This window comes from Pseudoalteromonas sp. HM-SA03 (assembly GCF_002289345.1).
In the GTDB taxonomy this organism is placed as follows: domain Bacteria; phylum Pseudomonadota; class Gammaproteobacteria; order Enterobacterales; family Alteromonadaceae; genus Pseudoalteromonas.
The window spans coordinates 971-58,641 of the sequence record NZ_NSDG01000081.1; the positions used below are offsets into that span (position 1 = coordinate 971).

At 43.4% G+C, this 57,671-nt stretch carries 46 protein-coding genes (1 of these 46 cut by a window edge); 18 read left to right on the forward strand and 28 right to left on the reverse strand.

The annotated features are described in order from the left end of the window. Positions 1 to 345 precede the first annotated feature (345 nt). From infA to trxB, 4 genes are all read right to left on the reverse strand, one after another. Positions 346 to 564: a translation initiation factor IF-1 gene (infA, locus tag CKO50_RS15870; protein WP_002962494.1), complete on the reverse strand. Its 219-nt coding sequence runs from the start codon at positions 562 to 564 to the stop codon at positions 346 to 348. Between the two features lie 315 nt (positions 565 to 879). Then, positions 880 to 1,599: an arginyltransferase gene (locus tag CKO50_RS15875; protein WP_095728943.1), complete on the reverse strand. Its 720-nt coding sequence runs from the start codon at positions 1,597 to 1,599 to the stop codon at positions 880 to 882. Continuing rightward, complete coding sequence (aat, locus tag CKO50_RS15880; protein ID WP_095728944.1) at positions 1,592 to 2,308, reverse strand: leucyl/phenylalanyl-tRNA--protein transferase; 717 nt, start codon at positions 2,306 to 2,308, stop codon at positions 1,592 to 1,594. Before aat ends, CKO50_RS15875 begins: the two co-directional genes overlap by 8 nt. A gap of 89 nt (positions 2,309 to 2,397) precedes the next feature. Beyond that, positions 2,398 to 3,351, reverse strand: a complete 954-nt coding sequence (gene trxB / locus CKO50_RS15885; RefSeq protein WP_017217521.1) for a thioredoxin-disulfide reductase — start codon at positions 3,349 to 3,351, stop codon at positions 2,398 to 2,400. Between the two features lie 286 nt (positions 3,352 to 3,637). On the opposite strand from trxB, the gene pssA reads away from it, so the two are divergent. After that, on the forward strand, positions 3,638 to 4,963 hold the full coding sequence (pssA, locus tag CKO50_RS15890) for a CDP-diacylglycerol--serine O-phosphatidyltransferase (protein WP_095728945.1): 1,326 nt from the start codon (positions 3,638 to 3,640) through the stop codon (positions 4,961 to 4,963). Between the two features lie 52 nt (positions 4,964 to 5,015). Here the strand turns inward: pssA and asnB are convergent, their stop codons facing one another. The 9 genes from asnB to CKO50_RS15930 all read right to left on the reverse strand — a co-directional run bounded on the left by asnB (position 5,016) and on the right by CKO50_RS15930 (position 13,934). After that, a complete protein-coding gene (asnB, locus tag CKO50_RS15895; protein WP_095728946.1) occupies positions 5,016 to 6,686 on the reverse strand; it encodes an asparagine synthase B in 1,671 nt (556 codons plus the stop codon). A gap of 188 nt (positions 6,687 to 6,874) precedes the next feature. Continuing rightward, positions 6,875 to 7,537, reverse strand: coding sequence for a pyroglutamyl-peptidase I (gene pcp / locus CKO50_RS15900; RefSeq protein ID WP_095728947.1), 663 nt, complete (start codon positions 7,535 to 7,537; stop codon positions 6,875 to 6,877). Then, entirely contained in the window at positions 7,537 to 8,547 is a 1,011-nt protein-coding gene (locus CKO50_RS15905) for a DUF979 domain-containing protein (protein ID WP_095728948.1), read from the reverse strand. The genes pcp and CKO50_RS15905 overlap by 1 nt, the downstream gene beginning before the upstream one ends. Further along, entirely contained in the window at positions 8,544 to 9,302 is a 759-nt protein-coding gene (locus CKO50_RS15910) for a DUF969 domain-containing protein (protein WP_095728949.1), read from the reverse strand. The genes CKO50_RS15905 and CKO50_RS15910 overlap by 4 nt, the downstream gene beginning before the upstream one ends. Then, positions 9,295 to 9,504, reverse strand: coding sequence for a hypothetical protein (locus CKO50_RS24765; RefSeq protein WP_255230049.1), 210 nt, complete (start codon positions 9,502 to 9,504; stop codon positions 9,295 to 9,297). Before CKO50_RS24765 ends, CKO50_RS15910 begins: the two co-directional genes overlap by 8 nt. Next, entirely contained in the window at positions 9,501 to 10,229 is a 729-nt protein-coding gene (locus CKO50_RS15915) for a biotin-dependent carboxyltransferase family protein (protein ID WP_255230050.1), read from the reverse strand. Before CKO50_RS15915 ends, CKO50_RS24765 begins: the two co-directional genes overlap by 4 nt. Continuing rightward, positions 10,223 to 10,873, reverse strand: a complete 651-nt coding sequence (gene pxpB / locus CKO50_RS15920) for a 5-oxoprolinase subunit PxpB (protein ID WP_095728950.1) — start codon at positions 10,871 to 10,873, stop codon at positions 10,223 to 10,225. The genes CKO50_RS15915 and pxpB overlap by 7 nt, the downstream gene beginning before the upstream one ends. A gap of 143 nt (positions 10,874 to 11,016) precedes the next feature. Next, positions 11,017 to 12,531 carry a leucyl aminopeptidase gene (locus tag CKO50_RS15925; protein WP_095728951.1) on the reverse strand — a complete coding sequence of 505 codons (1,515 nt, stop codon included), beginning with the start codon at positions 12,529 to 12,531 and terminating at the stop codon, positions 11,017 to 11,019. An 86-nt stretch (positions 12,532 to 12,617) separates the two neighbouring features. Next, positions 12,618 to 13,934 (reverse strand): MFS transporter, encoded by a 1,317-nt coding sequence (locus tag CKO50_RS15930; protein WP_255230051.1) that lies wholly within the window; start codon positions 13,932 to 13,934, stop codon positions 12,618 to 12,620. Between the two features lie 215 nt (positions 13,935 to 14,149). Between CKO50_RS15930 and msrA the strand changes: the two genes are divergently transcribed. The 3 genes from msrA to CKO50_RS15945 all read left to right on the forward strand — a co-directional run bounded on the left by msrA (position 14,150) and on the right by CKO50_RS15945 (position 17,814). Further along, the gene (gene msrA, locus CKO50_RS15935) at positions 14,150 to 15,400 is read left to right on the forward strand and encodes a peptide-methionine (S)-S-oxide reductase MsrA (RefSeq protein ID WP_255230078.1); all 1,251 of its coding nucleotides are present in this window, start codon (positions 14,150 to 14,152) and stop codon (positions 15,398 to 15,400) included. Positions 15,401 to 15,739: 339 nt separating this feature from the next. Continuing rightward, complete coding sequence (locus tag CKO50_RS15940) at positions 15,740 to 16,231, forward strand: GNAT family N-acetyltransferase (protein WP_095728952.1); 492 nt, start codon at positions 15,740 to 15,742, stop codon at positions 16,229 to 16,231. A gap of 278 nt (positions 16,232 to 16,509) precedes the next feature. After that, positions 16,510 to 17,814: a hemolysin family protein gene (locus tag CKO50_RS15945; RefSeq protein ID WP_095728953.1), complete on the forward strand. Its 1,305-nt coding sequence runs from the start codon at positions 16,510 to 16,512 to the stop codon at positions 17,812 to 17,814. Here the strand turns inward: CKO50_RS15945 and CKO50_RS24770 are convergent. The 9 genes from CKO50_RS24770 to dapE all read right to left on the reverse strand — a co-directional run bounded on the left by CKO50_RS24770 (position 17,809) and on the right by dapE (position 35,626). Further along, the gene (locus tag CKO50_RS24770; protein WP_255230052.1) at positions 17,809 to 18,123 is read right to left on the reverse strand and encodes a thioesterase II family protein; all 315 of its coding nucleotides are present in this window, start codon (positions 18,121 to 18,123) and stop codon (positions 17,809 to 17,811) included. The genes CKO50_RS15945 and CKO50_RS24770 overlap by 6 nt on opposite strands. Before the next feature lie 5 nt (positions 18,124 to 18,128). Then, a complete protein-coding gene (locus CKO50_RS24775; protein WP_255230053.1) occupies positions 18,129 to 18,584 on the reverse strand; it encodes a thioesterase II family protein in 456 nt (151 codons plus the stop codon). 2 nt (positions 18,585 to 18,586) lie between these two features. After that, entirely contained in the window at positions 18,587 to 19,966 is a 1,380-nt protein-coding gene (locus CKO50_RS15955) for an MATE family efflux transporter (RefSeq protein WP_095728954.1), read from the reverse strand. 4 nt (positions 19,967 to 19,970) lie between these two features. After that, entirely contained in the window at positions 19,971 to 20,936 is a 966-nt protein-coding gene (locus tag CKO50_RS15960; protein ID WP_095728955.1) for a sterol desaturase family protein, read from the reverse strand. Further along, a complete protein-coding gene (locus CKO50_RS15965) occupies positions 20,929 to 22,593 on the reverse strand; it encodes an NAD(P)/FAD-dependent oxidoreductase (RefSeq protein WP_095728956.1) in 1,665 nt (554 codons plus the stop codon). Before CKO50_RS15965 ends, CKO50_RS15960 begins: the two co-directional genes overlap by 8 nt. A gap of 79 nt (positions 22,594 to 22,672) precedes the next feature. Beyond that, positions 22,673 to 23,209 (reverse strand): flavodoxin FldB, encoded by a 537-nt coding sequence (fldB, locus tag CKO50_RS15970; RefSeq protein WP_095728957.1) that lies wholly within the window; start codon positions 23,207 to 23,209, stop codon positions 22,673 to 22,675. 24 nt (positions 23,210 to 23,233) lie between these two features. After that, positions 23,234 to 24,889, reverse strand: coding sequence for an NAD(P)/FAD-dependent oxidoreductase (locus CKO50_RS15975; RefSeq protein WP_095728958.1), 1,656 nt, complete (start codon positions 24,887 to 24,889; stop codon positions 23,234 to 23,236). Between the two features lie 56 nt (positions 24,890 to 24,945). Then, on the reverse strand, positions 24,946 to 34,287 hold the full coding sequence (locus CKO50_RS15980) for a hybrid non-ribosomal peptide synthetase/type I polyketide synthase (protein WP_095728959.1): 9,342 nt from the start codon (positions 34,285 to 34,287) through the stop codon (positions 24,946 to 24,948). A gap of 34 nt (positions 34,288 to 34,321) precedes the next feature. Continuing rightward, positions 34,322 to 35,626 carry a succinyl-diaminopimelate desuccinylase gene (gene dapE / locus CKO50_RS15985; protein ID WP_095728960.1) on the reverse strand — a complete coding sequence of 435 codons (1,305 nt, stop codon included), beginning with the start codon at positions 35,624 to 35,626 and terminating at the stop codon, positions 34,322 to 34,324. A 723-nt stretch (positions 35,627 to 36,349) separates the two neighbouring features. On the opposite strand from dapE, the gene CKO50_RS15990 reads away from it, so the two are divergent. The 6 genes from CKO50_RS15990 (at position 36,350) to CKO50_RS16010 (ending at position 40,590) form a co-directional block, all read left to right on the forward strand. Then, a complete protein-coding gene (locus CKO50_RS15990) occupies positions 36,350 to 36,664 on the forward strand; it encodes a hypothetical protein (RefSeq protein ID WP_095728961.1) in 315 nt (104 codons plus the stop codon). Between the two features lie 223 nt (positions 36,665 to 36,887). Continuing rightward, positions 36,888 to 37,037 carry a winged helix-turn-helix transcriptional regulator gene (locus CKO50_RS24780; protein ID WP_255230057.1) on the forward strand — a complete coding sequence of 50 codons (150 nt, stop codon included), beginning with the start codon at positions 36,888 to 36,890 and terminating at the stop codon, positions 37,035 to 37,037. An 80-nt stretch (positions 37,038 to 37,117) separates the two neighbouring features. Continuing rightward, positions 37,118 to 37,273, forward strand: coding sequence for an Lrp/AsnC ligand binding domain-containing protein (locus tag CKO50_RS24785; protein ID WP_255230080.1), 156 nt, complete (start codon positions 37,118 to 37,120; stop codon positions 37,271 to 37,273). A gap of 213 nt (positions 37,274 to 37,486) precedes the next feature. Then, entirely contained in the window at positions 37,487 to 38,686 is a 1,200-nt protein-coding gene (locus tag CKO50_RS16000) for a lipoprotein-releasing ABC transporter permease subunit (protein ID WP_095728962.1), read from the forward strand. Next, positions 38,679 to 39,368 (forward strand): lipoprotein-releasing ABC transporter ATP-binding protein LolD, encoded by a 690-nt coding sequence (lolD, locus tag CKO50_RS16005; RefSeq protein ID WP_095728963.1) that lies wholly within the window; start codon positions 38,679 to 38,681, stop codon positions 39,366 to 39,368. The genes CKO50_RS16000 and lolD overlap by 8 nt, the downstream gene beginning before the upstream one ends. Beyond that, positions 39,361 to 40,590, forward strand: a complete 1,230-nt coding sequence (locus CKO50_RS16010; protein WP_095728964.1) for a lipoprotein-releasing ABC transporter permease subunit — start codon at positions 39,361 to 39,363, stop codon at positions 40,588 to 40,590. Before lolD ends, CKO50_RS16010 begins: the two co-directional genes overlap by 8 nt. Positions 40,591 to 40,714: 124 nt before the next feature. Here the strand turns inward: CKO50_RS16010 and sbcB are convergent, their stop codons facing one another. Further along, positions 40,715 to 42,184 carry an exodeoxyribonuclease I gene (gene sbcB / locus CKO50_RS16015; RefSeq protein WP_095728965.1) on the reverse strand — a complete coding sequence of 490 codons (1,470 nt, stop codon included), beginning with the start codon at positions 42,182 to 42,184 and terminating at the stop codon, positions 40,715 to 40,717. Positions 42,185 to 42,385: 201 nt separating this feature from the next. Then, positions 42,386 to 43,588, reverse strand: coding sequence for an MFS transporter (locus CKO50_RS16020; RefSeq protein ID WP_095728966.1), 1,203 nt, complete (start codon positions 43,586 to 43,588; stop codon positions 42,386 to 42,388). Positions 43,589 to 43,695: 107 nt separating this feature from the next. On the opposite strand from CKO50_RS16020, the gene CKO50_RS16025 reads away from it, so the two are divergent. Further along, positions 43,696 to 44,586: a LysR family transcriptional regulator gene (locus tag CKO50_RS16025; protein ID WP_095728967.1), complete on the forward strand. Its 891-nt coding sequence runs from the start codon at positions 43,696 to 43,698 to the stop codon at positions 44,584 to 44,586. 4 nt (positions 44,587 to 44,590) lie between these two features. Here CKO50_RS16025 and CKO50_RS16030 read toward each other — a convergent pair whose 3' ends face one another. The 4 genes from CKO50_RS16030 to CKO50_RS16045 all read right to left on the reverse strand — a co-directional run bounded on the left by CKO50_RS16030 (position 44,591) and on the right by CKO50_RS16045 (position 48,987). Then, positions 44,591 to 44,755, reverse strand: coding sequence for a hypothetical protein (locus CKO50_RS16030; RefSeq protein ID WP_255230063.1), 165 nt, complete (start codon positions 44,753 to 44,755; stop codon positions 44,591 to 44,593). Between the two features lie 228 nt (positions 44,756 to 44,983). Further along, positions 44,984 to 45,427, reverse strand: a complete 444-nt coding sequence (locus CKO50_RS16035) for a hypothetical protein (RefSeq protein ID WP_095728968.1) — start codon at positions 45,425 to 45,427, stop codon at positions 44,984 to 44,986. Positions 45,428 to 45,677: 250 nt separating this feature from the next. Beyond that, positions 45,678 to 47,828 (reverse strand): ATP-binding protein, encoded by a 2,151-nt coding sequence (locus CKO50_RS16040; protein ID WP_095728969.1) that lies wholly within the window; start codon positions 47,826 to 47,828, stop codon positions 45,678 to 45,680. Next, positions 47,803 to 48,987: an extracellular solute-binding protein gene (locus tag CKO50_RS16045; RefSeq protein ID WP_095728970.1), complete on the reverse strand. Its 1,185-nt coding sequence runs from the start codon at positions 48,985 to 48,987 to the stop codon at positions 47,803 to 47,805. The genes CKO50_RS16040 and CKO50_RS16045 overlap by 26 nt, the downstream gene beginning before the upstream one ends. Positions 48,988 to 49,224: 237 nt before the next feature. On the opposite strand from CKO50_RS16045, the gene tmk reads away from it, so the two are divergent. From tmk to CKO50_RS16080, 7 genes are all read left to right on the forward strand, one after another. Then, positions 49,225 to 49,878, forward strand: a complete 654-nt coding sequence (gene tmk, locus CKO50_RS16050; protein ID WP_095728971.1) for a dTMP kinase — start codon at positions 49,225 to 49,227, stop codon at positions 49,876 to 49,878. After that, the gene (holB, locus tag CKO50_RS16055; protein WP_095728972.1) at positions 49,871 to 50,779 is read left to right on the forward strand and encodes a DNA polymerase III subunit delta'; all 909 of its coding nucleotides are present in this window, start codon (positions 49,871 to 49,873) and stop codon (positions 50,777 to 50,779) included. Before tmk ends, holB begins: the two co-directional genes overlap by 8 nt. Before the next feature lie 11 nt (positions 50,780 to 50,790). After that, positions 50,791 to 51,114 (forward strand): PilZ domain-containing protein, encoded by a 324-nt coding sequence (locus CKO50_RS16060; RefSeq protein ID WP_095728973.1) that lies wholly within the window; start codon positions 50,791 to 50,793, stop codon positions 51,112 to 51,114. 7 nt (positions 51,115 to 51,121) lie between these two features. Beyond that, positions 51,122 to 51,916 carry a TatD family hydrolase gene (locus CKO50_RS16065; RefSeq protein ID WP_095728974.1) on the forward strand — a complete coding sequence of 265 codons (795 nt, stop codon included), beginning with the start codon at positions 51,122 to 51,124 and terminating at the stop codon, positions 51,914 to 51,916. After that, a complete protein-coding gene (locus tag CKO50_RS16070; protein ID WP_095728975.1) occupies positions 51,900 to 53,738 on the forward strand; it encodes an alkaline phosphatase D family protein in 1,839 nt (612 codons plus the stop codon). The genes CKO50_RS16065 and CKO50_RS16070 overlap by 17 nt, the downstream gene beginning before the upstream one ends. A gap of 148 nt (positions 53,739 to 53,886) precedes the next feature. Continuing rightward, on the forward strand, positions 53,887 to 57,579 hold the full coding sequence (locus tag CKO50_RS16075; RefSeq protein WP_255230070.1) for an ATP-binding protein: 3,693 nt from the start codon (positions 53,887 to 53,889) through the stop codon (positions 57,577 to 57,579). A gap of 58 nt (positions 57,580 to 57,637) precedes the next feature. Next, positions 57,638 to 57,671 carry the 5' end (the start) of a YgjV family protein gene (locus CKO50_RS16080; protein ID WP_095728977.1) on the forward strand. Its footprint extends 476 nt past the window's final position, so the window shows 34 of its 510 coding nt (coding positions 1-34); the start codon lies at positions 57,638 to 57,640; the stop codon falls past the right edge of the window.

The window sequence follows — 57,671 nt, forward strand, 5'->3', positions numbered from 1 at the left end:
TAAGTAACATCAGCATGTTGAAGTCGCTTGGGTATCAACGAGTTTACGGCATCAACTTAGTATAAATCTACNTGCAGAGCAACGAGCACGGAAGACCATGATGCTCCCTTTGAACGGGTGGGGTTAGAATAAAAAGTTTCAAGCGACAAAAAGCCCAGAATAGCTGGGCTTTTTGTTATCACTCAGTTTGATGTGGTATTACCCTCTTTCAAACTCAGTGCTAGTCGTTCGTGTACACTAAGTGCTTGAATGAACTTGGTATACCTAAGTAACATCAGCATGTTGAAGTCGCTTGGGTATCAACGAGTTTACGGCATCAACTTAGTATAAATCTACACACGCAGATTAACGAGCACGGAAGACAATACGTCCCTTTGATAGGTCGTAAGGCGTCATTTCGACAGTAACTTTGTCACCAGTCAAAATACGGATGTAGTTTTTGCGCATTTTTCCAGAAATATGTGCAACAACCACGTGACCATTTTCTAGTTCAACACGGAACATTGTGTTTGGTAGCGTATCAAGGACCGTGCCTTGCATTTCAATTACGTCTTCTTTCGCCATGTGTAGCGTATCACCTCTTGGTTAAATTAAACGATGCAGATTTTGCCCAAAAGCGGGGAATAAGTAAAGTTACAAGCTGATTTTTTGTTAATTTGGTCGTTTATTCAGCCAGTTTTACCAAAGTTTTTTGCTTCTATTCCTAACGCATTTCAAAATCTGGAGCCTTTTTGATAGGCAAGGGCGACATTCTAGCATAGGAAAGCCTGCTAGTAACGCATGTTTTTTGTCCATGCTAAAGGATAGTTGCTGTGTAAAAGGAGATGTATTCCTGCATTTGAGCGAGCGAATGCAGGAAACTAAGTACTAAGCGCAAGGTTATGAAGCATCTAGATCAATATCTTGCCAAATATCTTTAACTAGCTTTTGTGCTGGAATAAATTGGGTTTTGTAACGCATTTTCTTGCATTCGTCGATTTGATAACCTAAGTACAAGTACGGTTTATTCTGTTTCGCTGCCTGTTCTAGCTGAGCCATTATCATGATAGTGCCGATACTTAGTGATTCATACTCAGGATCGAAAAAGGTATAAATAGCAGACAATGAATAAGGCATTGAATCAGTGACGGCTACTGCAATTAACTTATCTTTGTGCCATAGCTCGATAAAGACAATGTTCATCCAACGACAAAATAAGAAGCTTTCGTACTGGAGACGGTTAGGTGGGTACATAGAGCCATCGCTGTGGCGTAGACTGATATATTTTTCGTATAGCGGATAGTATTCAGGACGCTCCTGATGGCTAATAATTAGCTGATAATCTTGCTTTAATTTATTGCGTTTGCGTTTTTGAGATTTACTCGGTTTAAATTCTTGAGTTAATACTCTTACAGATTGACAAGCTGAGCATGCGGGACAGTGTGGACGATAAATCTGGTCTCCACTGCGGCGAAACCCTAATGCTAACAATTGTTCAAATCTATCTGGGCTGTAACAATTTGGGTCTAGAATAACCAGTAACTGTTCCTTCTGCTCAGGTAAATAACTACAACTAAATTGTTGGCTCAGTCCGATTTTAGAAGGAAAGTGTTCATTCATAGATAGCTTTCAACTCCTGAGGCTGCCACATTGATGATGGGATCTCAAATCGATCCGCCAATTTAAGTCTAGTCAAAAACTCGCGCCTTGGTACAACTTTTAACCCCAAACTTGTCAAATAAGGGTTTTCGAGTTGGCAATCAATAAAATGTGCCTGATGGGCTTTGAGCCAACTTACCAGTGCCCACATCGCCATTTTGGATGTATTAGGTAAGGTGTGGAACATAGATTCACCACAAAATACACCAGACTGCATGATGCCATAGAGCCCGCCAACGAGTTTGCCTTGATCCCATATCTCCACACTATGTGCTAACCCCTGAATGTGCGCTTGCTGATACGCAGCCAACATTGCATTTGTGATCCAAGTACCTTCAGCGGCCATTCGTTGATTTCTACAAGCTTCAATTACTTGTGAAAATGCGGTATTGATAGTGACGGTCGGACTGAGTTTACGTTGCGCTTTTCTTAGTGTTTTACCACAATGAAAATCTTGAAGCTCCAAAATGCCGCGCTCGCTTGGACTCCACCACATAATTGGCTCACCTTCATTAAACCAAGGAAAGATCCCATTGGCATAAGCGTTTCTCAGGCGTTCTACTTGTAAACAACCACCAATGGCAAGCAGTCCATCAGGTTCAGACAAGGCATAGTGATTTGGCGGAAAACGAAAGTCATCGTCGGCGAGGTGGAACAGTTGTTGGATCATTGAACAAACTACAAGATTGTTATTTATTTCAATATAGCAAATTAAGGCAAGGAGGGAAGAGGGTCAGCCTAGACCGACCCATTTATCTATTATTTTTGGCTGTCTAAGAAGCGCTCTGCATCTAGTGCTGCCATACAGCCTGTACCTGCAGAGGTAATTGCTTGACGGTAGATGTGGTCAGACACATCACCTGCTGCAAATACACCTTCAACACTAGTCTGTGTTGCATTACCATTTAGGCCCGACTGTACAACCAAATACCCATCTTTCATCTCTAGTTGGCCCTCAAACATATCTGTGTTTGGTTTGTGACCAATTGCGATGAAAACACCGGCAAGATCAAGCTGCTCTGTCGCTTCTGAATCAGTATCTTTGATACGAATACCAGTAACACCCATATCATCACCTAGCACTTCATCAAGTGTGCGGTTTAGGTGTAATACTACGTTACCGTTCGCCGCTTTATCCATTAAGCGATCGGCAAGAATTTTCTCACTACGGAAAGAATCGCGGCGGTGAATAACATGTACTTCTTCAGCGATGTTTGATAGGTAAAGTGCTTCTTCAACCGCGGTATTACCACCACCAACAACCGCAACCTTTTGACCACGATAGAAAAATCCATCACAAGTTGCACAAGCAGATACGCCACGGCCTTGGAACGCTGTTTCAGACTCAAGACCAAGGTATTTAGCAGATGCACCTGTTGCGATGATTAACGCATCACAAGTATATGTGCCTTGATCGCCAGTGAGCGTGAAAGGGCGCTTCGTCACGTCAACTTTGTTGATGTGATCGAAAATGATTTCAGTTTCAAAGCGCTCTGCATGCTCTTTCATACGGTCCATAAGTGCTGGACCTGTTAAACCATGTGCATCACCAGGCCAGTTTTCTACTTCAGTTGTTGTAGTCAGCTGACCACCTTGCTGCATACCTGTGATTAATACCGGGTTTAAATTTGCTCGTGCAGCGTATACTGCGGCTGTGTAACCCGCAGGACCCGAACCTAAAATCAACAGTTTGCAGTGTTTTGCATCGCTCATGTAATTTTCCTAACTTAATTCTAAAAAATGCTATTAAGCAAAAGTTTGTTCGATTCTATGTAATTCAATAGGGAAGTAAATAAAAAACCATAATCCGATTTGGTATAAATTGGCAAGTTGTCAAAAAATTTGTACTGTTTTGTTTTAAATCGACTACAGATTGAGCAATCTTGTTCGGGACTAGCAAAAAACGGCAGTATTTCATGACCTCAGGTTTTTTTTTTGGTATGTTTTAGAGAATTTTGTTTTGCTATCAAGAGTTGGTAGCCTAATTGAAAAGGTACATATGGCATTTTGGCAGAATACCCCGGGCTTTGGGTTAAGTGCACAAGATTGTGAGGTGTTAACTGATGCTAAGCAATATCATCAGACGCTTTTACAACTGATCTCACAGGCAAAAACGCGTATTTATATCACCGCACTTTATCTTCAAGATGATGAGGCGGGTCGCGAGATATTGCATGCATTGCACGAGGCTGCACAGCATAATCCAGACTTAACGGTAAAAGTGTTGGTTGATTTTCACCGTGCGCAACGTGGCCTGATAGGTGCTGAAAAGTCAGAAGGCAACGCCAAGCTATATTGTGATTTAAAAGAGCAGCTGGGCACTCAAGTTGAAGTGTATGGTGTGCCGGTAAAAGCAAAAGAGCTTTTTGGCGTGTTGCATTTAAAAGGCTTTGTTATTGACGACATCCTGCTTTATAGCGGTGCTAGTTTAAATAATGTCTATTTGCATCATGATGAAAAATACCGCCTAGATCGCTATTTTGTGATTAAACAAGCACAGCTCGCGGATAGCTTTTGCCACTTTACCGATCAAGTGCTGATAGCGTCTGACGCAGTACCTAGACTCGACATCCGTCCATTGCCTACTTTACTCGACATTCGTACTGCGCAAAAAAAGCTGATGAAACAGTTGAAAAAGGCCAGTTATGATATTTCAAAGGCGAACAGTCGGGAAGGTCTAACGGTTCGTCCATTTTTAGGTTTTGGTCGTAGAACTAATAAGCTAAACCGTCTTATTAAGGCGCTTTTCGATACCACAGAACAAGAGTTAGTACTTTACACTCCTTACTTCAATTTTCCAGCTCCTCTACTTCGCTCGCTACGTCGTTTACTGAAAACAGGTAAAAAGGTGACAATAGTGGTGGGGGATAAAACGGCAAATGATTTCTATATCAGTCCAGAGCAGCCATTTAGCCGAATTGGAGCGCTTCCTTATTTGTACGAAACCATTTTGTATAAATTTATCAAGTCGCAACGCCGCTTCATCACTGGCGGATTGCTGGATGTATATCTGTGGCAAGATGGCAATAACTCGTTTCACTTGAAGGGAGTGAGCAAAGATGGCGATACGCATTTAATGAGTGGTCATAACCTCAACCCAAGGGCGTGGGGGTTAGATATTGAAAATGGTATTCTAATAGAAGATCCCGACAAAGCATTATTGCCTCAAATCGAGTTAGAAAAACAAGAGATATTGAAACATTGTCGCCGCATCGACAGCCACGATGATCTCGAGATACTAGCGGATTATCCAGCACCTGTGAAAAAACTTCTTGGCCAGGCTAAGCGTGTGAAAGTCGACTTTATTATCAAGCGTTTTATTTAATTCAAACACTGTCAGTTTTTTAAAAAGGGACGAGCGTCCCTTTTTTACTTTCTTATTTTTGATTATACGCTTCGTTGTGTGAGCTTGCTGCGCGACCTGATGGATCGGCATTGCGCTGGAAAGATTCGTCCCAAGCAAGCGCTTCGGGCGTTGAACAGGCAACAGACTTGCCGTGAGGAACACACTTAGCTGCCGCTTCTCCTGGGAAATGCGACTCAAAAATGGTGCGATAATAATAGGCTTCTTTGCTATCCGGAGTATTGATTGGATAGCGGTAGTGGGCGTTTTCAAGATCCGAGTCGCTCACTTGCTGACTGACGTACTCTTTTAGTGAATCGATCCAGCTATAACCTACGCCATCAGAAAATTGCTCTTTTTGGCGCCACAATACGTCATCGGGTAAATAGCCATCAAACGCCTCACGGATAATGTGTTTTTCGATACGGCCATCTTTACACATTTTGTAGTCTGGGTTGGTACGCATGGCAATATCGACAAATTCTTTATCTAAGAAGGGAACACGTGCTTCAACCCCCCAAGCTGCCATCGACTTATTTGCACGTAAGCAATCAAACATATGAAGTTTCGCGACCTTTCGGTTTAGCTCGTTGTGAAACTCCTCAGCATTTGGTGCTTTGTGGAAATACAAATAGCCGCCAAATAGTTCATCGGCCCCTTCACCCGATAGCACCATTTTAATGCCCATAGCTTTAATGTAGCGTGCCATAAGGTACATAGGAGTAGAAGCGCGAATGGTTGTGACATCGTAGGTCTCTAGGTGATAGACCACTTCTTTAAGGGCATCAATCCCTTGTTGTACGGTAAAGTGAATGGGATGGTGAACTGTGCCGATTTTATCCGCTACCTTTTGTGCTGCAGCGAGATCGGGTGAACCTTCCAAGCCAATGGAAAATGAGTGAAGTTTTGGCCACCAAGCATCGGAAGCATCATCATCTTCGATACGCTTTGCTGCAAACTTTTGTGTGATAGCGGAAATCACAGAAGAATCTAAACCACCAGACAACAACACGCCATATGGCACATCGCACATCAATTGGCGTTTTACTGCGGCTTCTAGCCCATTTTTAACCGCTTCGGGGCTGGCCTCATTGTCTTTTACAGCACTAAACGCTTGCCAGTCGCGTTGGTAATACTCTCTTGGACCACCTTCTTTTGAATACCAATAATGGCCGGGAGGAAACTCTTCAATTTGCGTACAAATGGGTGTGAGCGCCTTCATTTCGCTTGCGACATAGAGGTTACCGCTTTGATCACGGCCAGTGTAAAGTGGAATAATACCGATGTGGTCTCGACCAATTAAAAAGGCATCTTCCGTTTCATCGTACAAACAAAATGCGAAAATTCCATTAAGATCATCTAAAAACTCAGGGCCTTTTTGCTTGTATAGTGCCAAGATCACTTCACAGTCTGACTCTGTTTGAAAGTCAAATGGAACGGTCAGTGCTTTTGCAAGCTCTTTATGGTTATAGATTTCACCATTGACCGCCAAAATATGTGTTTTTTCAGGGTTAAATAATGGTTGTGCGCCGCTAGAAACGCCGACAATTGCCAAACGCTCATGAACTAAAATGGCTTTTTCACTTGAATATACCCCTGACCAGTCGGGACCACGGTGTCTTAGTTTTTTTGACATTTCGATGGCTTGCTCTCGAAGTGCAAGGGGATCGGTCTTGATGTCAAGTACGCCGAAAATTGAACACATATTTCCTCATTCCTATTGATGTGTTGATAATATCAACAAATTATTATTGCTCACGGAAGCATAGTTACCATGAGATAGTTTAAGTTCTACCAAAAATAATTTGATAAGTCACACAATGAAATAGAGAAAATGTGAATTTTTTGTGAGATGAAATGGTGCAATTCTGCACCATTGTGGGGCATTGTTTATTAGTGTGTCGTTCCAGCGACAAGCTTAATATCTTGCTTTTGTGTAATGGCACTGGTTAATAGGATTTTTATTCCTTTAACTAGGGTGTCAATGTCCATACTGGGTGCACCAGGGTGGTGCGCTGCTTGGGAGGGTAAGTATGGGATATGCACAAAGCCACCACGGCACGCTAAGTCATGTGTACTAAGATAGTGCAGTAATCCATACATCACATGGTTGCACACGTAAGTGCCAGCAGTATTTGAAATGCTTGCAGGAACTCCCGCTTGAAGTGCACTACTTAGCATACTTTTTATTGGTAAAGAGGCAAAATATGCATCGGGACCGTGTGTAACGACTGGTGTGTCTATCGGCTGGTTTCCTGCGTTGTCGGCTATTCTGGCATCGTTGATGTTAATCGCGATACGTTCGATGGAGATATCACAGCGTCCACCTGCCTGGCCCACACAGATCACGATGCTTGGGTGATACTTATCTATCGCTTGCGTTAAAGACTCAATACTTTTGTCAAATTCACAAGGTAACTCTTTTGTGTGGATCAGGTGACCTTCAATGGTTTCACCCTCTAATAGCTGCGCTAATTGCCATGAAGGGTTGATGGACTCACCACCAAATGGGGTGAACCCAGTCACGAGGACACAAGGTTTACTGTAACTGGACATTAAAAAACGACTCCGTACATAAGAAAAATATTAATCACTAATAACGTTATAGCGGTTGGTATTTGCACTTTAATGACTTGGTACTTATCTTTTAAATCTAACAGTGCCGCTGGCACGATGTTGAAGTTAGCGGCCATTGGTGTCATCAGTGTTCCACAATAACCCGAATACATACCAATTGCGACAAGCGGTGCAGGGTCAGCGCCGTGGCCTTGGATCAAAAATGGCAGCGCAATACCCGCCGTCATTACCGGAAATGCGGCAAAAGCATTGCCCATTATCATGGTAAATAGCGCCATGCCCACACAATACAGTACAACGAGCATAAAACGGTTATCTGGCGAAATAAACAATGTCACTAAGTCTTGGATAGCAGTGCCTGTGTTGGCGACGATAAATACACCGCCAAGCATTGCTAGCATCTGTGGCAATATTGCTGCCCAGCCTATTGAATCGACCAAGCGACGAGACTCAGAAAGTGCTTGTAGTGGACTGCCTTTGGTTATCTTCCAGCTTACCAGCAATGCGATGGTGCAAGCGAGTGTCAGTGCTGAAAGCGTCACATGTTCCTGATCGAATAGATAAAAATCGCCGAGCTGGATCTCACTTAAGATGATAGTGCAGATAACGGTAACTATTGGAATAAGTACAGCAGGAACAAACAATTTATTACCAAACCGATTTGCATCTTCTGTTTTGGCTCGTTCGCACGGCATTTCGTAATTTCCCATGGAAACCATATTCATACCTGCAAGTAGTGCGATGATCACCACGTTGATGCCAATCCATAAATAAGTATTTCGCTCACCAATCAACGCGATAGAAGCATCACCAAAGATAAAGACAGAGCCAAATAAAAACCAAAATAGGGCGGTGGTGAGGCGCTTAGGATGGGCCTTATCTTGTAGCGTTTTCACCACTAAAAACATCACAATAAAGCCAATTAATAAATAGATGTTGTCAATTGAAAGTAAGCTAGATTGCGCGTCAGGAGTGTTCATTAAGCTCATAATGACTCCTCCTTAAGCGCTGAATTTGTATTGCTAGGTGTTTGCTCTTCTTCGCTTTGTTGCTGCTGACAGCGCGCAATTTCTGCCCGGATTTTTGCCTCAAATCGCGCTAACCGGAAAAGATGAACAATGAGCGCGGCAATTGCGGTTGGTATTGCCCAAAGTCCGATATGTAGCGGTTCAATCCCGGCAATGCCGTTTTCTTTTAAAAATGCATCCATTAGCAGTACAGCACCAAAGGCGATAAAAATATCCTCACCAAAGAACACGGCGATGTTATCGCAGGCCGCAGCATGTGCGCCTATCATGTCTTTTACATCTTGTGGCAGGTCGCCGTATTGGTTTGCCGCAGCGCCTATCGCCATCGGAGCGAGCAGTGGTCTAACGGTTTGCGCTTGGCCCGCTAAATTGATTAATCCCAGTGCAGCGGAGCACTCACGGACAACAAAATACATACTTAAAATTCGGGAAGTGGTCGCCCCTTTTATACCCGCAACCCAAGCTTTAGCGCGTTGCTGTAAACCGTAACGCTCTAAAATTGCAATCACGGGTAAGATAAGTAGAAAGCTTGCAAGCTGGCGAGAGTTCATAAACTTTTCGCCAAAGGTGGCAATTAAGTCGACAAAGTCTATTCCAACGGCAAAACCAGTAACTAGACCTGCCGAGGTGACAACCAATAAGGGATTAAACCTCAGAGCAAAGCCAATAACAATCACGGCAATGCCTAAAAGGGGAAGGAGATTTAGCTCAGTCATTTTGTTGTTCTTTATTTTTAAGCGCTAGCCTTAGCTGATTGAGATGCGCCTGTACTCGGTGAGATTCCTTTGCTGCATCTATAAGGGATGTTGATTTTAAATGGATACAATCGCCCGCGCCCAATTGGCTCAAGTGGCGCATATCGGCTTGAATGATGGTACCAATAATTGGATAACCGCCTGTGGTTTGGCAGTCATTCAATAGGATAATGGNCCACTAGGGGGGAGCTGAATAACGCCTGGGTGGACAGCTTGGGTTGCAATATTATGTGCATGCACTAGGCTACTATGGCCACTTAGGCGAATACCCATACGATTACTGCTGGGATTTACTTTCCAAATGGTGTCGTTTAATACACTCAGTGTCTGTTTGGAAATTAACTCGAGATGTGGGCCTGGGATAAAATGAATGAGCTTTTCGTAGCTGGGCTGCAGGCCACCAGCGGCGTCCTTGGCAGTGCTTGGCGTGTAGCTCAGCTTGTCCCCTTGTTTAAGAGCTCGGCCACTTATACCCCCAAAGCCTGCCATGAGATCGGTTGAATAACTCCCAAGCAGCTTGTCTATGTTGGTAAATCCACCTTCGACCACCAAATAAGCGCGTAAACCATCGCGATTTTGTTTAAATGTTAGCTTATCTCCAGCTTTAGCGCTGTAGCGCCAGCAAGGGTATACCGCTTCATCGTTTAAAGCGGCATTGAGATCTGCCCCTGCGATAACAAAGTTAGTGGGGGCGTGGAAGTAAAACTCGCATAAGCCAACGGTCACTTCAATAGCTGCACTATCGTCGTCATTTGACAAGAGTGTATTTGCAAGTTTAAGCGCGATAGGGTCAATGACACCTGCTTGACTTACTCCTAAGTGGCGAAGTCCTTGGCGACCCATGTCTTGAATAGTTGAAAGTGGCCCAGGTTTAATAACTTCTAGCATGATTTCTCCACAAAACGCACGACATCACCCGGTTGCAGCAAGCTTGCTGATGCAGAATTTGGGTCAAATAGCGTCGTATTGGTTTGTCCAATTAAATTCCAACCACCGGGAGATTGGCTCGGGTAAATTGCACTGTAGCTGTCTGCGATGGCAATACTGCCTTTGGGGACCTTGGTAATTGGTATGGATTTTCTGGGTAATTGAAGTGCGGTTGGTAACCCTGACAAGTAAGCAAAACCAGGTAAGAAGCCAATAAATTGCACTTGATAATCAACGCTTGAGTGCAACTCGATAAGCTGTTTTGGTGTCAGTTGTAATTCGTGGGCTATACGTTCAAAATCCTGCCCGAATTCTTTGCCATAAAACACCTCAATATGATGGTGTGTTGGCTTTACCTCTGCCACTTCTAGGTCTTGCCAATGTGCTTGGATTTTATGTTGCCACTGATCGGCTTTACGCGAGTCTTTTAAATAGGCAGTAACGGAAGATTTGGCAGGCACCACATCAATAAAATCACCGCTACTATCAAGCCATTTCTTGAGGGCGAGTAATCGTTGGTTAATTGGATTCTTGCTATCAGGCAAGCATGTTGCATTTACAACAATTGCTTGCTCACCTAATAGATAACAACTCACATCGGACATAGACAATAACAATTGGTTGCTTTGGTAAACGTTATATTTCTTATAACACACCTCGCAATTGAAACGAAGTTATTGCTACTAGTTGCCATTGTGTTGCAGTTACAAAAAAAGCCGTGTTTAAACACGGCTTAAAATCTGAGGATTTATTTAGCAGTTAATAGCCACTCGCTTAAGAGGCGAACGCCATAGCCTGTACCACCAGTTGGTACTTCGTCTTTGGCTGAGCTTGAAAGTGCGTTACCGGCAATATCGATATGAACCCAACGGGTGTCACCTGCAAATTGTTGTAGGAAAGTCGCAGCAGTTGTTGCACCTGGACCACCTGAACCTACGTTTTGGAAATCGGCGATGTCAGATTTTAGTTTGTCCTTATAGCCAAGCGGTAGACGCCATACGTTTTCGTTCACAACCTTACCTGCGTTGGTAAATTCTGTAACTAAGCTATCATCTTCAGAGAAAATTGCTGAATATTCGTTACCAACAGCACGAATTTTAGAGCCCGTTAATGTCGCGACGTCAATCATGATTTCAGGGCTGTAATGTTTACGTGCATACCACATTGCATCAGACAGCACCAAACGGCCTTCAGCATCTGTGTTGACCACTTCTACGCTAATGCCTTCTGCAGTGCGCAGTACATCACCCGGTGCGATTGCATACTGAGACACCATATTTGCCGCCATGCCCATGACTGCTACCACGTTTACGTCTGCTTTGCTTAGCGCCATTGCTTTTACTGTACCAAGTACGGCTGCCGCGCCCGCCATGTCAGATTTCATGCGTGCAATCGAAGCGCCGGTTTTGATGCTATAACCACCAGAATCAAACGTAATACCTTTACCGATCAGGGCAATCGGTGTCTCGCTGTTGCCTTTATAGTGTGCAACAACTAAACGAGAGCCGTGCTCACTACCACGACCAACGCCTTCAAGTGCGCCCATGCCAAGCTCTTTAAGTTCAGCTGGTGCTAATACTTTTACTTCAACGCCATATTGTTCAAGTTCCTTTGCTGCTTTTGCAAAGTCAACCGGGGTCATTTCTGTTGCGACTTCAGAGGTTAAGTCTCGCGCTAAAAATACGCCAGCTTGAATGTGTTGTAGTGCTTTATACTGAGCCCGTGTTGCTTGCTTATCGGCAACGTCGAAGTGATAGCTTACGTTAAAAGTGTTTGGCTCTTTTTTGTATACTTCGAAGGTGTGGTCACGAAGGTTTGCACCGTGTGCAAATTGTGCTGCTAGTTCTGCATTTGAAAGCGCTCCCTCAACGTCTTCGAATGCAACTGCAACATTCTCCAGCTTTTTACCTTCAAATTTAGCGTGTAAGTTACCGCCAAGTTTGGTCATTTTGCTCGCGTTGAGTTCGCCTGCATCACCTAAACCAACAATGAAGATACGCTTATAATCAGAGTCTACCGGCGCTAATACCTCAACTGTTTTGCCATACGCGCCTTTAAAATCTTCAGCAGCAATTGCGCGCTCCAATTGTTTACGAGTGTCTTTATCTAGGAACTTTAGATTACTTTGGTTTTCACCAGCTTGAAAAAGTACCAGTGCATCAGCGTCTGCAAGCTTGGTATTGAACTCAAAGTCAGCGGCATTTGCAGAAGTCATACTGGCAACCGCCAGCGCTAAAGCAGAAAAACGCGTAGTCAATGACATAATTTTATCCTCAGATAACTAAAATTGCGGCGTTTTTACCTCATTTGGAGAAATTTAGACACAATTTGTCGGTGAAGTAACAGCTTTTACCGTTCAGTGACATTAGGTAAGCGGCTTGTCAGCACGGTGCCTAATATCGTGACCATAATGTAGAGTGCAAGTAACACATTAATTGAAAATACCGAGGCGACGACACCAAGTGCACTTGTTAATAAAAGTACAATACCGATAATTGTGTTACTGAGCGTGACGTAACTGGTGCGTTTGTTTCCTTCAGCCATATCGACCACGTAGGTTTTGCGGCCCACGCGCACGCCTTGGTGAGCGATGGCAATGACAAAATAGCAAAGTGGAATAAACCAGATTTTTTCTAGCAGTGAAGAATAAAATAAAGAAGTTGCCAGTAGTACAGCAGTGATAGCAACGGTGATTGTAGCACCATAAATCATCACGTGTTTACTGGATTGATCGGCAAGGCGACCCCAAAATGCACCACTGACTAAACTAGCAAGTCCAGACACCGCTAACAAAGCTGCCAACACCCATGCACCGTTGCCAATATTCTGCTGCGCCAGCACGGTGAAATAGGGCGGAATAAGCGCAGAACTTAATAGCAATCCACGGGCTAAAATGAACTTTTTAAGTATTGGATCGGTTTTCAACAGTGCTAAATCTTGCTTTATTTTATCTAATCCGCTTTCACCGCCTTCGGTTGCCCCTTCATATTCTTTGATTTTTAAGAACGTCAGCGCACCAATCAGCCAAAAGATTGCAGCTAGTACCAGTGTGATCACAAAATTGACGTTGTTTACTTGAGTGGCAGCGATAAAAAGCCCAACACCAAATGTAACGGTTATAAGTCCACTGACAGAGGCGGCTTGGCCGCTAAGCTGGCCGCGCTTTTGTTTAGGGATAGTTTTACCGATGACATCTTTTGACGACACGGAACTTAAGCTGCGGGCGATGCTAAAAATCGCCAGTAATCCAAGTACCAACCAAGCGTATAATTGATTTTCAGTTTGCTGCCATGTAAGCAGTGCCATAAGTAGTACACAAATAGCTTGAGTAAGTGCGCCGAGAGACCAAAGGTGCTTTCGTTTAGCGTGCTTACGCACCCACTGGCCAATAAACAATTGTGGGATCAGTGAACCGGACTCGCGAATGGGGACCAGAGCCGATATCATATAAGCGGGAGCACCGAGTAATTGCATCAGCCAAGGTAGCGTGATCTTTGGGTTGAGTAGGGCATCTCCTAATTTGCCAAATAGTTGACTCAATAAAATAAGTACGTAGTTACCGGGAACTTCTTTACACGCCTTATCGTCAATCGCTTTACAGGCACGCGCTTCGTCATCATTGGTTAGCTTTTGATAGAGATTCTCACTTATTTTACTCACACCCATTCCTTTACTTTGCAGTTTTGCAGACAGCCTACTTCACTATCATGAACGACTTTAGATGAAATGATAATTAACCTTTAGCGGTCTCATTTAATACGCAGTAAATCATATTAAGTTCAATAAGTATGAAGTGATAGTCATACTTAGTTGTGACATACAGCATTGAGAGGGTAGTGATGAAAACATTACAGGTGGCCGCATCGATAGGGTTTATCATAATGTTAGGTGTGGGTGTATCGGCGCTCGCGGGGACAGATATGCCCAAGCCTAAAGTTGATGGCGCAAGTAACCATATTAAAACGTTAGTGTTGGGCTCTGGTTGTTTCTGGGGTCCAGAAAAACGCTACGAGAAAATGACGGGCGTAATAGACGCTGAGTCTGGTTATGCCGACGGTAAAGGGTTTAAGCCAAGTTATAGAGAAATCATTAAATCGAGCCGACGCTTTGATGAAGACAACTATGCGGAAGTGGTAAAGGTAACTTACAACGCAAATCTTATCACCACCGATGCGCTGCTAAAGTACTACTTTGAAAGTCATGATCCAACCCAAAAAAACCGTCAGGGTAATGACGTTGGAACGCAGTATCGTTCGATCATTCTCTATACTGACGATCAACAAAGTGACAAGGCCCACACATTAAAAGCGCAGTATCAACATTTATTATCTGAGCAAGGCTATGGCGACATTCAAACCAAGATTAAGCCGCTTAGAAAATTCTATCCAGCGGAAGAGTATCATCAAAACTACTTAACCAAGAATCCCAAGGGATATTGCCCAGATCACAGCACGGGAGTGACCTTTGAAAAGGTGACGAAAGATAAAACAGATAACACTATGCTAGCCCAAGGTAAGCATATTGTGATTGTTGATGCTAAAAGCTATTGCCCTTACTGCGAAAAGTTAAAAAAAGAGGTGTTAAATGACTATCAAGGTGATATTCCACTTCATTTTCGCTATGCAGATCAACTCGAAGGACTAATGATAAAAACCGCGACTTGGGCAACGCCAACGATCTTATTTATTGAAGATGGTGTTGAGTCCCTTGGCTTTCAAGGCTTTATGGCGAGAGAAGAGTTTTACAAGGCACTCGGTGCTTTTAAGCTGGGCCGCTCGGAAGCCTTTGACATTGCCTTTCAAAAAGGCACAGAACGACCATTTTGCAGGCAATACGATATCTTTAAAAACACACCAGATGGTGTATTTATTGATAAATTGAGTGGTAAAGCTCTTTTCGATACCCGAGATAGGTTTAACTCAGGCACTGGGTGGCTGTCGTTTACCCACCCAGTAAAAGGCAGCGTGACCTATCACAAAGATTTAAGCCACGGAATGGTAAGAACCGAAATCCGCTCAAAAAGCAGTGGTATTCATTTAGGTCATGTATTTAAAAATGAAGGGCCAAAAGGTCAAGACCGCTATTGTATCAATGCCCAAGTACTTGAGTTTAAAGCGAGAGAGGCGCTTTAGGTATTACGCCTAAAGCCACCGTTTGCTTCGGAGCCAGAGATAAATTTAAGTCGAAGTTACTTTTGTGCATTAAGAGAGTGTGTTTACTTTTTAACTTTTCAAAGTGGTACTTTGGTTATTTTCTCCTCAAATTTGATCTGCCATTTAAAATACGTAAAAGTAATTCTTATGCACTGTATACATATTCTATGTCTGTTTTGTTTGTGGTGGCTCGTTTCGGTACCGACAGCTTCAGTTTAAATGAGGGAGTAAAGACAGGTTTTATTGCCCGTAAACTTATTGGGAACGAATGAGAGTATTATGTTATGGTATAACTCTTAGACAACGAAGGATTTAGTCATGCTGACCTTAGCGCCATTCACCGCAACTCATGTAGAGGCAGTGAAACGAGTACACCTTGCGGAGGAGCAAATTCAATTTGCCGGTACCGCTGAGTCTTTTTTAGAAGACCAAAGTGAGACCACCCATTTGCATGTCATAAAGGTGGCTGATGAAATTATCGGATATTTTAAGTTTGATATTGCATATTCGAACACATATTCGTTTTGCCCAAAAAGCGGTTTAGGTTTAAGAGCATTTGTCATAGATAGCCAGCGACAAGGTCAGGGTTTGGGGACATTAGCCGCAACTACATTAGTCCCTTATGCGCAGGCAAGATATCCAGAATTTGAGTCAATATATTTAACCGTAAACTGTAGAAACCCAGCGGCGATTACCTGTTACCTAAAAGGTGGATTTGAAGATACAAATGAAAAATACCTCGGTGGTCCCGCTGGCCCTCAACATATTATGAAAGCATCTTTGTTCAGAAAGCACAGTAGTACAATATGACGTTGTACTATATAGCAATCGTGCCTTACACACCTTGTCGTGAGCTGATGATAGGTTGAACATGCCGTTGAGAAGCATTTTAAGATTGTGGCAAGTCGCGCTAATTTGAGTGTGTATCAAGTTTGTCATTGTCCTTCCTTGACGTACTTTTTTATTTGTCGCGAACAGTACGGGATAGGCGGCAAAAATTTAATTATTCAATGCGAATTACATTGCTAAAGTCATAAAATAGGCGTATACATCGCATCGACTTCTTGCTTTATTTTTTAGGTGTATCTGTGGACTTTTTTTGGGTGTTGTTACTCATTAGCTTGAGTGCAGTTTTCGCGCTGTGTGAAATATCATTGGCAGCGGCACGCAAAGTTAAATTACAAACCTTATTTGATCTTGGTGACGTTAGAGCCAAGAAAGTATTGTATTTGCAGGCCAATGCGCATCAGTTTTTTGCTGCGGTACAGGTGGTACTCAATGCCTTGGCAATTGTCGCGGGTATGATAGGCGAGTCGGTGTTTACTCCTTATGTATTGCAACTACTAAACTGGGTTGCAAGTTTTATGTTTGTTGACGTTGCGGCACATGCCTCGATGTTATTGCAAATATCCACTGTGGTGTCGTTTTTACTGATCACATCGTTATTTGTACTGTTTGCTGATTTATTGCCAAAACGAATAGCCATGGTTATCCCTGAAACTATCGCGATGCGATTTATCCATCTTATGCTTGCCAGCGTTTGGATTTTTAAGCCTATTATATGGCTATTTAACGTGTTCGCCGATTGGATAATAAAGCTATTCAATTTACCAAATGAGCGTGACGAACAGGTAACGCGTGATGATATTTATGCGGTGGTTGATCAAAGTGCTGAGCAGGGTGAACTGTGCGAACACGAGTACAATATCATTGGCAATGTGCTCGACCTTAACCAGACTAATATTACCCAAGCGATGATCAATCGCGATGCAATCGTGTGGTTAGACATTCAAGAATCAGAAGAAAACCTGAGCGCGTTAATTCAAGCGCACAGTTTTCAACAGTATTTGCTGTGTGACGGCTCGCTCGACAAAGTGATAGCTGCACCTGAGGCAAAACAACTGCTTAGCAATATTTTGGCTAAAAAGCCGTTACTGGATGGTCAACAACAAGAATTCCATAAGCCGGTAATTTTACTTGATACTCTAAGCCTTTCCGATGCGCTAGATGGGCTGAAAAGTCATGAAAGCAACTGTGCGGTGGTGATCAATGAATTCTCAACAGTGGTTGGGATGGTAACGTTATCCAGCATCTTGAATTTAATTGCACTGAAAGATGACCAAGCAATAGAAGCCCAATTTAGACAAAAGGATAACACCCGATGGCTAGTGCAGGGCGATATGTCGATTAAGGACTTTCAAGCTTCGGTGATTGAGTACGAGTTTGAACCGATTGAAGCCATAGAAACCTTAGCCGGTTTTGTGATCCACAGGTTAAAGCATTTTCCTGTGGAAGGAGAGTCGTTAGAAGTTGATGGTTTTAAGTTTAAAGTAATAGAAATTCAAGGATTGGCCATTAGGCAAATTGAAGTAACCAAAGAGCCCCAACTATAAGGGACTCAGTGTTTCCAACACCGCGTTGATTTCTTTTAGCACCAAAGCCGAGGAGTCCTGCATAAAAAAGTGCCGACCAGGTATTGCTTTAGGCGTGATACTTTGTTTAAAGCAACTTTCCCAATGTTGCATATCCATCCCTGTTGCTGCTTTATCCCGAGTACCATATAACACGATTGCAGGGACGCCGAGTTTACAAGTTGAGTCGTATTGATAGGTCTCTCCTAGCTTAAAGTCTGCTTTTAACGTCGGCAGCATCAGTTGTTGCAATTCGATATCGTTGAGCAAAGCTGGTGGTAACCCGCCCATTAAATTTACCGCCGCAATGAACTTCTTATCGTCAAGAGTATGGTAGGGGGGNCATATTGGGGTGCCTTCCTTGCAGCAATAAACAGGTGTTTAACGATATTACAGCCGCGATGTTGAAGTGCTAAGGCAAGCTCATACGCAATATAAGCGCCATTGCTATGACCGTAAAAAACGCTGGGCAGTGGCCTTGCCTCGCTCAAAATAGGTGAGATTTCACTGACCAAGGTATGAATATTATCAATGGCGGCTTCCTGACTCCGCTCCTTTCGCCCTGGAGCTTGGAGTGCGTATAAAGCGACATCTTCGGGCAGTTTTCCTGCCCAATTTTGGTAAACAGCTGCATCTGCCCCAGCGTAAGGAAAGCAAATGAGTTGTTTACGAATGGTGTTAGGCTTATTTAATAAAACTAGCCATTTTGAATCTATGTTATTTCTACATGTTGGTAATGCGACTTGGCTCATTGTTAACTCAATAGGTTCTTTTTGGTTGCTGTGAAAGTGGCTGGCAGTTTGTAGGTCGCGCGTAGCGAGAAAGCCACAAATGTAAGGCTCACGAGGGCTTGAACTACTACGCTTAGCACTGTGATATACCATAGGTCAGTAATCGAAAGTTGTTGCTGTTTTGCCAACCAAATAATTGGTAGGACAAAGGTAAATAGTCTCGTGGTGTTACTGTAAAGTGGCGGCCATGTATTGCCTGATGCTTGAAACAATCCCGAGCAAGTGAAAACAACCCCCGTTGCGATAAAGCTCCAAGCGACAATATATAGAAAGTAACGGGTGTGTTCGATGACTTGCGGGTTTTCTGAAAATGGCATGGCGAGTTGAGCGCCTAAGTGTGCTGCGAGTAAGGAAACTCCCAACATCAAGCTACAAGTCGCGAACAGTGACCAATAGAATGCCTGTCTAAATCGTTTGAAGTTCCCTGCGCCGTAATTTTGTCCTGCTATTGCTGGCAGTGAAAATGCGACGGCCATCACGGGCAAAAACAGAGCTTGGATCACTTTCGAGCCAATTCCAAATCCGGCTTGTACATCGGTGCCAAAGTCTTTTAATACCCAAAATGTTGTCGACATATAAACAAACATCAGAATAAGTTCCGCACCTGCTGGGAAACCCACTGAAAATAGCCGTTTTATGGTGTGACGATGAAACGATAAAAACAACTGGCTATCAAGCATTAAATAACGTTTGTCGTGATAGAGATAAAACCAAAGTGACAGCACGGCTATCACAACAGAAATGGAACTGGCCAGCCCCGCACCTGCAATGCCCATTTCTATTCCGAATAGCCATCCCGAGATTAAGATGGGCGACAGAATAATATTAATAATAAGAGAGCCGATTTGCGCGATCATCATTGGCTTTACAACACCAGTTCCTCTCAGTGCAGCACCGATTGTAGTCATAATAAACTGCAGCACTAAACAGGGTAAAAACCAGTATGAGTAGCTTAATGCTGCCTCTGTGGTTGCGGGATCTTCGCTGGTGATGTGCAGATAAGATTTGATGCTATAGATACCTGTTAGTATCAAGATGGTACCAAGTGCCACGGAAGCGAATAGTGCTTGGTTAAATACAAGATTGGCGCTGGACTGATCCTTTTCTCCTACCGCGTGCGCAACTAATGTTGCGGTTCCGACATTCAAAATCTGGCTGACGGCGAAAATCAAAAACATGATATTGCCAATTAAACTGAGCGCTGCGACTGGAGCACTGCCTAAGTCTGAAACAAAATAGAGATCGGTAAGCACATAAAGTGTTTGCACAAACATCCCAATCGACATTGGTAGCGCCATAGCTACTAGATGCTTAGGTAAGGAACCTTGAGTTAGATCTTTCACGCAGCTACCTTTTCCTAATACCTATTGTCGAGGGAGTGGAACGTGGCACGTTGTCATATTCTTGGGATAGCTGAGTTGATTTGGTGTATCTTGGCCTATTTCCACGTCTACTGATGAACCACCTAAATGGGTGAAGAATACCTTTGGCAACCTCAAAGGCGCATGGAAATAAATGTGGTTTAGTAACCCCAACTTCAATTGGACTATGATCCGGGCGGTAAAAAAAGCTTCCGAATAATCGGTCCCAAATACTCAAATCAGAACCAAAATTTCCGGCCTCTTTCAATTCTACGCTATGATGGAAACGATGGAGTTCTGGTGTTGCCACGATGTAGTTTAGCCATCCCATACGAACGTTTACATTGGCATGAATGAAATATCCGTGCAGAGCAGTAAATTGACCAGCAATGAACATTCCTTCGGCTGAGAAACCAAGCAATAGAAATGTAGTCTGTATAACTAGCGCGCTTAACAATACTTCCAGAAAGTGAACGACAGAGTTATTACTTACCGTAACTTTGTTAGGCCGATGATGGATCCCATGAAAGCTCCAAAGAAACAGATGCCGATGTTCTAATCTATGTAGCCAGTACCCGATAAACGAGCCGACGAGAATGGCTAGAATGGCATTTTGTGCCAAGCTCAAAGTATTTTCGATAGGGGCGAGCTGGAGTGCAATTACTCGCACTAGTGTCTCGCTAAACGCCCCGTATACGATGACGAGAATAAAGCACAAGCCATCTCTGCTCCATTCCTTTTTACTGGGATGCCATTGTGTTTTAAACGGGTTTAGTCTTTCCATGATTATAAAATAGGCAATGATGATAAGCACACTAGAGAATGCCGCTAATCCAAGGTCAATGCCTTGTTGCAAGACAAAGATACTGTAACCAATAAGGATCAAAACGATCAAAGGGTAGCAGGTAAATGCACAAAGCCTGCGAAGTTGGTTTTTGCTTGGACTAGGCATAGTTGTCTGCCTCATTGGTGAGGTGTGACTGCGTACTTTGTTGTTCTGAATAGCAAACTCTGAATGGCTTTTTATCTTGTCGGCAAAGGTATTGTGCAACATAGCGGCCACTGGCTGTTGAGTGTGTTACGCCGCTAAATGTGCTCCATTGCCCCGCATAATAAAAGTTGTCTAGATTAGGGAAGGTGGGACCATGCTTGATTTGGTAGTTCTCTAATTCTTCTGTCAGCGGCGCAAAAGGATGCCAAGCTAAAACGGTCCCATTGTGATTCTCGGTATAACGTTCACAGGTTAATGGCGTTACAACATCTATAAACTCAACTTTGTCGCTAAGACCTTCAAAGTATTGGTCAAGGAACTCGACTATCGCCTGACCCACTTTTTTCTTTGCCTGCTTATATTCGGGTGAGCGGCGTTTACGTGTATATGGATTACGACTCTGCCCTGAAGAGGTAGATTGCACGACGTTTTGCTCCATTGCTTGCCATGCGTCACTTTTTGATAAATAAGTGACGTATAAGACTGATTTGCCGCTTGGTGCATGATCTGGATATAGCGTATTGCGGATTTGCACACCAACCCCACTATGATAATTACCGACCAGTTGGCGCGAAATCGATTCGGGTAATAAGTATGAGGTATAAGGGTCATGGTCGGAATAGTCTGCATCTACAGCGATAAATACCGCAACACAGCCCGGAAATACCACGCTGTTTGCATCTTCTTCTAACTTAGTAAGCAGTTTATCCAGCACGGGGTGAGGGTAGCGATTTTGCAACATCTTACGAGTGAGTTTGTAACTATCACAACTGGCGACAACGTAGTCAGCGTAATGGAGAGAGCCATCGGCTAGTTGCACACCAACCACCCGGTCATTGTCGATGAGAATGTGCTCGACTTTACTTTTATACTGAATGTTTGCCCCTAGCTCTTTTGCCCGATTTGCCAATCGCTTCGCAAGGCCTAATGAACCAATACTAGGTACTCCTGCATTTTGGTTTGCAGCACAAGCTAAATTAAAGACAAAGGGCATTAATCGTAACTCGCTATGGCGGTCAAATATAATCCAGTTGAGTGCTTCGGCAAGCGTGGGGTTTGAAAAGCGCTTAGAAAAGTCTTCCATAGTGACAGCAAGCGTTTTCATAAAGGTGCGCATATAGGGCAGCAATTGCCACATCATTTTGCTTTTTTCCCACCATGTCATCAAGCCACCACTTTTAAGAAAAGGGAAATACGGCATACACTTTTGTAGTTTTCGGATATGTCCACAAAGTTCAATAATTAGCTTTCTATCTTCAGGAAAGCGCTTAATCAGGGTGGACTCTAACTTGTCTGGATCCACATAAAAGCGGATCTTTTCACCGTTAGTCGTGACGACTGAGTTAAATATCTCAGTGTTGTAAATAGGCACGTTTTCAAGACAACCTAGTTCATCCCAGATGGTTGCCATTTCATTGTTGGTTCCCGTGCCGTTTAACCAGCTGATACACCAATCGAAAGTGTATTCTTTTCGTTGCCATGAGGTGCAGCACCCTCCTGGTGTTTCATGCAGTTCGAAGACGGTGCATTGATAGCCATTCATTTGGCTATAAGCAGCGGTACCAAGACCAGACATACCAGCACCAATGATAATCACAGACTTTTGTTGTTCGGACATAGTTTTGTTCTTTTAATGATGCTCGACAAGCCATTTTAAATACCGAATTAGCCCGTCGAGCGAAAACATAAAGTGCATCTTAAGCTGTTTCGCAGGCAAGCTCTTGAAGCACGGCGGCAATCTCTTGGCACCAATCGTCGATGCGCTGCTCGGTGAGCTCCGGTTGGTTATCATCATCAAGCGACAAGCCGAGAAACTCGCTACCGTTTTCACTTAACCCTTTGGACTTGGTGAAGTGGTAACCTGAATTTGGCCAGTAACCAATTGCCGTGGCACCTTGCTCGGTTAGTTTATCGTGCAAGATGCCGATACCGTCTTGAAACCATTCGTCATAACCAACTTGATCGCCCTGACCGAAGATAGCCACGATTTTTCCGCTGAAATCCTGTTGTGCTAGGCTTTCCCAACGTGATTCCCAATCATCCTGTAAACCACCGTATTCCCACGTTGAAATACCAAAAATCAAAAATTCATAATTTTCGGTTAAGGTTAATTCGGTGTCTGCTATATCAAAGAGGTCGACGGTAAACTGGTTTAGGTTTGCTTTTATTAATTCTGCCGCGGCTTCTGTGTTACCTGTTGTGCTGCCATAAAATAGGCCAATACGAGTACTCATAATATCTCCTTTTAATTCTATTGGTTAAGCAACATGCTGCTTTTGTTCACTATAAGATTGAGGTTGGTGTAGTGGGTTTTCACCGATCCAAGCCTGAAACGGCTTGTCATCATCGCGGCATACAAAGTGCAGAACATGTCTGCCTGTGGCTGCAGCACGGATCAACCCACCCGTTGTCACCCAGTGACCAGCCATATAAAAGTTGCTAAGGCCGGGCAGTCCTGTTGTCCCGTTGGTATTTATTTCGTCTTCTAAACTTTCACCACTTTCCAAAAATGGCTGCCACGCCAATACCGTTCCTTTGCTGTTGCGGGTATAGCGAATTTGGGTCAGGGGGGTCGCGATGTCGATATATTCGATATGATCTTTTAGTCCCTCAAAATGAGTGGAGAGCTTATCGATTATAAATTCACCTAAGGTCTTTTTAGCGAGGCGATATCGAACACTACGCTTGACCCTAGTGTGATGGCGTTTAGTTGCCGTTGTTTCTTGGAAATTATTTAATTCAGCCCACGGCTCATAAGTTGAGAAGTAAGTGATATAAAGCACGGATTTGCCTTCAGGGGCGATATGCGGGTAGTGTACATTGCGCACCTGCACATTGATCCCCGGATGCGTCATACCTGGACAGTGGGCAAGATCTTGTTGGTCTAACAAGTGGGTGCGGCAATGGGGGTGATGAGTGTAGTCTTTATTTACCCCCAAAAATACAGAAACGTATCCTGGGAACATTTGACCATCGGTCTCCCTTAACTCGTCGTATAGCTTGTCTAACACAGGGCTGGAATACTGGCCATCAAGCATGTTTTTTACTACATCCGTACCGTCACATGCTGAGATCACTATATCGGCATACATTTTTTGGCCATCGCTGAGTTCGACACCGATGGCTTTGTTGTCTTCGACCAAGATCTTGTGTACTCGGGTGTTGTATATGATGTCACCCCCCAACTTTTTATATCTTGCTTCCATTGATTGCGCGAGACCTAGCGAGCCTCCTTCGGGCACACCTGCATTTTTTTTCGCCGCGCAGGCCAAATTAAAGTAGAAAGGTAACAGCGGGAAGCTGGGATGTTGCTCATAAAAGATAACGTTAAATGCCTTTTGCAGCAGCGGATGTGAAAACTTAGCGGCAAAGTCCGACATCAATGTCGCCATGGATTTGCGGATTAAATTGAATTTTTTGATAAATGGCCACATCATCTTTAGCTTTTGCCAGCGTGACATAATGCCAACTGGCACTAGAAAGGGATAAGCGTCTATCATTTTGACGAATTCACGAATGCCATCGCAAAATTGTGTGATGAGCTTTTTGTCTGCGGGAGAAATGCTCAAAAGGTGGGCTTCGAGTTTATCTGGATCTGCGTAGAAATGCACTTCTCCTAATTCTTCATCAATAACTGAATTGAAGATTTCAAAGTCTCTAATTTCTTTATCATCCAGCGCACCTAACTCTTGCCAGATTTGATTCATGCCGTTACCTGCGCCACTGCCGAGTAACCAGCTAATACACCAATCAAAAATATAATCTCTGCGTTCCCACGATGTGCAGCAGCCGCCGGGAATATCGTGCAGTTCTAAGATCACGCTCTTGTAGCCGTTCATTTGTGCATAGCTACCGGTTGAGAGTCCACCCATACCGGCACCTATGATGATCATAGATTGTCTTTGTGTGGTCATAATTCTGTCCTTAAAGTCGTAAGAAAGCCCCAAAGCGATGGCTTTGGGGCAAGCTGTTACTCCACGTTTGTTGCTATTACCGCTTGGCTTTGGGTATTCTGCAGAATACTTTGCATAATTGCGCCGTTGCCTGCCTGCATCATATCTGGCATCAACATTTCCTCATGCTTACCAACACCTTGATAGGTAATGACCTCGGCTTCCGACGCTGCATCCCAACTGGCTAGGCGAGCAGCTTCTACATGTGCATTTTGCTCGACGATAAAGTGTAGTTTTGCGTGAACCTGACCTAGATTTTTCACTTCATAACACCAATCAATATAGTCTCTAGCTTGTGCCAGTGTATGCTCGTGTACCGTATTTGAGCCGGTGTGGCGGGCGAAATGTGCTTTTAACTCTTGCTCAAAGTGCGCGAAGTCTTGCTCCCGCATTTTGATTGTTTCGGTGATCCTGAATGAGTCTAAGATCACCACATCCCCGACACGTTGACCCCGGCTTTCCAGCTCCTTAGCAATCTCAAAGGCTAAATTACCGCCAAGGGAATATCCAAATAGGGTATAGGGACCATGAGGTTGAATTTGCATAATTTGGTCGGCATAGTCGCTAACCTTAGTGTCACTTTCGAGGTAATTAAAAGAGATCACTTCAGTGTTAGGTAAGGCGTCGGCAAATGCTTTGTAAACAATGCTGTAACCACCCGCTGGCGGCAGCGCAAATAAACGAGCAGTTTGGCCCGCATTGAAGATAAGGTAAGGGGATGCGCCCGTTTCTTTTCCGGTTACTACATCTTCAATTGCACTCGCCATGCCATGTAAGGTTGTAAATCTAAATAGCTGATTAACTTCCATTTTGATGCTGAAGGCTGATTGGATCCTGACCATTAGCTCAATCAAATATAAAGAGTTACCACCAAGGGCAAAAAAGTCATCATGAAGACTAATGGATTTTTGCCCTAGCATATTGGACCAAATCTCAGCGAGCTGCTGCTCAAATAGGGTGGCAGGCGCTACGAATGCTCTTACCAACTCGGCGAGTTCAACCTGTGGCAATGCCGCTGCATCGATTTTACCGTTACTCAGTAATGGAAATTGATCAATAGCAGCCAGCTTACTAGGTACCATATAGCTTGGTAACTGATTCTCTAACTGCTCGAGGACAAACTCAGTACCGACCGCAAGCTCCGACTCAAAGTAGGCAATTAATTGGGTTTGCCCATGTACTTCTATCCCTTTTACATAGCTTCGCTTAATTCCTGGGATCTGGTTGATGCTAGACTCAATTTCTCCAAGCTCAACGCGGTGACCTCGTATTTTTACTTGGTTGTCGATACGTTGCAGAATATGTAGGTTGCCGTGTCTGTCCCATTTACCTAAATCACCCGTTTTATATACCCGTAGGGTGCTATTTTCTGACACGGGAAGTTGGATAAATTGGCTGGAATTTTTCTCTGGATTATTGAGATAGCCAAGACTTACGCCTTGCCCCGCAATTGCAATTTCGCCGACTGCGTTACTGGATACTAATTGGTTTTGCTTATCGAGCAAGATAAGTTGCGTTGCATTGAAAGGCTTGCCGATAGGCACCGTTGCACTGGTTTCTAAGTACTGCTCTGATTCCTCAAAGAAACTACTGTCTATGGTTGCTTCAGATGTGCCGTAGGAGCTAAATAGTCGAGCATCTTCTTGTAGCAATCCTTTGAGTGCGCGGTATTCAGCGATTTGCCATTGCTCAGAGCCAACAATCACTCTACGTAAGCTGGTAAATCCAACCTGACTTTGCTTTGCGAATAAGATGAGATTTCGAACCACAGAGGGCACAAACTCAACCGTATCAATCTGCTGTGTCTCAATGAGGTCATACAGCACCGGCATGTTCAGCATCATATTTTTAGGACACAACACTAAGTGCTTCGCATTGTAAAATGCGCGCGCGAGATCGCCACAAAACACATCAAAGGTTGGGCTGGCCAATTGTAAATGATGAGAGGTGGGTGCTAAATCAAATTGGGCTAACCAGTCCACAGCGATCGTCGCCCAGTTTTGATGGCTAACCTGGACAGCTTTTGGCGTACCCGTAGAGCCAGAAGTAAAGACAATATACGCGATGTCATTTGGCTGATGATTTAACGCCAAATTGTGCTCGCTGATTTCATCTCGTTGGCTTTGGAAGCTTTCCCAAAGTAGTGTCGGGCAATCTGATGTCAGCGCTTCTTCGCAAAGTAGTAACGCGCAGCGACTTTGCTCAAGCAACAGTTGCTTGCGTTCATTGGGTTGCTGCGGGTCAATTACCACAAAATGATGACCTGCTTTTAATGTAGCGATACAAGCAACAACTAATGCGATAGATTTTTCAAAATGTAAGGCAATCGTTTGACTAGGTTGATTATCTAGCTGTGAATTAATTAGTCGCGCCAACTGATTTGCCTGACCGTTCAGTTCGCAATAGCTCAAAGTAGCAGCCAGTTCTCCGGCATTTGTTGCACAGGCAATGCTGAGGGCAGGAAGCTCAGGGCTATGTTGCGCCGCATTTTCTATTTGGCTGACCAAAGTCGGTAATGCAGGTGCGTTTTGTTGACTTTCAGCAAATCTCGCCAAGGCATCTATTGCGTCTGGGCTTGTTAAGGCAAGCTCCGAAAGTGGCCGATTTGGACTGTCAACGACCATTCGCGTCAGTGCGATATAGTCCCGAGCCAGCTGCGCTATCGTTTCGGTTTCGAATAGATCGGTATTATATTTTAATGTGCCTTTGAACACGCCATTTTCTTCATAGGTCGAAAGCGTAATGTCAAATTGACCTTCTTCTTCAGGCAGTTCCATGAACTGCATAGGAAAGCCCTTATAGTACGCGACATTATTTTCATCCATATGTGATTGCTCAACGCGGTGATTGAGCATCACAAACATGACCTGAAATACCGTAGAGCGGCTGGCATCATGTTCAATACCAAGCTTATCCACTAACAGCGCAAACGGATATTCTTGGTGATCTAGTGCGTTGAGGGTAATGTCTTTCACCTGCGCTAAAAGCGAAGTAAAGTGCGTTTCAGGATCAAACCTTGCGCATAGCGGTAGGGGATTCACAAAGTAACCATAGACGTTTGAAAACTCTGGATTTGTACGGCCGGCCACAGGACTACCTATAATGATTTCATCTTGCTGAGTATATTTATGCATGACTGCGTAATAGATGCTAAGCAACGCCATAAACATGGTGGAACCTTGTGCCTTTGCAAGGGCATTTAACGAAGACGTAAGGGCTTTATCTAACTCAAAATGATATGAATCACCAACGTTGGTGAGTACCGCAGGTCTAGGTTTGTCGGTTGCAAGGTCTAATACGGGGATCTCAGCAGGTAAGTGATTCTGCCAAAACTTATAGTTTGCCGCGCCACGTGGAGAATGAACAAAGCGTGTTTCCCAATCGACAAATTTTTCATAGCTTGACGTTATCTCGCTGAGTGCTAACGGTTCACTTTTTGCAAAATGCGCATACAGTGACTGCATTTCATCGATAAACATGTAATTTGACCATGCATCTGAGATGATGTGATAAATCGTCACTGCAAAGTAGTAGCTTTGATCATTCTGCTTATACAAATACAGTCTAAACAGCGGGTCGTGCTCAAGGTCGAAAGGCTGTTCATTGTCTGCAATCATCATAGGTTGAATATCTTCCCAAGACTTACCATGTACATCAATGACTTGCAGTGCATCCTCGCGATGAGTCCAGACTCTTTGATAGGGTTCGCCATCTTTAAAGAAGAAGTTTGTTCTTAACATTGGGTGGCGAGCTACCACAGCACTAAGGGCTTTTTTCAGCGCGTCGATATTCAGGGCACTAGGAATGTGCATCGCGCCGCCGATATTGTAGGAAGCGCTAGTTGGGTTGAGTTGATTGATAAACCAAATCGCTTTTTGTCCATAGGAAAGTGGGAACTCAGCTTCCACATTGGCATCAGGTACGATAACAGAGTTAACCTTGGTCTCGGAAACCGGCTGAACCTGCGATGTTTCTGTGGTTATGACTTCAAAGCCAAGCGACTCCACGAGTTTGTCATTAAGCTCTATACTTAATTCGTTGATAGATGCACCACTTAGAAGGCGTACAATCGTTAGGGTTTCACCAAAATGAGTGGTGATCTTATTTCTCAGCTCTGTTGCCATAATAGAGTCAATACCGAGATTACCGAGCGATAGATCTAATTCCACTTGCTCTCGTTTACAGCGTAATACTTGGCTGACAGCGTTAGCGAGATGATCGGCAACAAGCGGTAATCGAAGCGCGCTGTCTGTTTGCTGGTATAGAGGAGCAAACTCTTGCTCTTGGTGGCTTTGCTTATCGTTTTCCTGGGTAGCCAAGTGACTAAATAAACTCGGCTTTCCTGCATACCAATTGGTTACTTTGGACCAATCGGCGTCACACACTAAGAGTTGAGGTTGCTCTTGGTCTAGAATACGTTCAAGCACAGCCATCCCCGCACTTGGTGAGATGCAGTTCATGCCCCTTTGGTTCTTGTAATGTTCGGCGAGACCCAACTCTTCAATCATACCAATAGCCCAAGGACCCCAGTTGATACTCAGCGCCGGAAGACCCTGATTGCGACGGTAGTGGGCGAGGGCATCTAAGAAAGCATTGCCAGAGGCATAGTTTGTTTGTCCTGCGGTAGTGACTTGAGCCGCGACAGAGGAGAAGAGTACAAAATGTTCAAGGTCAACTTTACTGAGTGCTTTGTGAAGCATCAACGCACCAATCGCTTTGGTGTCAAACACACCGTCAAATGCTCTGGTATCCATATTGTCAAGTAAGGTGTCATTGACGATACCAGCACAGAAAAATAATCCGTTGATCGGTGCTTGTGCACTTAGATGATAAGACTCAAGGGCCGCATGAAGTTCACGCTCTCGAGTTAAGTCTGTCTGCCATAATGAGACATTAACACCTTGACTCTCAAGGTGTTGAATAAACCGAACGCGCTCATAGTTACGGTCGGTTGAGGTAAGTTCTGACCAACTCTTACGCTCAGGTAACTGACTCCTACCAAGCAAAATAAGATTTCGAGCACCTCTATCGACGAGTAGCTGACAAACTAACTGTCCGATTGAACCAAATGCACCAGTGATCAACTGTGCTTTATGGCTTTGCACGCGAGTCGGGAAGGCGGGTTGAAGTGATGTTGCCAGCTCTAAACGAGCAACATAAGCCTGATTTTCCCTAAAGGCCACTTCCCCTTCTTGGCGGTCACTTAATAATCTGGCTGTGATATGTTCGGCATCATTTTGGCCATCAACATCGATGAGGCCACCCCAATTATCAACCAGTTCTTGCTGTGCGAGCACTCGGCTAAATCCAGTTAACGAAGCGGACATCACCGCGGTAAGTTGCTCGCTATTAACGAGGCTGGCGTTGCGTGTTACCACGTAAAGCGGGAATTTACAGTCTTGTTCAATTACGGTTTTGGCTAGATTTAACAATGAATGTAGCGACTGACGTTTTTCTCTTTGCAGTTGAGCAAGAGTTAGTGATTCTATCGCGCTGTTATCTAGACTAAAGCAATGCACAACGCCACGAATTTCTTGTTTGCCCAAAGTCTCGATAAGTTGTGACAGGTGATCCCGTGAATCGGGAACTAGCCATGCATGACAATGGTCTCTGTCGATATCAAAGTATTCACCAGATTTAACGATACAGCTAGAGTGGCCAAGCTTTACTAAACGTTCGGCTACCTGTTCGGCTGTTCCTGATTGATCTGCGAGGAGCACCCAACGACCCGATGTGTCGGTTTCTTGTATTTCCTGCTCGGGCTCTGCAAGCCAATTAACTTGGTAAAGCCAGCTATCTATGGTTCTGGTGGTGATCCCACTTGCAGCGGAGTCAACGCTTTGTGCAATAAAGTTTTTGATAACACCAAAGACTTGACCAGACTCATCACAGAGGTATAAATCACCGACCGTTTTTTCGTCGTCACGATGAGTGATTTGGGTATAACACCAAAAATCAGTATTGTTCTGCCCGCAAAGCAGGATCTGCTCTAGCATCACAGGTAAGCGGATAGAGAATTGCTGAGCATTAGCACTTGCAAGCTCTGTAAATACTAACGTCTGGAAGCACGCATCTAGTAGACTTGGGTGTAGGGTAAATTGTGTTGTTCGCTCAAGTTGAGTAGGCCAAGAGATTTTGGCAAGCACGCCGTTGTCTGTTGCCCAGAGCTGTTCAATGGCTCTAAAACATGGACCATATTCGTAACCAAACTCTTTTAGGTGTGCATAAAACTCATCGTGCTGCTGCGCGCTGGTAGCGGCACTACGAATAGCATTGAGATCAATAGGCTCAGCAAGGTTGGCGCTTTGTACTCGGCGGATTGTCCCTTGAACATGGCGGGTCGTTTTACCATCTTCAAGGCTTACCACTTTAAAATTCGGTTCATCATGGTGCAGAATGAATTGCACATTGGGAGCGTGTTCATTATTCAAAAATAACGCTTTATCGATGACAAAGTGGTCGAGTGCATAGCTGCCATTGCCCCAAGTCTCTTTGGCTGCAGCATACGCCATTTCAATAAAGCCAGCAGCGGGGAAGAGGGTATTGCCTTGGATTTGGTGACAGCTTAAAAAACTATCGCGATTTGTGTCGGTTACCGCGTTCCAAACATGTTCAGCTTCACTGCGTTTACGGCCCAAGAAAGCATGGTTACTTTGCCCTAAACGCACTTGATTAAAGTACTCAGGCTCGGTCCAAAAGCGTTCTTGCAAGAACGGGTAAGTTGGCAACGTAGTGAACTTACCTCGACCATTTATGGCTGACCAATTTAATTCAAAGCCTAAACCAAACAGTTGAGCTACGGCGTGGTAATAGGTGTGTTGCTCGTCGGATTTACGGCGCATACTCGAGACGACAACGCTTGAGCAACTTTGTTCTTCTGCGGTTTCGGCAATAGATGCGCCAAGCACAGGGTGTGGACCTAGTTCCAAAAATGCTTGGTAACCTTGTTGTAATATTGCACGGGTGGCATCAACAAAACGCACGGCTTGGCGGACGTTGAGCCACCAGTAGTTAGCATCAAGCTCAGGCCCCTCTGCAAGTGTTCCTGTTACCGTTGAATACAATGGAGTATGTGCGGTGTTAGCTTGAATACCAGCTAAACACTCGAGCAATTCGGTCTTAATCGGTTCCATAAACTGGCTGTGATAGGGCACTTCAACACGGAGAAACTTGCAAAACACACCAGCTTCGCTCAGTTGTGCTTCGATACTGTGTAACGCATTTTCTTCACCAGCTAGGGTGACAGAGTTTGGACTGTTTACCGCTGCAATTTCAACTTGGTCGTTGAGATAAGGCGTGACATCACTGTCTGAGAGCCCCACCGCCATCATTTTTCCTGTGTTGCGGCACTGATGTTGTAAACGGCTACGATGGACTACGATGGTGCAAGCATCTTTTAATGAGTAAACTCCAGCTTCATAAAATGCCGCGGCTTCACCGGTACTGTGGCCAACAATGACATCAGGGGAAATGCCGTGTTGACGCCACATTGCTGCAAGTGCAACTTGCACGGCAAAGTTTGCCGTTTGAGCAAGCCAAGTATATTGCATGTTTGACGCTGATTCATCGGCAAGCATTTCATCAACCAATGACCAATCTGTAAGCGCTGACATATAGCTATCACACTCATCGATCATCGCTTTAAAAGTTGGCTCTGATTGGTACAGCTCACGGCCCATTGCCCACCATTGTGGCCCCATGCCGGTGAAAACCCACACGAGTTTTTGCTCATCTTTTTTCAGTGTGCGCAATGTACTGGCCGCCGCAAATTCAGCATCATGACTTAATGTTTGCAGTTGTTGTTGCAGATCCTCTGCATTTTTAAAACAAATTGCATGACGATATTGATGGTGTTCACGGCGCTCACCCAATGTGTAGATAATATCATTGAGTGATGCATCGCTGTCTTGTAAAAATTCATTATGCGCTTTAGCATAACGATGGATCCCGTGTTGATCTCTTGCACTCAGTGGATAAAGCTTTAAGCCATTCTCGTTTGCTGGAGGCATTGATGGTACTTCTGGCGCAACAAATTCTTGAATAACCGCGTGGGAATTGGTTCCACCGAAACCAAAGGAGTTTACCCCCGCAACGGCTAAACCTTCATGCTTAGGCCAAGGTGTAAGTTTAGTGGGGATTTCATACGGTGCATTGGCGTAATCAATCTTAGGATTAATTGATTTTAAGTGTAAATGCGGTGGGATCTGTTTGTTTTGAATGGCTTTGACCGCTTTGAACAAACCAGCCATACCAGCGGCTGCCTCGGTATGGCCAATGTTGGTTTTTACCGAGCCAATGTAGCATTTATCGTCTTGATCACGGTTGATCCCAAGGAGTGTACCAACTGACTTTGCTTCAATTGGGTCGCCAACAGGCGTGCCTGTGCCGTGCATTTCAATGTACTGCACTTTACCGGGGTCAATATTCGCTTTGGCATAGGTTTCTTTCATCAAGCGCAATTGGGCATCGCCGTTTGGCACCGTGATCCCTTGTGTTTTACCGTCTTGGTTTACACCGGTGGCTAAGATCACCGCATGAATTGGGTCGCCATCCTTAATCGCATCATCTAAGCGCTTGAGCACAACGACGCCGGCGCCTTCAGCGCGGACATAGCCGTTTGCGGAGTCGTCAAAAGCATGAGAAAAACCAGTCGGAGATAAGAAACCGCCTTTAGACTCGGATACTGTATATTGTGGTGCCAAATGTAATAACACACCACCTGCGAGCGCCATATTACTTGCACCGGTCTGTAGACTCTTACAGGCCATATCTAGCGCGACAATGGAGGAGCTACAAGCAGTATCAATGGACATGCTGGGACCATTGAAGTCAAAAGTATGAGAGATGCGATTAGAAAGCATCGTCATCATGACACCCGTCGCAGTGTGGGCATCAATGTTGTCAAAATCTGGGTTAGTGAATTGCATGATTTTATAATCAAGCGTAAACCCACCCATAAAAACACCGACCGACTCTCCTGCGAGTTCAGATGGCTTTTGCCCACCATCTTCCAACGCTTCCCAAGTTACCTCCAGCAATTTACGTTGTTGAGGGTCCATAAACTCGGCTTCACGAGGCGTGATCCCAAAAAATGCTGGATCAAACTTATCGATACCATCGATATAGCCTCCCCATTTTGAGCTTAATTTTCCTTTATTCGCCTTTACAGACGAATAATGAGTATCGGTATTCCATCTAGATTCTGGGGTTTCTATGATGCAATCGACACCATGTTTAATATTTTCCCAAAACAATTCTGGACTATTCGCGTGACCGGGGAAACGACAACCCATGCCAATAATTGCTATCGGTAGAGTGTCGTTTTCGGGGCGAACAGCGTGTTCATTTTCGATTGCCATGATGCATTCCTTGAAGTTATCTATTTTCTATTAATTAGCGAAGTTGCAGCCGTTCATCTTGAGCGGTTGAGTGAACATGAAGCGTAGGGTAGAGCAGGCGTTTATAGATGCCATAGTAAAGCTGTTGAAGCTGGATTAAGTCGGATGTTGTTGTGCGTTCATCTACTTGATGAATGGTTTTGTTCACCAGTCCGAGCTCTAGTACTGAGGTTGATATTTCAGCAATAAAGCGGCCATCCGACGTTCCCCCAGCGGTCGATAGTTTTGGTGTGAAATGACATTGGCTATTGATTTCATCACAGACGATAGCGAGGGATAGAGAAGGGGTCTCATCATTATTTACGCAGTAATAGGGTTTGCAGGGGTTGCTGGTTGTTAATGCATAATTGAGTGTATGCTTTTCGATGGTTTCTCTCACCTGCTGGACCAATTCATATTCGTTGTATGCAGGCGTATAACGAATATTGAAATTTAACTGACATCGGTTTGGAATGATGTTGTCAACAAAATCACCAGAATTTACATGGGTGAATTGTAACGTAGTTGAGTCAAAGTTATCACAGTGTTTAGACCAATCCATCGATAATAGTCCTTGCATAATATTTTGCGCTAGATGGATGGCATTAGTCGCTTTTTGAGGGTAAGCCACATGTCCACTTTTACCATGTAAATTGACGGTAAAAGACAAAGCGCCTCGACGACCGACTTTCAGTGTGTCTGCTACTTGCGCTTCTGAGCTTGGTTCTCCGACCAAGGTAAAATCAAACGTAATACGTTGTTGTTTTAAAAAATGAGCGATCCGCTTGGTTCCGTGTTCTGCTTCGCCTTCCTCGTCGCTGGTGAGTAGCAGCCAAAGCTCCTTTTCCGGTACTCCAAAGTCTGCCACCAAAGCTTCGATTGCACAGAAAAAAGCGGCGATGGCACCTTTCATATCAACAATACCTCTGGCGAAGAGGTAGCCTTTGTGTTCTGTCAGCTTAAAAGGGTTAAACTGCCAATCTTGTGCACTTCCGGCTGGTACGACATCGGTATGACCAAGAAAAGCAAATCTAGCGTCACTATTGTTACCTATGCTTGCAACTAAGTTACTCACATCACGAACAGGTAAGTGCTTGATTGAAAAACCCAAAGTCCGTAGCTCTTGTGCTAACCACAGCTGACAACCAACATCATCCGGCGTGACTGATTTAAATGCGATTAACTGTCTCGCGATGTCAACAACGCGGTGGCTGGCATGTTTATCCTCATCAATACCTTGAAGCTCATCATGTAGAGCTTCGATATCCTCTTGTGCTTCAGAGATAAGTTCAAAACAAGTGTTTGAAGAAAAGTCATTCATCTCAAAAAACCTTAATGCAGAAGTATGGTAAATAGGTAATTAAAAATGGCGCTGTACACATTTTAATTACATGGCGTTCACAAGTTGCGTATTCAAACATTGAAATTATTCAGATGCTAATGATTTTATTTTGACTAAAATGACCTAAATAAATTAATTGTTGCTTTTTATAACATAATTTTTTTTGTTACTTTCAATACTGTTTAGCTAGTTTGTATATTTGAATTTTACTGAATTAAGTTTGGTGTAAATGCTCTATATGTCGATATTTTGAATGTATAAAAAATAATTATCCTTAATAATCATTGTTAGTGTCTTATTGCTTAATCCATATGTTGTGTTATTCGAAATTTAAAAAAAGTACGGTGTTTAGGTTAATGAAATTGTAACGCTTTAATTTGTTCTGGTTTATTGTATAAAGCGCGCTATTCAGATAAGTGGAATTAATTTTTCTTATTTCTTTTTATTGTTTTTTTGTTGTTTTATATGTTTATTTATTCTAAATGGTGAGGGGCCAAAAGTTGTGCTATTACGTAAATGGGCAAGGCTTTTGTGATGAGGCTTTAAAGTTGAAATTGTTTTTATAAGTTTAATGAATTTATTCTTGAGTTGTCATATTTAATGAATAAAATAGCAAGCGCTATAGAGTTTTTATTCAATACTTTGACTGTTACAGCTTTTTGCTGTTTTTCTATAGCGTTGATTGTTAATTAAGGATGAAAAATGAAAAAGCTAATCACTGCACTAATTGCGTTCACCGCATTGTCTGCGTCTGCTCAAGAAGTAGAAGAAGCGAAAGCACTCGTTACACAACAAAACATTAAAATTGTTGCCATTGGTCAAAGTGGCTGGGATCCAATTTGGAGAGAGCCTACCTGTAGCATCCAAAAAACAGATGAGGATGCGGTCGGTAATGCTTACATGATCAGTCATTACGACATGTGTTTATGCCAAAACAGTAAAAAAGCGAGCTATCTGATTGAAGATACTCAAAGCAACCCTAAGCAAGCTGCGGTTATTTGTTACTTAGAGCAGTAAGCTAGCCAACAGCAGCAGAGCAAAGTGTTTGCACTTTACTCTGCTTTTATCACTCTATTTCCTTGAAGTTCAAATTAGCTAAATTACTTGCCTAATTTCCGATCGCGCTGACTGCCGTTAAGATTAAGACAATCCCAAGCGTTTGTAGCATCGAAGTCGTGTGGTTGAATACAATCTACAAACTGCGCCTCGACCGGATAAATAAAAGAAAGAATAGCAATTAATGTGGCGTTTAAGCGCTGTTAGAAAACAACAGCGAGTGTCTGTTGCTGAAATGGTTCGTGCTGTGAATATGTCTTCACCGAGTGTGAATGAGCGCATGAAACGTATGGAAGAGTATGGGGTAGTTAGTAAATATACAGTATTGAATTAGACCCAGAAAGCTTTGATTACCCGCTGACAGCGATTGTGCGTATTCGTCAGCATCCCGGTAAACTAAAACGACTTGAAGCGATGATCCAAAATATTCCGGAAGTGATTGAATGTGACAAAGGGACGGGAGAGGATTGTTTTTATGTGAGGCTGTGTTTTGAGAGTATGCCTAAGTTAGACGAAATTCTGGATAAAGTTTCCACGCTGGGCTGGGCGATACCTACACATCGGTGGTGAAATCAACAATAGTCGAACGTAGAAACGTGCCATATCAGATCCGCAAAAGGTAATCGCTAAGTATGGCGAGCGATAAAGTTTTGACGGAATTAGCAATGCACAGCTAAACGTCAAAAAAAATTTATAGTTTGTCACACTTTTTATAGCAATCCTGCCATCAATCTGGTTTTGAGTATGTTAGTATCCGTGCAGCAGTTTTTTACGAGATAGATTATGTTTCAACCAGTTAGCCTCTTTGTTGGGTTAAGATATAGCCGTGCTGCGAAAGGCAATGCATTTATATCGTTTATCTCATTTTTCTCAATTGCGGGTATCGCCCTTGGCTTGATGAGTTTGATCACCGTCAGCTCAGTGATGAATGGCTTCGAGCAAACCTTAAAAGCCGCCATGCTTGATTTGATCCCGCATGTGCAAATTAAAGAAAATGAGCAACTTGATCAAAATAAATTACAAGCCATTGAAAACCATCCGTTGGTTAAGCAAGTTTCGCCATATGTTGCAAGTGACGTAATTCTACAAACCAATCAAGACTTGGTGGGTGTACAACTTCAAGGGCTATTTCAAGGGTATGAAACAGCGTTAGATGAATCTGTACGTGCAGGTAGCTTAACTCGATTGTACGAGCAAAAATACCAAGTGGCCCTGAGTCGCTATTTAGCCAATAAACTTGGCGTAAGCGTTGGTCAACAACTCCGCGTGATCATGCCTGAATTCACCACATACACACCACTTGGCCGCACGCCGACGCAGCGCTTATTCACCGTAGCTGCGATATATGATGGCCAAAGCGAAGCTGATACTTATTTGGCATTTGCCGATGGGAAGAGTTTACAGCGGCTAATGCGTAAGAAGCCAGAGCAATACGACCTTAACATTCATTTATATGATGCTTTTAGCCTGCCAGATTTTTATCAGCAAGCGGACAGCTTGTTGCAGGGGCTCAAGACGCAAGATTGGCAAACTCAGCAAGGCACATTGTTTGCGGCGGTTGCAATGGAAAAGCGCATTATGTCGCTACTGCTTGGTCTTATTGTGATAGTGGCGGTGTTTAATATCATTTCAGCGCTATCTATGATGGTGAGTGAGAAGCAAGGGGAAGTAGCTATTTTGCAAACGCTTGGTTTTACACCCCAAATGATAGCAAAAGTGTTTATGGCGCAAGGGATGTATAACGGCGTTTTTGGCACACTCATTGGTGTTGCTGGTGGATTATTGCTTTCGAACAATATTAATGAGGTGCTCCACCTCGCAGGCCTTCAGTTGCTTGGTGGCGCTGAACTTCCGATCAAAATAGAACTAACAGATTTAACGATTATGGCAGTGGGCAGCATATTGCTAAGCTTTTTAGCAACCTTGTATCCAGCTAAACGCGCGTCGAGTGTGCTGCCAGCAGAGGTATTAAGATATGAGTGATTTAGTCATTGACTGCCAAGATTTGGTCAAAAGCTACCAAGATGGTAAAGCCGAAGTAACGGTATTAAAAGGCGTTGATTTATCTGTAACCCAAGGTGAGATGCTTGCAATTGTAGGTAGCTCGGGCTCAGGTAAAAGTACTTTACTGCATATTCTAGGTACCTTGGATAAAGCGTCCACAGGCAGTGTAAAAATTAAAGGTGTGGAAGTTGGTAAGCTGTCACGTAAAAAGCAGGCGGAATTCAGAAATAAGCACTTGGGTTTTATCTATCAGTTTCATCATTTGTTGATGGAATTTAGCGCGGTTGAAAACGTGGCGATGCCGTTATTAATTGCCGGTAATAAAGCAAAACAAGCCCGAGAAAAAGCATTACACATGCTCGATAAAGTGGGCTTGAGTCATCGTGCTGATCATAAGCCTTCAGAGCTTTCTGGGGGGGAGAGACAGCGTGTTGCGATAGCGAGAGCGTTAGTAACAGAACCTGATTTGGTGCTAGCTGATGAACCAACCGGCAACCTTGATAAGCATAATGCGCTTAGGATCTATGACCTCCTAGCTGAACTCAATCAGCAACTAAAAACCAGCTTTGTTGTTGTAACACACGACTTAGAGTTGGCAGATAAGCTTGGTCGTGCAGTGCAACTGGACGATGGCAAAGTAGGTGTGTATCAGCATGCTTAGTTATTTTTTAAGCAAACGCTTTAGAGAGTCTAAACGTCAGCTTGGCTTTATTGGTTTTTTAACCCGTGCTTCTACGCTTGGTGTAATGCTGGGTATGGCAGTATTGATAGTCGCACTTTCTGTGATTAATGGTTTTGAAGAACAATTAGAGCAGCGCCTGTTGTCGGTGGTGCCGCAAGTGAGTTATCAAGCACCTTACGACCCTATTCAAGCGTGGCAGCAAAAAGTAGAGCTCTTGGAGGGTCAGCGTGGCGTCGTAAGCGCGACGGCTGAAATTAACTTAACAGCCATGCTGCAATACAAAGGCACCTTAAAAGCGGCGCAGTTAAAAGGGATCGCACCGAATAGGCATCATACGGTGTCGAGCATAGGTGATTTTATAAAAGACTCAGAACTAAAGGCACTAAAACCGGGTGAAGTGATCATCGGCAAAGGGATAGCTGACAAGCTTAGCGTCGTGGCTGGCGATAATATCCAACTCTTGGTTGCTAACAAACATTCGGATAACCCGCTCGCTGCGCCAAAGCGATTAACGGCGACGGTGGTGGGGCTTATCGATATGGGCGGACCACTTGACCAAACATTAGCCTTAGTGCCACTTAACGCACTGCAAGAAGTGATGGGTTTTAGAGAAGATCAAGTAACGGATTTGCGTGCCAAGGTGAGTGATGTGTTTCAGGCACAACAAATCGCGACATCAGCGGGTAGGGCATTACCTGATTTAGTGTACGTATCGTCTTGGTTTCGCACGCAAGGCGGACTGTATCAAGATATTCAGATGGTGCGCACTATCGTCTATCTCGTGGTATTTCTGATCATCGCTGTAGCGAGCTTTAATATCGTCTCTTCTATGGTGATGGAAGTAAAAGAAAAGCGGGCGGATATCGCTATTTTGAAAACCATGGGCGCACAGGACAGTACGATTTTTTCGACTTTTGCGCTACAAGGTGTGACGTATGCAGGGATTGGTGCATTGCTAGGCACTGGGATCGGCATTTTTATTGCTATTAATATTCCCGATATTTTTAAAGCTTGGATCAATATGAGTGATAGCAATCCGCTTGAAGGCGTCTACTTTATTGAATACTTACCGAGCAAAATAATTTGGACAGACATTTATATCAGTTTAGTCACGACTTTTGTTATGGCAGTCGTCGCAAGCTTATATCCCGCTTGGCAAGCCACCAAAACGGATCCTGCCAAGGTCCTGGGAAATGGGTAACATCTAATGGGCCGACACGTCCATTCGTCATGGCTTCATCTCATTTGCCATGACATGCGCATTGTAGGTCGGCCTTTAGGCCGACATCTAATGAGCCGACACCTATAGGTCGAAAACCCACCAATTACAAGCTTTGAGCGTAATGATAAAGGGCTTTTAAGATCTGCATATTGCGCTCATTACCTTCATTCTCTGCGACTAAATTTTCAAGCTCCAGCATAAAATCTTCGGCTGAAATTGAAGGGTTATCTTCATTATGCATCAACTTGTTTTGGCAATATTTACGCCATTTATCAAGCTCTACAGGTGAGAGCGACTGCGGCCAGTTTCTTGCACGATAGCGAAACAGCAAAGTGTTAAATTTACTGTCTTCAAAATCCAGTTCAATGGTTGCCAACTCTTCAGGCGATGCATTGCGAATGATTGCAAATTTGGCTTTATCGGCCTTACTGGTGAAACCATCGTAGAGTTGATAATCCGGATTACTTGGTTTCTCGAATCCCTTTTCATCGCTAAAGACTTCTGCAACTTTATCCCTTAGCTCTGGACGTGCTTTAAGGTACTTTAAGTTTTCAAGGCATTGCTCGCGGTCAATTCCAAGCCTTGCTGCATTTTCTGGCAGGAGGGTCTTAGCTGGTGCTACCAGCGGGCATTTATTGATATGTACTAGTTTTAATCCAACTGGGAGTTCATCATCACCCAATTCACCGCGTTTTGTATAAAGTCGTTGTTTGAGCGCCTCAACGTCAAGGTCATTCAACACTTGCGGCGACTGCGTTAAGTCAAAGCAGATCACAGCATTGTTATTGACCGGGTGAAAACTCATCGGGGCAATCCAAGTGGTGCAACCCTGTTGTGCTGGAAACATAGAAGAAACGTGTACTAGAGGCTGCATATTGAAAACGTCGACTAGGCTCGATACCGCTTTTTTATGTCTGTGATTAAAGTAGAACTCATACAGTTTTGGCTGCTTGGCTTTAATCAATTTTGCCAGTGAAATCGTTGCGGTAACATCACTCAAGGCGTCGTGCGCTGCGCCGTGCTCAATGCCATTGGCGACGGTTAAGTGTTCCAGTTTAAAACTCGGATTGCCATCTTCTCTGGTTGGCCATTCTATTCCTTCTGGGCGAAGCGCATAACAGGCTCTTACCAGATCTATGATGTCCCAACGACTATTGCCATTTTGCCATTCACGCTCATAGGGATCATAAAAATTACGATAGAGGCTATAACGGGTCAGCTCATCGTCAAACCGAATACTGTTATATCCGGCAACGCAGGTTTGTGGTTTTGCAAATTCAGCGTGGATCTTTGCCATAAACTCGGCCTCGGTCAGGCCTTTTTTTAGTGCTACCTGTGGTGTGATCCCAGTGACCAAACAGGCTTGAGGATGCGGGAGATAGTCAGGCGCTGGTTGACAATACTCAATCAGTGGCTCACCAATAATATTGAGGTCTAGATCCGTTCTGATCCCAGCAAATTGACTTGGCCTGTCTTTTTGTGGCGTCGCCCCCCAACTCTCGTAGTCGTGCCAGAAAATAGTTGGGATGTTCTGGGCATTATTTGGTGTATCTGATTGGTTTGTATTTGTCATAAAATCAAAAAGTTATTCTACTGTTTTTGTTTGTTTTAGTTACCGATAGATAGGCATTATCGCATAGAGGCGCGCTTAGAGTAAGGCATAACCATGGCGGATTGTCTTATTAAAACAAATCAGAGCGGTAATTGGGGAAGCTACGTCACTTATTGACAATCAAACTGCCCAATTACCTATTGTTCAATCACTAAATCGCGATTAAAAGCGCTTTCTTTGAAAGTTTCTCCACATAGCAACTGTTATAACTATTAATAGAGCTGAAACTACAATCAAGACATTAAAATTAAGTGTGTGGTTTTCGCGGGGCGTGACTAGCAAACTTGCAATAGTGCCGCCAGAGGCTATCGCAAAGTGCTGTATCGCATTTTGCAGACTAATAAAGGTGCTACGCTCTTCTGCGTGAAGTGAGGTTATGAGTTCTGTCACTAAGATCATAGAGCGGGTAGCGCTTGCAATCACAAACAAGGTAAAAAGTCCGGCTGCAAAAATAGTTGAGCCTATAGTAAAACCAAACAAGGCCGCCAATATCATCAAGGCACTAAGAAAGTATATTAAGTATGAGGTTGTGTGATTGTTTAGCTTACTTCGAGCGTATAGCTGAACTGCAACAAACGAACACACACCACTAAATAAATAGCTCGCGCTTAGCATCGAGCTTGAGATGTTTAAGTTGGTAATTAGCATCACCGGAAATTGAGTTGAAACTGCAAATGTACTTAGCACCACAAAAAATGCGATGAATAGCGCGTACTTAAGAGTTTTGGTCGGGTTAAAGGCGTTGCTTGGTATTGGGGTGCTATCGCTGCTTTGCGAAGCTTGCTTTATGTTTGAGAGAAATATAAATGTAAATAATAGCGCTGTAATGGCTAAGCTACTTCCCAGTATCAAGAACCCCAACTGCCAGCCTTGATTTGCTGTGATAAATAATAGCGCAGGGATCCCAATTGCCAAGGCGAGTGGAAAGGCACTTAGCAGTATCGCGGTGTCTTTTTTCTTGTCGTTTTCATGGCTTATCTGGATCACTAAGTTGAGATTGAGTACTACCAGTACGCCGCCACAAATGCCAGTCAACGCACGTACGAACAGTAGGATATAAAAACTATTGAGTGCTGAAGTAAGCAAGGTTAACAACGTAGTTGCTAACAGAAAAATAAAGATCTTGTATTTCTCCTTTGAAAGGTTGCCGGTACCACGCACCCATAAGCAAGCAAAAGCAGCGGCAATTGCATAAGCTGAAACGAGTAGTCCTGAATTTGATGGACTGGTACCTGAACTTAGCGCCATTTCTGCACTAAAGGGCACGATGATTAATGCATCTAACGCGATTAAAAAGTGGATGACAAAACATAACCCAAATTTTGCTTTTGGGCTTGCTAAGGTGGTCATTGAAGCTGAAAACATAGACATCCTTAATTGATATAAACAAAGAAGTCTTGATTGTATTAGCCTTAATAAGGTAATAAAGTGTCTATTATTGAATTTATAAACCCATATTTTGGGCTAATAAAATGATTGATCAGATTGACCCTCAGTGGCTTAACAGTTTCCACTGTGTTTATGAATGCTTAAGCTTCAAACAAGCAGCAGAGTTTCTGGGTATCCCTACCTCCAACGTAAGTCGTCATATCGCACTACTTGAGGAAAAGCTTGATGCAAGATTGTTGGAACGAACAACAAGACGGATCTCAGTGACTGAGGCGGGAGAGCAGCTTTATGCGAGTACTAAGCCGTTAATCGATTCGCTGTCGGATGCGTTGCTAGAAGTCAATAAACACGCCTCTACGCCAATGGGTCATTTGCGTATAGTAATGCCAGATATCCCCATCCTTGGCCAAGCAGTGGTAACCTTTTGCGCTGCGCATCCATTAATTTCAATAAGTTGTGATACCAGCCTGAGTCCAAGAGAAAATCTCTTAGATGGTTTTGATGTCGTGCTCTACTTTCATCGTGGCAAGCTTGAGGATAGCAATTGGGTGGTTAAAGAGCTGGCTCGATTACCAAGCGTCGTAGTGGCAGCTCCCAGCTTGCTAGAAAAGCATACTTCGCCGTATAGATTAGCAGATTTACAATCTCTACCTTGTATTTCAACCCTTACCGCAGTAAACGGTACACCTTGGATATTTACTAACAATGAAAGAAGATTAACAACGGCGAATGTTAAATCAAACTTTAGGGTAAACAGTGGGTTTATAGCTAAGTCTGCCGCGCTTTCTGGGGTTGGGTTTGCCATCTTGCCGTTGAACTCCTGTAAAGCAGAAATTGAGTCAGGCGCGCTGGTACCACTTAAGTTAGAGCAGCAACCGGAAGACCTTGTACTTTATGCGTTCTATGCTGGCCGGAAACATCTGGCCAAAAAAATATCTGCGTTTTTGGCACATTTAGAACGCGCGCTACAATGATTATCTATTGATTTCTACTGCCAGCCAAATCACCATTGAGCGAATCTAGTAATTCAATAAGTGCTTGTGCTTTTTGCTTGTCGATACTTGGAAACTTACAGTGGATCTGCTCGGGAATTGTGGCAGCCTGATGTTGCAAATCGTGGCCCTTACTTTGTCGTTTTACCACTCGTTTGCGCTTATCTTTTTCGTCTTTAACGATACAAAGCAAGGCTTCAGGATAGCGGTGAAATTGGCGGTATCGGTTGGCGATTTAGGCAAAGATATAGTGCGTTAAATCCTTGAAAAAGCTAACGAAACTTGTCCGTATAAATGCTACTCGTAGCAATGTTGCGGTAGAGCTTTCAGTAATATAACCAACCCAAGTGACCCAAAGCCAGCGGGCTTTTACGCTGGCTTATATGTTTTCTATAGGGTCGGTAATTTTAAAGCAATGAATATCACCACCTGTTCTAAAATCTACACGTTTAACTTGCTCAACGATTTCAACCGTATTATACCCGTTAAGCAAACCAAACATGGCTGCTTGTTGGCCTGAGCCGATGGCATAAGATTGCGCTAAGGGTTCAGATTTACAGGTGCCCCTTTTTACACAACCATACCATACGCCTTTTTTAGGGTGGTATTTGATGAATTCCAAACTCTCAATTGTATCAAATTGATTATTTGAAAAATTGTGCTGCAAATTGTATATATCACATGTCTGCCCAGTGCAAAACACTCTCCAACCGTGATAATCAAACCACTTTTGAGCGTTATCGGTAACGATGATCTTGTCGGTAGTGGTTCTACTATCACAGGCTATTTCTGCTGTTTTCGCGTTATAGACAATGGTTGTCATTCCTTTTGACTCCTATGGAATTACATTCGATGAAACCATGCAAATAGTGCAGGTAAAACGCTGATGGTATAAAGGCTTGAATGCTGATTGAATGTTGCACGAGAAGAAGTTTACCTGAGGTGAATGTCCGCGCTTTTATCTAAGGTTAAGATTATAAGAATTTTATCTTGTTATTCAATTGTAAATTAAGTGAACTTTCTTCAATTTAACTTATTACATCTAACTACATGAAATGGGGTGGAATTGACCGTTAGCTCACAATCGTATTTATTACTTCATAAAGTTTTTTCATATCGATTGGTTTTGCGACGTAATCATCAAATCCAAGTTGTTGATAAGTTTCTAAATCTCCCGACATCACGTTGGCCGTGACAGCAATAAGCGGGGTTGTTTTATCTTGTTCCCTGACTTCTGAGCATACTTTTAGGCCATCTTTTTTTGGCATCTGAATATCGACAAAAAAGATATCTGGTTTTAACTCGTGATAAAGCTCAATCGCTTCTTCACCATCCTGAGCTATGACAAGATTTGCTCCAGTTGGTTTAATCATGGCACTAAATATTTTTTGATTAAGTGGATTATCTTCAGCAAGTAGCAGGTTTTTATCTTTCAAGGCGGGTATAGCTTGCAAGTCTTGAATGGTGGAGCGTTCAGGTGCGTCGCAAATATCGAGTACGAGTTCAACTGTAAATTCACTACCAATACCTTCTCGACTCGTCACCGTAACACGGCCGTCCATTAACTCGGCGAGTTGTTTTACAATTGCAAGTCCAAGACCGGTTCCTCCATACTTTCTGGTGGTCGACGAGTCTGCCTGTTGAAATCGATTAAATAGCTTCTTTAGCGCGATTTCGGAAATACCAGCGCCAGTATCTATTACACGAATGGAGAGATGCTTGCCGCCATCTTGCAGTATAACGGTTACAGAGCCATCACTGGTAAATTTAACGGCATTGGATATTAAATTTCGTAGTATCTGCTTTAGACGCAGCGAGTCACCGAGTCGATAAGGGTTTGCGAGCTCCTCAGTATGAATAATAAGGTCAATTTGTTTAGCATTAGCAGTATGGACAAACTCTTGTTTTACTTCAGTGACAATACTTTTGACATCCACCGTTGCTGACTCCATTTTTAGTTCACCAGCTTCAATTTTAGAGAAATCAAGTAAGTCATTGAGTAAGCTAAGTAATGTTTCTGTGGATATCATGCCTTGTGCAATGAGATCCTTGGAGTCTGCTGCATTTCGATGGTGCTTCATTAACTGGAATACACCATAAATACCGTTAAGTGGCGTTCTTAATTCATGGCTCATATTTGCCAAAAAGTGACTTTTTGCACGCTCTGAGCTTTGCGCCTTTATTTTTTCATTTTCAAGAGAGCCTATCTGCTCCTTAATTTGTTTCGCAAGTTGGTTGAGGGTCACTTGAAGCGTTCTTAGCTCTCTAAATTCAAAATCGCTTGTTGCAGAAATATAATGTCCTCGTTTCAATCGTTCGCAATGGCGTTCAAGTGCTTGCATCGGATTGGTCAACCGTTTTGCTAATCGGCGTAAATACCAGGTAAGTAATATCACGAGCATCAAGCCGATAAGTACTATGTATAACACTGCGCGTAAAATATCGTTACTGTATACTTCGGCTTCTCTTTGTAGTTGTAAATCAAGTTCAACAAAATCGTCTTCTAGTGAATAAATAGCACTGCGGTATACTCCTTCAGTGGCATCTGAGGAATGTGTTCCCTCAAGCACAAGGTCTTGACTTGTGAGCCAGATAGAGCCTTTTTTCCGATTGGAATCTAAAAATGCTCCAAGATCGATTTCTAGAAAAATTACACCCGTATATTTGTAAGGACGCATTAACGACGACAATTTTTGTCTAAGGGGAATAGCGAGAAACAACTTGGCCTGATCAGACGGTTTTTGCTCGATGCTTTCAATAGGAACAACTAGCTTGTCGATTTTTAATGTGCGTCGCTGTTGCGAAAGGACCTTGTTAGCATGCTCACTAAATACGGAATTGTTCCAACGTAGGGTATCAAAAGGATATCCTTCTACGGTAAACACAGAGCCGTCGTTGATAAACGCAGACTTCACCATGTCGGTATTGTCGACTAAGTTAGTTAGCGCTTTAACCGCGTATTGAGTAAACAGTAGATCGCTCGGTAAGGTAGATAAAATATGGTCTTCACTTAACGGTGCAACTTGATAGATAAGCTCATTGATTTGCGCTTTAAAATCGCTGATAAGACTTGCGCCAGTGCGTTTAACATCTTCTTGCTCTAAGGTTGCTTTTTGTTGCATCAGGGAAAAGCCAACCATCGCAACCAGTACAACGAGGAAGAGAGAGAATAATGCCGTAATTTTTCTTTTTATTTCATCAACGATGCTGCGATTTGCTTTCATTCTGTCCCGACTTTGTGACGATAAATTGCATATATTGCGTCGTCTCTTCGACACTATACACACCACCTAAATAGCGTGTTAGTCCCTTTAACATAGCTTCCCAAATATAGGCCATAATTGGTTCATTCGGTTGTGGATAGGTTTTTTGCAAAGAGGCAATCAGTTGAGACAGTGCTTTGTCGCCGCGTTTTGTAAGTTCAGCTAAGCTGTCGCCGTTTGCTGGCAGCGCATTGAGCTCATCCCACAGTTTATCTTGTACCTTCTGGCTTTGCATAAAGTCAACAAGCTGCTTTAGATGCGGACCTTTTTTAGATTCTATGCCATTGGCAGGAAAAGCCAGTACATGAGACGATGCTAGAGACATCAGCTGATGATTACCCCACCTTGGTAAAGGCGCGATAGCTAGGTCGTCTTTAAGCTTGTCTTTAAGTTGACGATATGCCCAAATTCCATTCACAAAGTAATCGAGCTTGCCAGTCTTAAAGCGATTCATTAAGCATTGGTAAACACAGTCAGCGTCTATGATGCCGCTGTTGAGAAGTGATTGATAATTGGAAATTGCGAGGCGCATCGCTTTGGTGTCAAGCTGTGGTACGCCTGCCTGAATGAGGTTAGGCTGAAGCGCGTTTGCAAAGGTCACAAACCAATACATTTCATAAAAATTCCAGCCGAGCGTAGGTTTGTCTGCAACAGTTTGCTGTGCGTAGGTTTGTAAGTCGGTAATTGGGTGTGGCACAAGTGCACGGTTGTAATAGAGTACAAGATGGTTGCCATACATAATTGGTACGCCCTTAAGCTCACCATTGACCTTACTGTTCTCAATGACTTTGTGTGTGAGCTTTTTGCTTAACCAATACTCTGGCACCTGAGAAAATTGCAGTTCCGTCAATCCCATATAATCGCTGGGAATAATAACGGCATCTGGTAACTGCAGGGCATCTGCATACAACAATAACTCGCTTTTCAACTGATTGTTGTTAAAGGCAAGAATATTAACTTTAATACCCGTTTTTGCACTGAATTCTTCAAATAACGGCTGAAAATCAAAGTTTTCAAGTCCTACCGCGACATCTATCTCTGGCGGTTCACTTGCACGTGCATGTATAGGGCTATAAACCAGAAGAAGTAACATGAACAGGCAAAACATTCTACCGGGCATATCAATACGCTTCCTTTACGAGCCTAAAAGGCATGTTAATGTTGCTCGGCATAGGGCGTTTCTTACATAAAACTAATCGGATGTGCTTGTTATTGTAGACCAAATTTTTCTGTTTTAAATTATTTTCAGAATGACAAATCCAATTTACTAGACAATTCAATTCTATTTCAGTCGTGAATAATTCACTAAAACACGATAAAATAACAGCCAAATAAGAATGATGAGTACATCCTTGCTATGAAAAAAGGGTTTATGCTGGTCTGCGATGGCAGCAATGGCGCTGGAAAAACAACGGTTATTACCGGATTGGAAGCGCATTTAAAACAACGCGGTATTGAAGTTGTGATGACTCGTGAACCTGGTGGAACAGAGATCTCAGAGAAGATAAGAGAAATCATTCTAGATCCCTCAACCCCCGAAATGGCAGACATGACGGAACTTATGTTGTTTGGGGCTGCGCGTGCTCAGCACGTTCGTGAAAAAATTATTCCAGCACTTGAGCAAGGCAAAGTCGTTATTTCTGATCGATTTGACGCTGCAACATTTAGTTTTCAACATTATGCAAGAGGGCTAGATCTTGCCACCATCACAACCATTAATCAGCTTGCGCTCGGCGGCTTTCGTCCAGACATGAATTTGATTTTGGACTTGGACCCTGAAGAGGGCTTAAAGCGAGTCAAATCGCGAGGTGAGGGGCTAGATAGACTCGAGGATGAAAAGCAACAATTTTTGCAGCGTGCACGTGAGGGTTATCTCGTTCAAGCGAAGAATGACCCTAAACGATTCACCGTGATTGATGCTAGTCAAAGTAAAGCACAAGTACTTGAGCAAAGTATTGAACTGCTTAATAGCTTGATTGCCAAACACCTTACAGTGGATGGCAATGAATAATTTGCTTCCAAGTTGGCACAGCGGCGCTTTGAGTTATCTTGCTCGGGCACAGCAAAATGGTCGTTTGCACCATGCTCAGTTGTTATCGGGTAAAAAAGGTGTGGGAAAGTCTCTGCTTGCGGCGCACTTGGCAGATGCACTTTTATGCTTACATCCACAAAATCTCACAGCCTGTGGACAATGTAAGCCGTGTAACTTGAACTTAGCTGGTAATCATCCGGATAGACTGAGTGTAGTACCTGAAGGAAAATCAATCGGTGTGGATGAAATTCGAGAAATTACGCATTTCTTGAACCATTCTGCGCAGCAAGGTGGCAATAAAGTCGCGTTGATTGAACAAGCGCATTTGATGACCCATTCAGCCGCTAATGCACTGTTAAAAACACTTGAAGAGCCAAATGCTAATCGTTATTTGGTCGTTACCAGCGATGATGACAGTAAGTTACCTGCCACCATTTTGAGCCGTTGTAATAAAGTGGCGATTCACTCGCCCAATCAAGCAGAGGCCGCACAGTGGCTGGCTGCTAAAAATGTCACTTGTGATTTTTCTTGGTTTGATGAATTTTCTCTACAGCCATTTATTATTGAAGCGTGGCAACAAGAAGGTGTGCTTGAGGATGTGACTGCGCTTTATCACGCCGCGAATCAATTAACAGTAGAGAGTGCGCAAACGGTTGAAAAGATTTTATTAAAGCACAGCGCAATGAGCGATGTATTCGCCCGTTTTTTGCTCAACCGTCTTAAAGGGGCGATGACACAAGGAAATGGTTTGAGTTTTACCCAGTATCAAGACTTAGTGAGCTTAGTACATCGGTTTATGTACGAACAGAAAAATGTGCTAGGGTTAAATCAGAGCCTTAGCATTTCTAATTTACTTTTTGCCTTACAAAAACAGCTATAAAGAGGTGGTGCATGCAAGAGTTACTTGCGGATTTTGAAGATTTAGATGAGCTATATCGTTGTTATATGCCATTTCTGAAATCCGGTGGCATATTTATCAAATCCAATGCCCATTTTGATATGGGGCAAGAGCTAAAGCTAAGAGTCACCTTGCCTGACGCCCTAGAGGCGGACGAAGTTGAAGTGGTCGTTGCTTGGTTAACACCACAAGGCGCGCAAAATTCTAATCCACCAGGCGTTGGCGTTGCGTTTATAGACGCGCCAGCTCTGAACGATAAAATAAATAAGCTTTTGGGTGCGACTTTGCATTCAGATAAACCAACTTACACCATGTAGAGCCAGTATGATTGTAGACTCTCACTGTCATTTAGATAGACTCGATTTTGAAAAGTTAGGCCTAAGCCTTGAAGAAGTACTCAGCAACGCGAGACAAAAACAAGTAGAACATTTTTTGTGCGTTAGCGTGACGCTGGACCAATTTCCATCGATGTTAGAAAAAATAGCCCATTTTGATGATGTTTCTGCATCTTGTGGGGTACATCCACTGGATCAAAAAGATAAACTGGATATTGAAAGGCTAGTGCAACTGGCGAGTAATGATAAAGTCGTTGCTATTGGTGAAACGGGATTAGATTATTATTATTCAAAAGATACGCATCAGGTACAGCAAGAAAGCTTTGCTGGACACATCGACGTGGCTAATCAGCTGCAAAAACCACTGATCATCCATACTCGTGATGCAAAAGCGGACACAATAGACATCATGCGAGCCCACAATGCGCAAAATTGCGGTGGCGTGTTGCACTGTTTCACCGAAGATTGGCCGATGGCAAAGCAGGCACTAGACCTTGGTTTTTACATTTCAATCTCTGGTATTGTGACGTTTAAAAATGCGACGGCGCTGCAGGAAGTCGTTAAGCAAATCCCTATGGACCGATTGCTGATTGAAACCGATTCACCTTATCTTGCACCTGTACCACATCGTGGCAAAACTAACCAGCCTGCTTATGTACAAGACGTTGCGTATTATATTGCTGACTTAAAAGGAGTGAGCTACAAAGCGCTTGCAGAGCAAACCACGAATAACTTTTACTCTTTATTTAATTTGGTGAAACGCCAAGATGGTAGCACAACTTAATCAGCTACCTCAGGTGTTGATGGGCCCGCTGGTTCGCCGAGCAGAGCAGAATAAAATTTGTATTCAGGTTGTTACTTGTGAAGCCGTGGACATCTCGGCTTCGCTATTGGCCCATCAAAGTCGATGTGAGGTTGAGACATTTCAGCTCGGTGCAGCCTGCTTTTTGCATTTTTTGATGATATGCAGCGAGAAGGCTCTGCCGACAGCGCAGCTGATCGAGTATCAAGTGCTCATTAATGGTGCCGTGTATAAGCCAGATTATCTGCGTTACGGAGAAGAGCTTGGCTTTGCGATACCTGCTTTGCTCAAGCAAATATTACATGGCTCATGCCGTAACCCGCATCACCACGCTAAAGACAGTCTACATACTGCGGATCAGTGGCAGGAGCAGCAGCGCGAGCTTGGCGAGTTAGGTGCTGACTTGTGTATTTTTTCTGGCGATCAGATCTACGCAGATGATGTTGCCGGTGCCATGCTGTTGGCTATTCACCAACTTATAGCAAGGCTAGGTTTGTTTAAAGAAACCAAATTGCCAATGCACCTACCTGCTGATCAACAAGCTCAACTTTACCATCGTCACTTATATCTACCGAAGACGCCATGGCAGGAGCGCTCAAAGTTTTCACTGGGCTATTGGGTTCGACAGGATGAACCGCACTTTTCTAGTGTTAAGGCCTTTAATCACCTAATTTTCTTCGAAGAGTTTGTCGCTTGTTACCTGTTAAACTTCTCTCATCTTGCTTGGCAGTTGGTTAACTTTAATGCGCTTCATTATGATGGTGGCAACGATAAAGTTAGGCGAATATTTGAGTCCGAACTTGACGCCCTAAAAGGCTTTGTTGAAACGTTGCCTAGTGCTGAGCGGTTGTGTGCGAACGTGCCCGTTTTAATGATGTTTGACGACCATGATGTGACCGATGATTGGAACTTGACTGCTAAATGGGAACAGGCAATTGCAAACCATAAAGTGAGTCGCCGTATAATCAGTAATGGCATCATTAGCTATTGGCTGTTTCAAGGCATTGGTAATGATGCATTTGAGTATAGCGGGGCGCTGACATCAGGTTTTAATTCAAGCCTGATTGACAATGAATGGCACTTTTCGGCGTTTGACAAACAAGTTCGTCGATTCACACATTGGCATTATTGTTTAGATACTTTTCCAAAAGTGGTAGTACTAGATACTCGAACACACCGCTGGCGCAATGAACAAGATTTCAATGAGCCGAGTGGTTTACTCGATTGGGAAATGTTGATGGAGCTGCAAGATACGCTTATCGACCACAGTGCAGTATTGATGGTCAGTCCTGCGCCAGTATTTGGGGTAAAGGCAATCGAAACCATACAAGCCATATTTAACACCTGTGGTGAACCGTTGGTGGTGGATGTGGAAAATTGGATGGCACATGAAGGGGCTGCGAAAAAGCTAATTGAAATTTTTAAGCGTCCAGATACACCTAAAGAAACAATTATACTTTCTGGCGATGTACATTATTCGTTTTGCTTTTCGGTTCAGGCACGTTTTGGCCGCCATGATAACCGTATTTGGCAGCTAACTGCATCAGGGATAAAAAATGAATTTCCGAAGCCGCTTATCAATATCTTGGATAAGATGGACACGATTTTGTACGCCAAATATAGTCCTCTGAATCTATTTACGAAACGTTGGCAGCTATCTGTAAGTAAGCATCCTTCATCGCTAAAAAAACATGGTTACTTGGTGTCTGATTCTGCCATTAGCTTAGTAACTCTTGAAAACGGCTTGCTAGAAAAGTATGAACTACTGCACGGTACTGGGATCCACAGTCATTTTGAGTTATAAATCCTAGAAGGCTAAATACACCGTTTTTAGCTATTTGTAGCTTAGCTCGGTAGTGTATGCTTGCATGATGCGCTAAACCCGTCAAAAAACACGTGTTCTTTTTCGCTTTTGCTATAGTTAATATAACACGGGCTAATATCTCGACTATATGACTCTACTCAAGCGCATGTATCCGTTCGTTGTACCATATAGCACACTGAAATGGTTTTGTGTGTTGCTGCTATTGCTATTACTGAGCTTTCCTAGTGCCGCCAGTTTTCCCGAGTTTAGTGATACGGCGCAGGTTATGCGACGCTACGACTATAACTCTGGCCTTAGTCAGGTCACTATCACTGCCATTACGCAAGATCAACTTGGGTATATTTGGGTCGGTACACAGTCAGGCTTAAATCGTTTTGATGGTCATGATTTTGTTCAATTTGAAGTAAAACAGAACTCCAAGCATCATCTCTCCGGTGGCTTTATTACCTCACTATGCCACAGTGGCAAATATATCTGGGTTGGAACAAGCACAGGGCTTAGTATTTACGATACTGAAGCGGGCACCTTTCGCTCTATCTTAGCGGCGCAGAATGAGGCGGTTAGCTCCGATAGAGTTAAAAAAGTGGCCTGTTATGGTGAATCAGTCACTGTATCAACAGAAGAAGGCGATGCTTATCGAGTTAATTACCAAACCTTTACGCCTGAAAAACTCTATTTAACCGGTAAATTTGTTCGTGAAGTCCACGAAACAAGGGATGCGTTTGTTTACCTCAATGCAGATGGTTTAGTCAGTCAGCCAAAAGACAAGGTCGGAGCGAGTGTCCTGTTGGAAGGTGAGTTTAAAACATTGTCGCTTTCCCACGGACGGATATTCGTAGTTGACGCGGATGATAAAGTCATTAGCTACGACACTCAGTTTAATAAAGTGCAATGGCAAAAGTCGGTCAGCGCGAAAGTTAATCTCAGCATTCATCAAATTAAAGTAAGGGCGAATGAAATACTCGTCGCTTCCAATACGGGTGTGTTTATTTTAGACCTGCAAGGTAATATTAAGCGTCATTGGTATCGCCGTGCAGAGCAATATGACGGACTACAAGACAACAATGTTCTGAGCGTTCAACGAGATAGAAATGGTGATTTGTGGATTGGTACAGAATCACAGGGGCTGCACTTTTTTAGTCAACTGAGTGAATCGTTTGGCCATGTTGGTGAACAAAACTTTCCACATGCTCCTTTGGGGCATCCTGACGTTAGGAATTTCGCATTAGACAGTAGCGAGCGTTTTTGGATAGGTACATCATCCGGTTTATATATTTATCAAAAATCGAGTTTTATTGCAGCGCATCGTATTTTCCCAAGTCTATCTGCAATCAAAGGAAGCTTTATCACCCAAGTAAAGATTTATGATGATACCTTGTGGGTAACAACAAGAGGAGATGGCGTTGTTAGGTACGCCTTAACACAAGGGGAATACAGCCATTTGATGCCTGACTCTGATAATGGCCCAGAACTCAGTTTTAATGATGTCATTGAATACCAATCTCAGATCTTAGTGAGTTCAAGGACGCTAGGTCTTATGAGGTACGACGAAGAATCGAAAACCTTAGTGCAGTTTTTTGAAAATCGTTCAGATGCGCCGTCACATGTATCGTCGTTTAAAGTGGTCGGGCAGGACCTATGGTTTGGTTCTATCGGTGAGGGGTTGTTCAAATTTAGTAAAGGTCAGCTTCATAACCTCACCGCAGAGGATGGCTTAAAGTCGAATTTGGTCTTTATGATAGATGAAGACCCATGGCAACGTATTTGGGTTGCAAGTGAAGCGGGTATTAGTTTAGTTGATAAACAAATGAAAGTTGTCCGTACTATTGGTGAGCAAGAAGGGCTAGGAAACCAAGCCGTGTGGGGGTTGGTTTACGATGACTATGAATACATGTGGCTTGGTACCAGTGGTGGGCTGTCGCGCGTAAATGTAATGGATTTTGCCATTGACAACTTTCTACCCATTGACGGAGTGCAAGCGCACGAATTCAACTACAATGCTGCGTGGAAAGCCCCTGATGGCCGAATTTTTATGGGCGGAGCCAAAGGCTTTAATCAATTTTTTCCTCAGAATGTATCAATTTCAAATACCGCGCGACCTATTTTGGTCTCCACAATCGAATTACTGGGCGAGCCATTAAAGCCAAATCTCGATGGGATCCTCACGGTTGCACCAGAGCTTGCTGGTTCATTGCAGCTACGCTATGACCAAAATATTATATCGCTACAATACTCAAGCTTAGATTTTGGTTCTGAGAAGCTGAACTTTTATTACCGTATTAAAGGGCTAAGCGACAAATGGTTAAAACTCGCAAATGGAGCAAGACAAATAAACTTACTCCAGCTTGAGCCTGGCATCTATCGAGTAGAAACCTATACCGTAAATCGTTTTAATATGCAGTCGCCCGTTCACGAATTTAGTATTTATATCTCCGCGCCAATTTGGTGGAATGCTTACTCGAAAACCTTTTATACCTTAGTCATTGTACTGATAATCGCTGCATTTGTTCGAGCGAGACAACGGCGCTATCAACAAGTACTGCGGGATAATCAGAAAATGTCTGCGCTACAAGAGCGGTTGGAGTTGTCGTTGTGGGCGAGTGGTGACGAACTTTGGGACTGGCATGTTGAGTCGGGTAAGATTTATCGCTACAGCGTGAATCCAAGGATCGACTTTAGTGAACTCCAAGATAACCTTATTCTCAATGAGCTTGACCAGTTTGTACATCCTAAGGATTGTGTATTACTTGAGGAGCGTCTTCAGTCCTGTGTAGACGGACATGAAGACGTTTATGAACTATCTATTCGAGTCAAAGATCAACAAGGAGCATGGATCTGGGTATTAGACAGAGGAAAGGTGGTGGCTCGAGATGACAATGGTAGAGCAACGCGGATAGCGGGAGCACTGAAAGATATTGCTGATTTGAAAGCACATCAACAAGCCTTGCAGTCGTTAAACGAGCAACTTGAGATAAAAGTCGCGATGCGCACCGATGAGCTATATAAAAAGAATCAGAAACTTGAGCAAGCAATGTTTGAGTTAAAACAAGCACAAGAAGACTTAATTGAAAGTGAAAAAATGGCGTCTTTGGGTGTGGTAGTTGCGGGTGTTGCGCATGAAATCAACACTCCGTTAGGTATAGCTATCACCGCACTTTCGCATAATGAAGACTGTTTATCTGAGCTGGTGGAAAAGCTTGAGAATAAAACTCTTAAGCAAAAAGACTTGGTTACCTCTATCGATGCACAGAAAGAAGGCTATCTGCTGATCAGTCGCAATTTGCAAAGAGCAGAAAGCCTTATTAGTAACTTTAAGCAAGTCGCAGTAGACCAATCTAGTGAGACGGAGCGTGATATTAACCTACTTGAATATATCAATGATGTATTCGATTCACTAAAACCATTGGCTAAAAATAAAGAAGTATATTTGTCTATAGATGGTAATGCTGATGTAAACCTCTCCACTTACCCCGGAGCGGTTTATCAAATAATGGCAAACCTATTTAACAATTCTGTTATCCATGGCTTTGAGGGGAGTGCCTCTGGCACGGTCAGCGTGTTAGTCGAGGCGACAGATAGCCACTGGACTATTATATACTGTGACAATGGTGTCGGTATGGACGAAGCAATGCAAAAGACCTTGTTTGAGCCATTTGTAACCACAAAGCGTAACCAAGGCGGGTGCGGATTAGGTATGCATATTGTCTATAATTTGGTAACGCAACTCTTAAAAGGCGAGATCCGCTGTAAAACGGCAAAATTACAAGGTGTCGAAATTACGATGAAAGTACCGTTTAAGAAAATAACGGCTGAAAATTAACTTAGGTGAATTACGGCTGGCTAACTGCCTGTGACAATGCTTCTTTTAGGAGTTTGTCATGTTCTTATTATCTCAAGTTTTGGTTACCCTTG

What these genes read in the sequence shown, in the direction of transcription:
- msrA (WP_255230078.1), top strand. Translation starts at nt 14,150, where the DNA reads ATGTTAGGTGTGGGTGTATCGGCGCTCGCGGGGACAGATATGCCCAAG.
- sbcB (WP_095728965.1), bottom strand. Translation starts at nt 42,184, where the DNA reads ATGACAAATACAAACCAATCAGATACACCAAATAATGCCCAGAACATC.
- dapE (WP_095728960.1), bottom strand. Translation starts at nt 35,626, where the DNA reads ATGAATGACTTTTCTTCAAACACTTGTTTTGAACTTATCTCTGAAGCA.
- CKO50_RS15930 (WP_255230051.1), bottom strand. Translation starts at nt 13,934, where the DNA reads ATGGGTGTGAGTAAAATAAGTGAGAATCTCTATCAAAAGCTAACCAAT.
- CKO50_RS15975 (WP_095728958.1), bottom strand. Translation starts at nt 24,889, where the DNA reads ATGACCACACAAAGACAATCTATGATCATCATAGGTGCCGGTATGGGT.
- CKO50_RS15875 (WP_095728943.1), bottom strand. Translation starts at nt 1,599, where the DNA reads ATGAATGAACACTTTCCTTCTAAAATCGGACTGAGCCAACAATTTAGT.
- trxB (WP_017217521.1), bottom strand. Translation starts at nt 3,351, where the DNA reads ATGAGCGATGCAAAACACTGCAAACTGTTGATTTTAGGTTCGGGTCCT.
- CKO50_RS15905 (WP_095728948.1), bottom strand. Translation starts at nt 8,547, where the DNA reads ATGAGCTTAATGAACACTCCTGACGCGCAATCTAGCTTACTTTCAATT.
- CKO50_RS15925 (WP_095728951.1), bottom strand. Translation starts at nt 12,531, where the DNA reads ATGTCATTGACTACGCGTTTTTCTGCTTTAGCGCTGGCGGTTGCCAGT.
- CKO50_RS16010 (WP_095728964.1), top strand. Translation starts at nt 39,361, where the DNA reads ATGCTTAGTTATTTTTTAAGCAAACGCTTTAGAGAGTCTAAACGTCAG.
- holB (WP_095728972.1), top strand. Translation starts at nt 49,871, where the DNA reads ATGAATAATTTGCTTCCAAGTTGGCACAGCGGCGCTTTGAGTTATCTT.
- pcp (WP_095728947.1), bottom strand. Translation starts at nt 7,537, where the DNA reads ATGTCCAGTTACAGTAAACCTTGTGTCCTCGTGACTGGGTTCACCCCA.
- CKO50_RS15910 (WP_095728949.1), bottom strand. Translation starts at nt 9,302, where the DNA reads ATGACTGAGCTAAATCTCCTTCCCCTTTTAGGCATTGCCGTGATTGTT.
- lolD (WP_095728963.1), top strand. Translation starts at nt 38,679, where the DNA reads ATGAGTGATTTAGTCATTGACTGCCAAGATTTGGTCAAAAGCTACCAA.
- CKO50_RS15940 (WP_095728952.1), top strand. Translation starts at nt 15,740, where the DNA reads ATGCTGACCTTAGCGCCATTCACCGCAACTCATGTAGAGGCAGTGAAA.
- CKO50_RS15990 (WP_095728961.1), top strand. Translation starts at nt 36,350, where the DNA reads ATGAAAAAGCTAATCACTGCACTAATTGCGTTCACCGCATTGTCTGCG.
- fldB (WP_095728957.1), bottom strand. Translation starts at nt 23,209, where the DNA reads ATGAGTACTCGTATTGGCCTATTTTATGGCAGCACAACAGGTAACACA.
- CKO50_RS16020 (WP_095728966.1), bottom strand. Translation starts at nt 43,588, where the DNA reads ATGTTTTCAGCTTCAATGACCACCTTAGCAAGCCCAAAAGCAAAATTT.
- CKO50_RS16065 (WP_095728974.1), top strand. Translation starts at nt 51,122, where the DNA reads ATGATTGTAGACTCTCACTGTCATTTAGATAGACTCGATTTTGAAAAG.
- CKO50_RS15960 (WP_095728955.1), bottom strand. Translation starts at nt 20,936, where the DNA reads ATGCCTAGTCCAAGCAAAAACCAACTTCGCAGGCTTTGTGCATTTACC.
- CKO50_RS16060 (WP_095728973.1), top strand. Translation starts at nt 50,791, where the DNA reads ATGCAAGAGTTACTTGCGGATTTTGAAGATTTAGATGAGCTATATCGT.
- CKO50_RS16025 (WP_095728967.1), top strand. Translation starts at nt 43,696, where the DNA reads ATGATTGATCAGATTGACCCTCAGTGGCTTAACAGTTTCCACTGTGTT.
- CKO50_RS16075 (WP_255230070.1), top strand. Translation starts at nt 53,887, where the DNA reads ATGACTCTACTCAAGCGCATGTATCCGTTCGTTGTACCATATAGCACA.
- tmk (WP_095728971.1), top strand. Translation starts at nt 49,225, where the DNA reads ATGAAAAAAGGGTTTATGCTGGTCTGCGATGGCAGCAATGGCGCTGGA.
- CKO50_RS16070 (WP_095728975.1), top strand. Translation starts at nt 51,900, where the DNA reads ATGGTAGCACAACTTAATCAGCTACCTCAGGTGTTGATGGGCCCGCTG.
- CKO50_RS16040 (WP_095728969.1), bottom strand. Translation starts at nt 47,828, where the DNA reads ATGAAAGCAAATCGCAGCATCGTTGATGAAATAAAAAGAAAAATTACG.
- infA (WP_002962494.1), bottom strand. Translation starts at nt 564, where the DNA reads ATGGCGAAAGAAGACGTAATTGAAATGCAAGGCACGGTCCTTGATACG.
- asnB (WP_095728946.1), bottom strand. Translation starts at nt 6,686, where the DNA reads ATGTGTTCAATTTTCGGCGTACTTGACATCAAGACCGATCCCCTTGCA.
- CKO50_RS24785 (WP_255230080.1), top strand. Translation starts at nt 37,118, where the DNA reads ATGATCCAAAATATTCCGGAAGTGATTGAATGTGACAAAGGGACGGGA.
- CKO50_RS16045 (WP_095728970.1), bottom strand. Translation starts at nt 48,987, where the DNA reads ATGCCCGGTAGAATGTTTTGCCTGTTCATGTTACTTCTTCTGGTTTAT.
- CKO50_RS16000 (WP_095728962.1), top strand. Translation starts at nt 37,487, where the DNA reads ATGTTTCAACCAGTTAGCCTCTTTGTTGGGTTAAGATATAGCCGTGCT.
- pssA (WP_095728945.1), top strand. Translation starts at nt 3,638, where the DNA reads ATGGCATTTTGGCAGAATACCCCGGGCTTTGGGTTAAGTGCACAAGAT.
- CKO50_RS24770 (WP_255230052.1), bottom strand. Translation starts at nt 18,123, where the DNA reads ATGGGCGGGTTACCACCAGCTTTGCTCAACGATATCGAATTGCAACAA.
- CKO50_RS16035 (WP_095728968.1), bottom strand. Translation starts at nt 45,427, where the DNA reads ATGACAACCATTGTCTATAACGCGAAAACAGCAGAAATAGCCTGTGAT.
- aat (WP_095728944.1), bottom strand. Translation starts at nt 2,308, where the DNA reads ATGATCCAACAACTGTTCCACCTCGCCGACGATGACTTTCGTTTTCCG.
- CKO50_RS15980 (WP_095728959.1), bottom strand. Translation starts at nt 34,287, where the DNA reads ATGGCAATCGAAAATGAACACGCTGTTCGCCCCGAAAACGACACTCTA.
- pxpB (WP_095728950.1), bottom strand. Translation starts at nt 10,873, where the DNA reads ATGTCCGATGTGAGTTGTTATCTATTAGGTGAGCAAGCAATTGTTGTA.
- CKO50_RS24780 (WP_255230057.1), top strand. Translation starts at nt 36,888, where the DNA reads ATGTGGCGTTTAAGCGCTGTTAGAAAACAACAGCGAGTGTCTGTTGCT.
- CKO50_RS15965 (WP_095728956.1), bottom strand. Translation starts at nt 22,593, where the DNA reads ATGTCCGAACAACAAAAGTCTGTGATTATCATTGGTGCTGGTATGTCT.